Source organism: Halobacteriovoraceae bacterium (assembly GCA_020635115.1).
Lineage (GTDB): Bacteria > Bdellovibrionota > Bacteriovoracia > Bacteriovoracales > Bacteriovoracaceae > JACKAK01.
Window position 1 is genome coordinate 1 of record JACKAK010000013.1, and the last position, 56930, is coordinate 56930.

Here is a 56930-nt window from a genome sequence, read left to right on the forward strand (position 1 = left end):
CTGAAAAATAATGGCAAGTTAAAATTTTTAGAAAGCTTTAATGCTGCATTATTTTCTGACTAAGGACTAGATAACTTATTACTTAAGTTTTTCTCTAAGAGTCAAGTAATGGGCCCAGGCAATTTTCCCCTTACAGTTACCGTTCAAAACCTTTACCTGAAACCACATTTTGTTCTTAATCTTACCAGTTTTCTTAACTCTTGTCCTGTTTTGAGTCGTGCAATTAAATCCATCAGGATGACCATCTTTAATCTTGTCTACAAGCGTGACCATGCCTGTGTCATGATTTTCCAAGTAATGATCTGCATGTGTAGCCGTAGAAATTAATAACATTAACAAAACAACATTTCTCATTCTTTTCTCCTCATTTATTATTTGCGTTATGAACCCATGAACGAATTACTCGTTGCATTGATTGTTGTTTATAGATTTCTAGCTCTTTAAGTTTTTTTAGGTCTTTTGTTTTAACTGACTTTAGAAGGGATCTTTTTTTGCTTAAGGATCTTGCTGATGACTTTAAGTTCATTTTTCATCACTTTAAGTTCAGCCTTCGTTAACGAAGTGAAATCGATTTTAAGACTTTCTAGGTTTTCATCACTCAACTCCTGTCCTTTTGAAGCAAAACTACCTGAGTAGATTTTTTTAAGAATTTCATAAAGTTTTGTTCTTACTCTTTTATTCAGAAACGGCGTGATTAATGCGACATAAGCACCTAGAGTTAACGAAAGTCCCAGTAAAGCTGATGAATAGAAAATGAACCCAATTTTATTTTCAAAAAACCTTGCTCTGTGAGAAAGTTTCCAAAATCAGAACTTAATATAGATTTATAAAGCTCAGTGTTACTGAAATGAGTGGTGTCCCCTGTAAGCAACACAAGGGAAGAGATTGAGGTAATCGCAAATACAGTTGAGAGAGTGCCTGCAATGTATTTAGAAATTCCTATTGCCTCTTTTACTTTTGGGTCATTTTCTTTCATTTTAGAAAGTTCTGTGAACAAAAGATTCAGGGACTGCATGGACTCAATATATTCCTCTTCAAGTGCCATAAGGTCATTTTCTAGACCTAACAGGAGAGAGCTTACCTCTCCCTTCTAAGTGAAATTTCACCCATTCAGTATGATATCTCGCAATTTCATTTTCAATTCGCTCAGCGATTTCACTAGATTCAATTTCTAGCTCACTTATATTTCCGTCGAGATCTTTAAGGATATTTTGAGCTATAAGAGGTGCATCGTCTGCAGCTATTTTTTAATCGCTTGGTTGTTTTTGAGGTCATCTTTGTACTCGTCAGTTAGAAGATTAACAGATTCTTCACTCTTAGTATGATACATCATCTGTTCTTCATGAAGCTCTTCAATTCTTGCTCTGAGTTTTACAATTTCTTTATCGTGAAAAAACTTGGTCTTGTTTCCCTCAACTTTCTTGTATATGTGCGCTGAGATATCAATGACATCTTTAATTGTATTTTCACTAAAAAGGGTCGTTAAAATTATCCATTAGTTCAGACGTTTTAACGTTATAGTACATCTGCACATATTTTAAGGACTTCTCTCTTATGGCAAGATCTAAGATAAATTCTTGGTAATCTTTTAAAAGAGTGGCGTAATCATCACGGATTCTAGAAATCTTAAGATTTCCTGAAAAATCAGCGTGATTAAAGATTGTGTCCATAAGATCAAAGCCTTTAGATTTTTCGTAAACCCAACTTCCAAGAAATGCATCCTTAAACTGATCGTTTAGACTATTCTCAAGCGCCATTTTCCCAATCATTTCTTTGCTTCCGCGTGATGCCACTAAGAATATTTGAAGTTTTCTTTTCTTTAGTAGCTCCTTGAGATACTGAACTTCGAACTCATATTCATTATCAACTAACAGGATAGCAATATCGGCGTCTTTCACTTCTTTAGCAGTGAGTGCGTCTTCGATATTACTCATTGACAGAGGTTCTATTTCTTTAAACCTGTAACCAATTTCACCTTGTCCCATATTGATGAAGTTAATTGCCATATCGTGTTCGCTATAATCAAACTCATTTGGGTCTTGAAAAAGGGTTTCACTGTTTTTTTGGACCGAGAGCGTCTACTATTTTCTCACGCATACTTCTTGATTCTTTATCACTTTTGAAAGCAGCGCTTTCCGTGTTTCTTGCTGTTATTTCTTGAGGTGAGACTAAGGTCTTTAAGGAGCCTTTTTCTAAAGTGAGTTGAGCCACCAAGCATGATAACATTATTCGTGTTGTCGTAGATTGATTTCATTAACTCTTCATATCTATTCGCTACCCCTCTAAAGGCGCTAAGCCTTTCATCATCCATCTGAGCAATTGCGACTTTTTGCATCCTTTCAGAATATTTAGTCGTGGCATCTTTGAAATGAGTGAGACTTCTAATCAGTTTTTCAGCGTGATCGAGACTTTTTTACCTTGCGGAGTTGAATTGTCCATTTCCTTTAGAACTTTAATAAGTTTTTTTGCGTCATTAATATTTTTTTGAATGACACTCCCGTTGATATTCTCCATGAGCAATTCTTTACCTCTCAATTGAAGAGTTTCACCTTCATGGGTATAACGAGGGTAAGGAGATTTTCGCATGATTTGATACCCGCAAAGACCTCTAATGAGGCAAAATTAAAGATCATCAAGTAGATTGATGTTTTTTTTTAGTAAATTCATTTTAAATTCCTTTATGCTCGGCGTGAACATCTGAAATAATTCTTTCAAGCTCATGAGCTGAAACGGGAGCAGTTGAGTTTTTAACTCTGCTCATAACAACATTGGTCATTTTCAAGACTTCATTGTAACCAGGCAACTTTTTGTGAGTTTGCTTCTAGTATTTCTGCTTCCCTCACCTCTTTGAGATAGAGGTTTGCAAGAACGACATTTGCTTTCAAATGTGTATCGGTGAGAGATTTTTAGACTCCAAAGCTGAAATCATTTTGTTGCTGACTTCTTTTTCTTGAATATCTTTAAGTGAATTCTTGTAGACCTTTCTCGCAGCGCAACTCACTCTGGCGGAGTAATGAGATCATGAAGTCCTTTAATGGTTAAGTATGTCGAAACAGCTAAAGAAGTAGAAATGAATCCATTTAAATAAGGAAGGAGCTTTTTCAGCTCTTCTTTTCTTTGAGATTCATTTTCTCCAGTTTTAGGATCTTTAGCAATATTCACCCAGTTTATGGACTCTTCACTTGTAGCAATCAAGTAGATTGTCCGACAAAGGAGCCTATCGCTAGAGGAATCATAATATCGCGACAACCTCTAGTGATTTTAGAATAGAGTATTCTACTCGTTACAGAGTCGAGGATTTCAGACTTTAACTTTCGCTCAAAGCCTTTTTTCTTTCTTCTTCGTTTCAAAGATGCCAGGCGGTTCATCACGAATAAGGACTTCAACTTCGCCATTAAGAGCAGCAATACCAGGTATCAAACCATCTCCAACTAAAGAATATTCACCGCCTAAAGATTCTTTAATCCATTCTTTGTATTGATTATTAAGTTCAGACTCTGCAAGAGACTCAATTTCTTGTTCATTTAATTTAATTTTTGCTTTTGCTAAATCTTTTTGGATTAAACTAACAGTACTTGTGAACTCTTTTTTTAACCATCATAGCGTCAATTGATCCAAGCATTTTTAAATAGCGCTCCCAGCGAATTTCAGCTTCTGCATTTATCTTTTTTTCAAATCTCTCACTTGGATCTATGACACTGACCTCTTTTTTTTTTTCTTTTGAAAAGATTATTTAATGAAAAAATGCCGTTTACAGTGCCACTAGCTAGGTTAACGGCACCAACAGCTGCTTTTCCAAGTTTTGTATTAAGTAGCCTTTCTATTTCTTTTTTAACTGATTCTGGTATACCAAAAGGACTTTCAGTAAGTTGACGTGACCATTCCTTGGATAAGTTGTGAGTCACAGGTCCATCAAGAACTTCTCTTGCTGAATCTGTTGCGTTTTTATCAACGTTGATTGCAATCAGCTTTTGCACTAAATTTAAAGTATGTTTTCTAGTAACAGATCTTTTTGTGAGACTCGTTAGATAAACTAAAGTCTTTTTAACGAGCTTGACTGCACGACTTAATTCATTTTCTCTAACTCCTGATTCAATCTGTGCGATAACCTCACTAAACTCAGTAGAGCTTAAAACAGATTCATTTGAAAAAATAAGATCCCTTTGAACAAACTGTCCATCAACAATGGACCATGCCCTGAGAGTATTTTTTTCATGAACGATTTCACCAAGTAGATTTAAAGAAGTATTTAGTAGTTCATGATCAATTTCAACAGTTCCAAGTGAATCACTTACAAAAAAGCGATTTTTTTTGCCTTTCTGTCTCTTAAGGATACTTTTTAAATACTTTAATTCTAGCTCATTTTGTTTAGTATCAGCTGTTAAATTAATAAATACATAATCGCTAGATTTGGCGTAACCTGTGTACTCAATAGCATCCTTTTTAAAATACTTTGAAGAAGGTGAAGTCACAAAATGAACATCTTTAAAAGCGGAGGTGAAAGTTTCGTGAATGAGTTCATTTGGAGATTGCCCTAGATCTAAGCTCATTAAATCTGATTTTGAAACATATCCGTCATTCTCAGATTTTTTGTGGCAATATGTCCTTTTTCACAGGAAATAATGAATAGAGCGTGTCTTTTTGATAAGAGGATCTATTCTCTGAACCAAGATTTTCAAAAAATCTAAATGAAAATGGCACATGGTCTGCCTGAGTGGCACTAGAATCACCAATTATCCTTTTCACAAGGTCAATCTTTTCATTTTGCCTGCTCCGGCCACAAAGATTCTTGCCCCGCCTAAAGAAAGGGAGAAGATTTCAGTTTCTATCTCTAGAAGTTCTTTAGAATCCTTAATTCCTAGCTCTTGGAGAACTCTTTTCGTTTTGTAAACCAACCCAGTTAGTTTATTGATATTAAAATCAACTGAATCCGATTCAACAAACTTCTCCATTACTTTGTTAAAAATGTTGATCGGAGTGACTGAAACCCCTTCTTTAGGAAATATTTTTCGCATGATTTCAAATCAATAGTTGTTTCAGTATGAGCGCCAAAACTCATTAAGAGCAAGGCGCTTGTAAGCATAAAAGATTTCATGATAAATACCAGCTATGCTTTCGGGGAGCGTTTTTTAAAAGATCGTGAAGAGTCTTTTCTTCCTCTTCGTTTTCTTCATTAAAATACAGCTCTTTGATGGTCACATAGACTAAATAAGAAAGACCTGCAACACCTCAATAATGGCCGTTTGGAACAATGGTGTATTTAAGAACAACCGCTGCTCCAATGGAAGCAAAAACCATGAGACCAATCATCTGGCCGTCACTGAAGTGAAAAAATTCACCTCTAGGGTCATTTTCAAGTAATTCATCAAAAGAGTCTAAAAGGACGCATTTACTTCGTCTAGAGTGTCTTTCACATTAAGAACAAACACGATTGAAGCATATTTTTTTGAAAAGTCCTCATCATAAGAACTCATGACAACTTTTAACTCATCTCTATTTCCCTTACCTCTTTAAATTTGAATTTGATTCCAATTTTTTCATAATTTTCAGACTCTAAAAAGTACAGTGACACTTTTTTTCTTTTCAGATATTAATTCCAACAAATTGGCCTTCTTATTATTGGAATCGATAAAGTGTTTTTTTTCCTCACTATAGATTAAGACGATATCTTCTCTTGATGTTTGGCTTGGATTCATTTGAACCTGATTAATAGATTTTTCATCATTAGAACTAGTCTCTTCGGTTTGCTGAGTTGGCCTATCTGACTCCGCACCTTCTGTATTTGGATCTGGAGCCTGTGCATAGCTCGAAGCAATTAATAAAAAGCTAAGTAACAAAATTAGTTTAGACGACATTATACCCTCCTATCGACTAGGTTAACTATGCTCTGGCCCACATAGTCTCCTTGTGATAGGAAGTCCTATGCGGGTCGCAAGTCTTTTATTGTGTTATTCGCGTGAGGGTGGAGAGAAACTTGGTGGTGACTTCCATCCTCACATTTTTCCGAACCTAAAAATAATCCCAAGCTTTTTCAAGACCTCGCTTGAAATTTCAGTGAAATTTAATTTCAAAGAAATTTCAGGTGGCTAGAAAAAATCTATTTTTAGGTGTTTAGAAATTTCAGCTGAAATTGAAACAAAGTAAGCAACAGATTAACGGTTCCTCAACACTAATTCATTCATATTTGTAATAATACATGTGTGAATAGAGTATTAATCCTCTTTTGATATTGGATATAGTTGAATGGATTAATTTTTCGAGTAAAAGGGAATGACCTCAATGCTACAGGTGCCCAATTGATAGTCTTGCCTTTCTTCCTGCTCCCCAGCCTAATGGCCGACTATCTGAAAAGTTTGCCTCCTCGCCAACTCCCCAGTCGTCTTGAAGGTTTCTCAAAGCCTTTGCTTCTTCTCCAGCTCCCCAGTCTAATGGCTGACTATCCGAGAAGTTTGCTTCCTCGCCAGCTCCCCAGTCTAATGGCTGACTATCCGAGAAGTTTGCTTCCTCGCCAGCTCCCCAGTCGTCTTGAAGGTTTCTCAAAGCCTTTGCTTCTTCTCCTGCTCCCCAGTCTAATGGCTGACTATCCGAGAAGTTTGCTTCCTCGCCAGCTCCCCAGTCGCTTTGAAGGTTTCTCAAAGTCTTTGCTTCTTCTCCTGCTCCCCAGTCTAATGGCTGACTATCCGAGAAGTTTGCTTCCTCGCCAGCTCCCCAGTCGCTTTGAAGGTTTCTCAAAGTCTTTGCTTCTTCTCCTGCTCCCCAGTCATAGATCATCAAAAACTCACAGTAACCATTAGTTACAAGATTGGAATTTCCTGAAAACCCTAGTAGTACATCGCTTGCAAAAATTAAAAGTAAAGAAGTTAAAATATTAGTTTTCACCATATCTCCAATAAGCAAGGTTCCTTTTCTAAAACTTCTTTAGCATATAGTCATCAAATATCAAAGACGCATGCACTTTTTCCGTTCTTTTATGACGCACATCAAGATCTATTTCTAAATGTTTTTTAATTTCTTCCCTTACTTCATCCGAAATACGACCCTTCAATGCACACTCCTCGGCATACTTCCTAGCTAGATCGAAAAAAGAGGATATTTTTTTTCTAGCCTCCAATGTGGTATCATAAGTATCCGTAAAGCAGTTTCTTTCCCCTGACGTCAAGTCATCGTAGTCAACAAATTTTAAAAGATGTTCAATCAACTTCATCAGTGCATTTTTGGGAAGCTTTAATACTTGATCTGTGGGGAAACGCAACACTCCATTCTCATTAACAATAAAGCCTTTGTCGATAAGCTCGTCAATACTCCCTTGAGATATTTTTCCGTAGTCGTCGTATATCTTGTCAATGGAGACACCTTCCCCGTCACACTGTGCAAGTATCTTGAAATAATCTTCATTGCAAAATGCTTCGGCCACTTCATTGTCAGCAAAAACACCGTTTTCTTTAATATAGGCATCGAGCTTAAACTCTGGATGAAACTTGCTCACATAATAAGGAATTTTATCGTCTTTACTAGCAGCTCTTAATAGATAAATTATTTCATCAGGAGATGGAGTCTTAATACCTCTGTGTATCCTCCAGTAATTTGAATATTTACTGTCACCAAACTTTTTAACAATAAAAGATTTTAAAGACTGGCGCTTCAGTACTTCCGAAAATTCACCTACAAACTCTTCTCGAAGACTAGCTTCCATAAACAGTACCCCCATTAATTGAACAACACACTCAACTTAAAATTATACAAATAAATTTTCAAGAACTTCATTCTTACTTGATGAGAAATTTCACTGAAATTATAATACATAATTTTAGTGCTCTAAATTACTGTAATTACTTTTAGTAAATATTATTTATTTTTACTCTGAAATTTCAAAACCCTCTTCCACTTAACAAATGGAAGCAAATTACAGCAAGAACTTATATTTCTTACATCTAAACTTCCGTCCAGACATCTACTAACACAAAGACAATTACCAAAACAACTAAACATTTATTCTCTACCTTTAACACCACCAACACTTTCAATATTAGAAATTTCAGCTGAAATTGAAACAAAGTAAGCAACAGATTAACGGTTCCTCAACACTAATTCATTCATATTTGTAATAATACATGTGTGAATAGAGTATTAATCCTCTTTTGATATTGGATATAGTTGAATGGATTAATTTTTCGAGTAAAAGGGAATGACCTCAATGCTACAGGTGCCCAATTGATAGTCTTGCCTTTCTTCCTGCTCCCCAGCCTAATGGCCGACTATCTGAAAAGTTTGCCTCCTCGCCAACTCCCCAGTCGTCTTGAAGGTTTCTCAAAGCCTTTGCTTCTTCTCCAGCTCCCCAGTCTAATGGCTGACTATCCGAGAAGTTTGCTTCCTCGCCAGCTCCCCAGTCTAATGGCTGACTATCCGAGAAGTTTGCTTCCTCGCCAGCTCCCCAGTCGTCTTGAAGGTTTCTCAAAGCCTTTGCTTCTTCTCCTGCTCCCCAGTCTAATGGCTGACTATCCGAGAAGTTTGCTTCCTCGCCAGCTCCCCAGTCGCTTTGAAGGTTTCTCAAAGTCTTTGCTTCTTCTCCTGCTCCCCAGTCATAGATCATCAAAAACTCACAGTAACCATTAGTTACAAGATTGGAATTTCCTGAAAACCCTAGTAGTACATCGCTTGCAAAAATTAAAAGTAAAGAAGTTAAAATATTAGTTTTCACCATATCTCCAATAAGCAAGGTTCCTTTTCTAAAACTTCTTTAGCATATAGTCATCAAATATCAAAGACGCATGCACTTTTTCCGTTCTTTTATGACGCACATCAAGATCTATTTCTAAATGTTTTTAATTTCTTCCCTTACTTCATCCGAAATACGACCCTTCAATGCACACTCCTCGGCATACTTCCTAGCTAGATCAAAAAAAAGAGGATATTTTTTTTCTAGCCTCCAATGTGGTATCATAAGTATCCGTAAAAGGCAGTTTCTTTCCCCTGACGTCAAGTCATCGTAGTCAACAAATTTTAAAAGATGTTCAATCAACTTCATCAGTGCATTTTTGGGAAGCTTTAATACTTGATCTGTGGGGAAACGCAACACTCCATTCTCATTAACAATAAAGCCTTTGTCGATAAGCTCGTCAATACTCCCTTGAGATATTTTTCCGTAGTCGTCGTATATCTTGTCAATGGAGACACCTTCCCCGTCACACTGTGCAAGTATCTTGAAATAATCTTCATTGCAAAATGCTTCGGCCACTTCATTGTCAGCAAAAACACCGTTTTCTTTAATATAGGCATCGAGCTTAAACTCTGGATGAAACTTGCTCACATAATAAGGAATTTTATCGTCTTTACTAGCAGCTCTTAATAGATAAATTATTTCATCAGGAGATGGAGTCTTAATACCTCTGTGTATCCTCCAGTAATTTGAATATTTACTGTCACCAAACTTTTTAACAATAAAAGATTTTAAAGACTGGCGCTTCAGTACTTCCGAAAATTCACCTACAAACTCTTCTCGAAGACTAGCTTCCATAAACAGTACCCCCATTAATTGAACAACACACTCAACTTAAAATTATACAAATAAATTTTCAAGAACTTCATTCTTACTTGATGAGAAATTTCACTGAAATTATAATACATAATTTTAGTGCTCTAAATTACTGTAATTACTTTTAGTAAATATTATTTATTTTTACTCTGAAATTTCAAAACCCTCTTCCACTTAACAAATGGAAGCAAATTACAGCAAGAACTTATATTTCTTACATCTAAACTTCCGTCCAGACATCTACTAACACAAAGACAATTACCAAAACAACTAAACATTTATTCTCTACCTTTAACACCACCAACACTTTCAATATTAGAAATTTCAGCTGAAATTTCTAAACACCTAAAAATAGATTTTTTCTAGCCACCTGAAATTTCTTTGAAATTAAATTTCACTGAAATTTCAAGCGAGGTCTTGAAAAAGCTTGGGATTATTTTTAGGTTCGGAAAAATGTGAGGATGGAAGTCACCACCAAGTTTCTCTCCACCCTCACGCGAATAACACAATAAAAGACTTGCGACCCGGATAGGACTTCCTATCACAAGGAGACTATGTGGGCCAAGAGCTGGCGAACATAACCGATAGGAGGAAAAAATGTTCTACTCAAATCTTAAAATTTCACAGGAAGAATTTCAGCAATCATTAAGATCAGTTGAAAATCAATTAAAGTTGCTAAATTTCAAAGATTTCAAAGTTCTACACTTCTCACACAAACAATTAGAAGATTCAGTGAAATTGACACTTTTAACAGAGTCACGAACTGATCCCTTCAAAAAAGTAAAAATTATAAAGAACAAGTACCTAGCACAAGTTCAAATACAAGATGACAATCTTGTAACTAATTACAACATCATGCCAAAAGACGCTGATAAGTTAATCGCCTTACCTGAAGATCTTAAACACTCTAGAGATTCATTTATGGACATCTTAGATCAAACATTTGTTTGAAAGAAGGATTATCATGAAACTCTTTATTACAATTATGGGACTGTTTTCAATAGATGCATATTGCAGTGTCAAAACACTCGCTAAAGAAAATCTTAAATGCTTCAAAGTTAAGAATGTAGAAAACCTAGAAATTCGGCAATCTAGTAACTGGTATGGGTTTTCTTACAAAATAACAAGGAAAGAATGTTCTGGAGAAACTCCAGAACATCTTGCCTTTCGTATTAACTCAGGAAACCTAATTAAGGTTAAAGATCTTCCAAAATCAATCGGCACCTATACGAATGTGCGGATTACCTACAAGAGTCAATCGATAGTAAACAACCACATTATAACAGTGAGAGAAATTTAAAATGAAATCTAAGCAAATAAAAAGCATGGAATTATTCTTATTAAAAGAAGCTATTATTCTTAAAAAAAGAATAATTCCTAATTCTAATAAGTCCATCTGTTTGAATTTACGTAATCATGATTTGGCATGCTCTTTGCTTAACATGTTTGCAAAAAGGAGACATTACTATGAGTAAGAATTTAAACATTTTATTTTTGGACGACAACGACATCATGAGAGACACATTTTGCTTTCTTAGTGAAAAGTTAAATTACCCTTTCAAGATAGACGTTTGCGAATGCCCAACAGAGGCATTCGCAAAGGTTGCAAATTTTGACTATGATTGCATTGTAACTGACTTCAAAATGCCACTACTGAACGGAAAACAGTTTCTCAATGCCATTTATTCGCTTGAAAAGCCTTTACCTGGAATCATCGGTTATACCTCTGAAAAAGACCCAGAAAGAGCTTTTGGCACTCATCCTTTAGTAAAGAAAGTTTTCAGCAAAGGTGAGTTAAAAGAATGTCTTAAATTCATTCTTCTGAATTTCAAGCCAAAAACATTCAGAAGCGAGATGTTTTTATGACAAAAAGAGGGATAATTTCATATTCATTGTTACTAAATGTAAGTCTATCAGCATTGGCAGGCGGTGAGAATTGCATAGTTTCCATTGCAAAGAAGAATAATATTGATCCAGTACTTATTCTCTCAATTGCAAGAAAAGAAAGTAATTTCAACCCAAAAGCAAAGAATCACAACAATAACGGTACATATGACCTGGGTCTAATGCAGATCAATTCATCATGGAGAGACAAATTAAAGAAAAAGGGAATCTCTTTTAATGATTTATATGACGTTTGCACAAACGTAAAGACGGCGGTCTGGATTCTTAAAAACAATTTTAAAGATTATGGAAAAAATTGGCACTCAATTGGAGTTTATCATGCCGGAACTAGAAAAGGTCGTACATTTTCTAAAATTCGCCAAATGTACGCTTACGACATTTTTAATAATTGGTCTTATCTCAGGATGCGCCCAGATAAACAAAAGAAAATCTATGAAAAGCTATTATACAGCACAAACTAATCATGGAGACTTTATGGTTTCTTTTAAAGACTTAGTTCCTACGAAGAAAACAAATAAAAAATCAACCAAGTTGTTCGTTGGTAAAACAAATTTCTCGTTTGGATCAACCAAGGTGTCAGTTGAAGATATTTCCAATATTGAGTCTCTTAAAAATCAATTAAAAGAGGGCCAAATCATATTGAAAGGATTTACTGATAACATTGGCCCTCTACATATTAACGCATATATCGCAAGAAAAAGGGCCGAGTCAGTCAAAACCATTCTCGTAAGTTTAGGTGTTGATAGTGAAAGAATATCTATTCTTTCAAGTCCACTATCTGATTATCAAAACGACAACCTCAATAACAATCAAAGACAACAAAATAGACGTGTTGAAATTTACGTCAAAACAAATAGGAGGATCATATTATGATTTATTTTACACTTATCGCACTAATTCTTATCCCTGAAATCGCTTCGGCGTCCACTACAGGTACGGAGTTTAAAGAGTTTCATGACTTCATTTACAACGCTGCAACTGGTTACCTTGGGCGCGGTATTGCCTTAACTGGTGGCCTCATTGGTCTTGGATATGGCGCCATGGCCGGAAAATTCATCACTGGCCTCGTTGGAATTGGGTCGGCAATTGTAGCTGTTATGGGACCAAAAATTATCGACTCCTTTTTTAAAAGTGCACTTATCTAAGGAGTCAAAATGGATAATAATGAAAGTTTTTACATTCCAAGAAACTTAGATGCCCCTCCTCTCTTTTTTATATGGGAGGCCGACACTGCATTACTTTATTTAACAATTATTATTCTTTCTCTCGCGATGAATATGTTTGTTATGGGACTACTACTAGCAATTGTCGTTGGTCGGGGTTACTCAAAACTAAAAGAACAAGAAGGAAATGGTTTATTTATCAAAATGATTTATTGGTTCACACCGTCGAAAATTATTTCAAAAAATTACCTTCCTTCTCATATCAGGGAGTATATAGGTGGATAGAGCAAAATATGCATCTCAAATTAAAACAAAGTCCGAGGAATTAAGGCGCACCAAAACAATTGAGCTGTTTTTAGTGCTTTCTGTTCTGATTTTGGTCTTTTTACTAGCAACTAAGGACAGCAGTGAAAAGACTGTTCTCGTCCCAATGTCTCTTGATAAAGAAATATGGGTAAAAGGTGACAATGTTAGCAACTCATATGTTGAAACGATAACTTTGCCGTTATTTAATAATTTACTGAACTTCAATAAAGAAAATGCCCTCAACCGTTTTAATTTTGTCCTTAAGCATACTAATCCAGCTTATTACGAAGAACTTAAAACTAAGCTCTATACCGATAGTGAGAGAATAAGCAGAAACGATATTTCTAGCTCATTCCACCCTATTGAACTTGTCGTTAACAAGGTTGGCGACCGATACAAGTCAACAATCAAAGGTGAGTTAATCAGCATAATCGGATCAGACATCATAAAAAAAAGAGTCGAATCATTTGAAATGCTTCTGACTTACAAAAACAACTTTTTATCCATTGTTTCATATGGACCTAAAAAAGAAGGAGAAGGCAATGAATAAGGCAATTCCATTATCTCTTTTATTGGTTTCCTTCTGCGCATTTGGCACACAAAACTTTAAAGTAGAAGATGGTTCAACCATTAAAGTAGATATTTCACCTCAATATCTTACAAGAATAATGATTAAGAATGGACGTATCTCTAATGTTTGGGGAATGGATAATTCTGTCACGATCAAACCAGACAGGAAAAACGGTGAAATCTTCATCAAACCTAAAAGCTTAATCAGAAAACCCTTTAGTTTTTTTGTCAAAGATAGCTTAAATAATACATATACCTTACAGGCAAGCGTTTCAGATCATGCTGATCAAACAATTGAGCTTGTTCCAAAGTATAATACGTCAATTTCTGAAGATTCTAAGTTTAAATCTGTTCCGTTTGTAAAAAGAGTTAAAGACATTATCCGTCTCATGGCCACAAATTCAACATCTGACAATTGTTCCGTTGAAAACATCGATAAAGAGGTCGATTTGTGGGAGGAGGTCAGTTTCACTCATAAAAAACGTTATTTATCGGGAAAGCTTACTGGAAACATCTTCTTACTGAAAAATTCCACCGAAAAAGATCTGACTTTAAATGAAAACGAGTTTTTAAACCTAAAGAGCAATGTAAAGGCCGTGGCAATTGAAAATCACACTTTAAAAAAGGGTGAGCAAACCAATGTTTACATTGTGACATATTAAGAGAGGGTGATGATGGATACGTTAAAGAAAATTAAAAACAAGCAGTACCTAATCCTTGCCTCAATAGTCGGTGGCCTATTTGTCGTGGTCATCCTTGGACTTTGGATATCTGATCCCAACAGTGGAAAGCGTGAGATTTCTGATAGCGATATTGACCAAGAAGAATTGAAAAAAATCTACAATATCGACTCAAATACGGTTGTATCTGAAGAAGAGAAGTGGGTAGCTAAGTCTGAAAAAAAGTTCTTCGATCTCAAAAAATCAAATAACGAGCTTGAGGATAAAATAAAAAAACTTACAGAAAAGCTTCAAAAAGTAGAAGAAGAGGCCAAAAAAGAGAAACAGAGTGATCTTTCACCTGAGCTTCCTTCAATGTCCTCCCCTCTTCCTTCTTTTTCTAAAACAAAAAGTGATATTGGCGCTCAAGTTCATAATGATGTGGTGAATACTGTCTACAGTGCTCCCCAAAAAGTTAAAGCAGAGGAAGAAAAAATTATATCCATCAGCCTAGAGGATACTAAGGAAGGCGAAAAAAAGAAAAACATTGAATCCTATATTCCTTCTGGATCGTTTGCAAAGGTCGTTCTTTTATCAGGACTAGACGCGCCCACGGGAGGTCTTGCGACTAAAAATCCAATGCCTGTTGTTATGAAACTGTCTAATGATGGGCAACTTCCAAACAGATTTAAAAGCAATATTCGAGAATGCCAGCTAACTGGAGCTGGATATGGCGATATCTCTAGCGAAAGAGGTTTTATCAGACTTGAAAAACTAAGCTGCGTTACTCATGAAGGTAACGTTATTGAAGTCAAAGTTAAAGGATACGTGACGGGAGAAGACGGCAAACCTGGATTTAGAGGAAAGCTTGTTAGTAAGCAAGGCCAGATGATTGCAAAGGCCGCATTGGCCGGAACTTTTGCAGGACTCGGAAACGCAGTAAATCAGTCCTATCAGACAATTTCTTCCAGTGCTCTAGGATCTGTCCAAACATTAGACCCTAAAAAAACAATGCAGTCAGGACTAACCGGCGGAGCTTCTTCTGCTCTTAACAAAATTGCTGACTACTACATTGCTCGTGCAAACGAAACATACCCAATTATTGAAATTTCCGCAGGAAGAACAGGTGAAATGGTTCTATCTGATGGTGTCGAACTTGGCGAAAACGTAATTAACATTGGAGAAAAACTATGATCTGTAATATTTGCAAGTCACTTATACCAAAAGAAAATGATGGTTGCTGTCCAGATTGCCTAGCACCTATTGCTAATAAAAAACGTATCAAAACCATTTGCCTGATTTTTACGGCCATTTTCCTTCAATCCTGTGCCACAACCTATAAATGTGGTGAATTCCCTGAAGGAAAATGCCAAAAGGTTTCCGATGTCTATAGAAACTCTCTCAATGATCACTCTGATTCAGATGATAATTTTTCAAACCTAGATTCAAGCAAAAATATATCAATGAGTGAAGATCAATTAAAAGACGGCCATCCTATTTTATCCAGGCCTAGAGTTTTACGCGTTCTTTTTAATAAGTGGATGGATAAAGATGGAGACTTAAATCTTGGTGGTTACATGTTTTTAAAAATTGAGGATTCAAAATGGCAAATTCAGTAATTGAAACATTTAATCATTATAAGAGAAAAATTAATAAAATGGTCGTTGACTCGTTAGTGGACTCATCAACTCCATTTAGCAAGTTAAAAGGAATTCATGAGGCCCCATCTCTTCAAGATTTAAGTGCATTCTTAAACAAATACCCTATTTCATCCATCTTACCTTATGAATCTTACGATGAGTCCACTCAAATATACTTCAATAGAGATAGCATAGGATTTGTATTAGAGGCCATGCCTGCAACCTCACTGTCCTTGCAAGATCTAAAAATACTTAATGGCATTTTCTCTCAAAATCACAAATCTGGTACTTGTATCCAGATTTCGATGATTTCAGACACAAATTTTGGGCCTCAACTCGATGCCTGGAAAAAACTTAAGGGTGGTAGTACACAAAATACTGATTTTTTCGAATTTATGGCCAAAAACAGAGTCCATCACCTCAAAAAAGCAAAGTGGAACTCACTATTTAACGACCAGCCCTTCATTATAAAAGATTTGAAACTCGTTATTTCCTATACGTTGCCTCTAGATAGTGATGAGAGCTCCCTAAAGGAAGATGTCGAATTTCTAAAAAGAATGCGCTCATCTACTATAGGACTTCTTAAATCCGCAAAAATACCCGCGAGATCCATGGATGTTGAAGATTTTATAAATTTAATGTGGGGTCTTTTGAATCCAGTGGATGGAGATTATAAAAGAATCAAATATGATAAAAACAACTTAATTAATCAACAAATGGTTGATTCTGACTCTCATCTTCTTGTAGGCCCATCAAGCTGCAATCTTGCACATAGGGGAACTCCATTTTCAGTGATTCCTTATCATGTGAGACAGTTCCCCAAAGAATGGGGTGGTTATTTAAATAATGATCTTATAGGAAGCTTTTCCAATAATGTTTTAAGAATTAACTGTCCTTTTATTGCAACTTTAACCGTAAAAATCCCCGATCAAATGTCGGCAAAATCAAAGGTTACAAAAAACCAGATTAGATCAACTCAAATGTCTGATACCCCAATGGCCAAATTCGCGACCCAGTGGCTTGACCGTAAAAAAGACTGGGAATTTACGGCCAAAAGAATGGAAAACGGCGACAAATATCTTAAGGCCTTCTATCAGATTGTCCTTATTTCCCCGGAAGGAAAGGAAGAGCAATCCATCCAATCGCTGCAATCTCTATATGACTCATTAGGTTGGACACTATCCAGGGGGAGATTTACGTCTTTGCACTGCCTACTTGGCGCCCTACCAATGGGGCTTGAAAAAGAAGGCCATAAAGTTTTAGACCTAGTTGGTCATTATCGATCAAGACTCTCTTGGACTTGTGTCAACATTGCACCATGGATTGGTGAATGGAAAGGCACTCAAACTCCTCTATTGCAGCTTATCGGAAGAAGAGGCCAATTAATTGGGTTTAATCATTTTGATAATAAAAAGGGAAATTACAATATGGCCTGCGCAGCTACTTCTGGAGCAGGAAAATCATTCTTCACTCAAGAACTCATTTTTTCAATTCTTGGTATAGGAGGACGTGTATTTACCATTGATGCTGGCGGTAGCTATAAGGATCTTTGCCAATCAATAGGTGGAACATACATTGATTTTGGCGTTGGTAGGCCCAATTTAAACCCATTTTCTAAAATATTCTCAAGTAATGCCTATAAAAAGGTGGATGAACTATCTAAAAAAGATCCTCAGTACAGCAACGATGATTATATCAATGATTTTATGCCAATGCTTGTTAAGCTCCTGTCACAAATGGCATCTCCTATTGTGCCCCTTGATGAGCTTAAATTAACAGTTCTTGAAAAGGCAATCTTTGCAGCAGTTAAAACGCATCAAGATAAAACCACAATTACAAAAATACAGGAGCAATGCCTTAAGCAAACTGATGAGCATAATAAACCCCTTAAGGATGCTATTGATCTCGCAAATATGCTTCATTCCTACACAAAAGAAGGAATGTATGGACGCTACTTTGAAGGAGAAAACAACATCGACCTCGACAATAATTTCGTTGTACTCGAACTTGATGCCTTAAATAGCAAAGGGGCCCTACAGTCTGTTGTTCTCTTAATTCTCATGATTCAAATCAACCAGGTTATGTATTTATCTGGTAACAAATCTCAAAAGAAACAGGTCATTATCGACGAGGCGTGGCGACTACTTGGAAGTGGGAATGCTGGTGACTTTATTGAGGAGGGATACAGGGTCGCTCGTAAACATGGTGGCAGTTATCTAACGATTACCCAAAACATTAATGATTATTACAAATCTCAGACCGCAGAAGCTGCTCTTAGTAATAGTGATTTTAACGTAAATTTAAGGCAGAAACCTGATCAACTTAAAAAGGCCGAAAGCGAAGGCCGTATCAGCAACGATTCTGGAGAAGTGGACATTTTAAGCTCACTAGAAACAATCCACGGACTTTATTCAGAACTTGCTATTACTTCACCAGACGGAATTGCTGTCGCCAGGTTTTGCGTTGATCCCGTTGCGGAAAAGATTTACTCAACTTCTCCAGAAGAATCACAGTTTTTAAAAGATCAGCAAGATAACGGCAAATCTCTACTTGAAGCTGTTTACCTGCTTCTTGAGAAACAAAATAAATTACAAGGAGTTATTCAATGAATAAATTGTTCATAACCATTGTAGCGTCCGTTGCTGTTTACACAGCAGCGTTACTCACAATAGTTTTTAAAAATACAAATACATCTACTTTTGGTGTGATTCAAGTAGATAAAGTAATAACTGGGCATATTAATAAATATGCCAAACTACAACTTAGCGATAAAGAAAGATTAAATAATACCAAACTATTTTCAAAGATCCTTTCGCGAACATTAAATAATATTCAGGAAAATGAGAATGTTGTTTTACTAACCAAACCTGCGGTTGTTTCTAATCTGAAAGATTATACATTTGAAGTTATTTCTAAGGTTAATAAGGAGTTCGAATATGAAATCTCCAAGTAATGTTAGTAAAACAACGTTATGTACTGACTTTGGTCGCTCGCTTTATTCAATTTTCTTAACGCCCTGGTCGCAAATTCACGCCAATTTTCTACGAAAATTGTCATGCCTTTGCGCTGGCCCAGGACTAAAAATTGAAACACTCACTCTATTTGAAATATTTTCCACCTCCCCCGTTTCGGGTGAGGGGAGGTGGAAAAATTTCTTGCATTTTTTTGCAAGCATTTTAACGAAAGTAAGAATTAACCGAGGCAATTTGTCTCACTAGCAACATAAGGAGTTATACATGGATTTAAATCAATCAATTATTAAAGGCAGACTGGGAAGCAACCCAGAAATCATCGTTAAAGAAAATTCTCAGGTGGCATTTTTCTCTGTGGCAACGTCTGAACGCTACAAGGACAAAGACGGTAATTATCAAGAAATTGTCGACTGGGTGGATACGAAGGCCTTTGGTAACCAGGTAAATCACATTAAGAACCTTAAAAAAGGTGATTCTGTGTTGATTGTTGGAAAAATCAAGGCCGAATCTTGGGAGAAAAACGGTGTTAAAGAGTATGGACAATATCTAATCGCAAAAAGAATTGATTCTGGTTCAAAAACTAAAGAAGTAGAGGCCTAGAGTGATGGGGCTATTTAAGAAATACAAAATATTACCATATTTTTTAGTTTCTTTTGGCGTAGTTGGATTTTTCAATTACGCCATTAATCCTTACTACCAATTAGGTTTTAATACCTCTGACAGCCTTGGTGGGTACGTTTACCTCATAAAAAAAGTTGGGCTTCCTATGACTGGCGATGTGGTTGCTTTCTATCCCCCAAAACCTAATCAAACAGAAACAAAATATCCATTTTTAAAGATAGTCAAAGGGGTTCCAGGAGATCGGATTAAATCAACAGCTAGAGAGATTTATATAAATAACCAATTTGTGGCCAAAGCAAAAGAAAAAGCAAAAAACGGAAATCCTCTTCAGGTATCAGTTTTTAATAATGGTTTTATACCACCTAAGCATTATTTCATTTGGTCGCCACATAAGGACAGTTATGACAGCAGATATAAAGACATTGGGCTTATCGAAAAGAGCAAAATTATTGGCATTGCTACTAAGCTCTTTTAGCTCGTATGCAAATAGCGTCGGAGACTTAGGAAAAACGTACCCAATAAAAGAGAAAGATATGATTGAAGACATGAAGGAAAAGTATTCTATGAAAAAAGAAGTTCTGAAAAAGGACATCCGAAATTCTTATATAAAATATTTAAATAACCCAAAAGGTATTAAGCTTCCTAATGCTCTCAAAGATTCTCATCATATCGTTGATCTTACGTACACACTTGATCGGGTCATTAAAGATGCCTACGGGAACATCATTCACAAAAAGGGTAAAAAAGTTAACCCTTTTGACCATTATACCCTGAATAAAAAACTGTGTTTCATAAATGGAAATCATATAAAGCAGGTGAAATGGGCCATAAGTAAATGCTCTGTTACAGATAAAATTGTTCTCATACAAGGAAAGGCCCTTGATCTTATGAAATCCCATAAAAGACGATTTTATTTTGATCAAAGAGGTGTTCTTGTAAATAAATTTAAAATTAATGCTTTGCCTGCACTTGTTGCACAAAAAGGAAGGAATTTAAATGTTAAAGAAATCTACCTTCCTTAGTCTATTCTTATCCATTTTTTGGATAAATGAGGCCTATTCACTTGCTTGTGGTGGCAAGTTTCCAAATATTATCACTGATGTATGCTGGAGCTGCATGTTCCCTATTCAGATTAGCCTGCAACTATGAATATTTCAGCAGAAACAAAAAACTATGATCTTCCACCGCTACTTATTTGCAAGTGTCCTGCTCCTCCTCCGGTTTTTGTGAGAATTGGCGTTGGCGTAAGCTTTTGGGAGCCTGCTCGCATGGCCGAAGTCGTAAGAACTCCTTTTTGCTCCCCTACTCTTGGCGGAAGCGTATTAGGTAATTTTGCTGGAGTTGGAGGCACTCATAATGAAAGCGATGGCAAAAAAGGAAAGGCCTTCTATCATGTGCACTGGATACAGTTTCCAATACTCAATTGGCTTGGTATGGGGTTTTCTAGTCTTTGTTTTGTTTTTGAATCTCTTGATATTGCCTATATGTCAGAGCTTGACCCTTTATGGGATGATGATGAACTTTCTTTCATTTTAAATGCTGAGGCCATTCTTTTTACAAGTCCAATCGCCCAGGCGGCCTGTGCAGCGGACTCTATCGCGGCGAGCACCGTCGGTTTCGGATTAGATCCACTTTTTTGGTGCGCGGGATCTCAGGGTTCTGTTTACCCACTTAGTGGTAATCACGCAAACCATATTGGTGGTGTTGATAGCTCATTAGCAATGACTCATAAAATGATTTTTAAACTTCATAGACAATTGTTGGCCCAAGACACCTCAACTGAGATCGCAATGTGCGGAGGGATGCCGCAACCGATATTGCGAAAAAATCAATACAAGCAGCAAATGATGTACCCAATACCTCAAAACATTAAAGGTTATGGCCTCGGTGCCACATCAATGATCTGGGGAGCAGGAAGAGAGTTTCCTTATAAAGGTGAAGATTTTAGCTATCTAGTATGGAGAAAAAGAAAATGTTGCGCACTTTAACACTATTTTTGCCATTATTTATGTATGTTGATGGATTTTGCTCTCAGGATATTAAGTCCATCGACTCGAAAATAAACACTGAAATTAAAAATCAAGTTGACGCTGTTAAAAAAAGTCTAACCAATGCAAATGCTCTTGAAAAGGATTCTACATTTCTAAAAAACTTAGAAATCGAAAAAGAGGCAATTAAAAACATAAAATATGGAAGCTATAAATTTCCAAATATAAAAGAAGTAAAAATCCCAAAAATAGATTTTGATAAAATCACAAGTCGCAACAACAGTGTTAAAAGAACAGACCATAATCCGACGCTATTTGCTTTTATTTCACTAGGAATGCCCGAAAACACCATTATCAACATCCTAAAAGAGGCCAAGGAGCTAAAAGCAAAGGTTTACCTGAGAGGTGTCAAAAAGGATTTAAAAACCACTATTAAGATTATTTCTGATCTTTCTCAAAAAAGTGGTGGTTCAGTTCTTATAGATCCGACGATGTTCAAGAAGTTTAATATTGACCGTGTTCCTGCCTACGTTATTGCTGAAAAAGAACCCGAAGCATCTAAATATCAATCATCCCTCCTCCCTTCTTTTGTAAAGGCCTATGGAGATGTCACAATTGAATATTTTATTGATTACATAAAAAGAAATGGGACGAAGTCTCAAGTTGCAATGGCCAATTTGGCCAGAGGTTTAAAGAAATGAAATCCCTTTATGCCTCTTTTATTGCGCTAATCTCTCTATCTCTATGCTACGGCAATACATCGTCGGTAGATATGAACTTTGCAACCAAGCTAAACAACCAATTTGGTAAGCAAAAACTAAGCACTGACCAAGTACCCCATTATCAAGGTGAAGATATTGAAGAGAAAAAGTACTTTAATCAAAACACAGATCTAAAGTTTGAAGGTAACAAAAAGGTCCTTTCAGATGAAAATGGCAAATTCATAGTTGAATCAAGTGATCAAAGGCCACATTTTGACATTGATCAAAACGACCCCATGCTTAAAAACATGGGAAGGCTAACCAAGAACTCACATGATCTATCCGACAACCTCAAGGGTTGTAAAAATGTGAAAGAACAACAGCAAAAATCATCGGAAAAGCAGTTTTGTTTTGAATATGGTGAAAGAAGTGATGTTTTTTTCAACTGTAAAAATAGCTTAAGTGTAACTTGTAAAAACCCCGATGCTGGGATGACTTCATCTCTCACGCTAGGTGATTTTAACCATACAGGGGCCTATCCCACCTCAATAAATTCATCTGGAAATACCGTAAACTTTGGAACAATCGGAAATAGTCGCGGGGGAAGATGTCAACATCATCACAATCAAATTACTTTTCACATCGATGATATTAACCAAGTTAAGGATTTTATCATAACTTCAATCCAATATGATGATTGGGCCTCTATTTCAGTCAACGGACACAACGTTTTTGACGACTCATATCGGTCTAATGGACGTTTTTATACTCCTTGTGAAAGATCGGTAAACTTTCAAAGAGGGCCGGTTAATATCAAAAACTATCTCGTTAATGGAACCAATACAATCAACACTGTAAATACTGTCTATGGTGGTGGTCATTTATGGTTTTCCTTGAAATCTACATTTCTTAAAAAGTGTGATGTTAACGAAACTTGGTCTAGAACTTGCGACCAGGGAGAAAGTAATATTTTTGGGAAAATAGTTAAAAATACCTGTACAGATGGCCCTTCATCAAAACTTATCAAAGGCACTTCTGTCTTTAAAGAATGTTGGAATTATCAAGAACTCTACTCTAAGAGAGGGCCTAAAAAATATACCCTCGATAATACCTGCAAGAAACTTGTCAATAATGGTTGCGGTCAAGTTTCTAAAGAATGCCTCATTCAAGAAAAAGACTACTGTAAAAAATGGAAGGTAGGATATTCATGCTCTCAAGACGATGTAACTGTATCTGTATGTGCTGAAGATCTCCCCTGTCCTAATGGAGACTGTACCAAAGATCATCCAAATAGAACCCCTAGAGACGCTTCTAATGATTTTAAAAAGTCCATGTCCTATTTTTCATTAATGAAAGAAATAACTGACGAGATGGACTCTGAAAATCCCGTTTTATTCTCTGGGAAACCTCTTAAATGTAAAAAGCAAAAACTAGGGATCAAAGATTGCTGTAGATTAAAGTCATGGGGAGACGATATTGGGATAACTAAGTGCAATGCTTCTGAAGTTGAATTAGGAATGGCCAGAAAGGCCAAGAAAACAATCTACGTTGGAAACTATAAGGAAAAAGGAACGCTCTATAGTGCTAAGTATTTTGTCTTTTGTAGTTATCCATCAAAGCTTGCCAGAATATTCATTGAAAGCGGCAAAAAGCAGCTGGGACAGGGACTAGGCGAAGCAAAAAATCCGGACTGTTCAGGAATCAATATTAAAGACATTGAAAAAATTGATTTTGACAAAATTGATCTTAGTGAATTTCACGAAGATATGGAAAAGGTCGCTCAAAATTACAAAGAGCCAAATCTAAAAAAACATGTTGAATCGATTAAGAAAAAAATTGAAAACCAAACAAGGAAAAATAATGAAAACGAGTAAAAGGCGACCTCATGTCACCATAAATAGATGCCTTCCTAGCGCTATTAATATTTTAACTTACATATTTGTGTAAATACAAAAAAAGGAGATTTTATGAGCTTATTTGAAGATTTAAAACCGACTAAAGAGGTTAGAACCTATGAAATAACCACTTTTTCAGAAGATATGGACATTTTTATGGCCGTTCCTGAGTACCTAGAAAAGAAGAACAAGGGACAGGGTAAATTCACGCAAGAAGTCGTTTTTGAGCATCTTATCCAACAATTGAAAGAGGATAAGGACCTCATGAGCTTTGCTAAAAAGAGGAGAAAGAAAAGTTCAGCAAAAGAGGTTACAAAGTGAAATTAAGTTTTTCGATAATTCTATTAATGTTTTCCAATTATTCATTGGGAAATAGCGCGTTTTTTAAAGAACATGAACGCGGGTGGTTTTGGTATGAAGACCCAAAAGATAAAATTGTCGAAAAAAAGAAGGAATCAACAAAAACGATAACGATTCAAAAAAATGAGCTATCTCCCAGGGAACTCTTAAAAAAACAAGGTGAAAACTGGGAGAACTCACTTGCACAAGCAGTACTATCCCCTTCCAAGCAAAACGTACTCAATTACATAGGACAAACTGCAAAAATAAACGATCAGGCGCAAAGATTTTCAGAGGCCTTTAAAGAAGCTATATGGATTAATCCTCAATATGATTATTCTTTAGAGGGTCCATACAATACGCAAGCAATTTTGGCCCAAAACGAGCAACAAAACACTCTTAATGAAAAAGATATTAAAAATATTGCCGGTCACAACGGCCTTATTTTTCTTTTTGACCCTAATTGCCCTGTCTGTCATAGATTTGCACCACTTTTAAAACAATTTGAAGAACATTATCGCTTTGAAGTAATTGCTGTTTCATCAAATGGGAAAGGGATTTCTGATTACCCTACTCCACAAGAAAATATGGATTTTGGTAAGCGAGTTAATAACAAGATTTATCCTTCTTTATTTCTTGTAAACCCGGATTCGGGAAAGATTACACCTATTTCATATGGGTATGCTGACTGGTCTTCATTAATAAAAAAGACTCTAGCGGCCCACAGGAGAATTAATGAGTAAGACTATATTTTTATCCTTCATTCTTTTAGTAAGTACTTCTCATGCTGGAGTTGGGTCAAAGCTTAAAGATTGGTTTAACGAGCAAAATTACACAAATTCAACTTCTCCGGGTGTATATGAAGGACAAAGCGCTCGCTATCTCACAGCAGGAGGTTATACCAGTCGTTCGTCTGTAACCCGTGTATTTAATTTTGTTGATGTTCAAACTCCTAAATTCTCTGCTGGTTGTGGAGGAATCGATATTTATATGGGTGGTATTTCAGGGATAAATGCAGATGAATTTATTAAAAGCTTAAGAAGCATTGGGCAAAACGCTACTTCGTTGGCCTTTATGCTCGCTATACAGGTCGTATCACCACAGCTCTCTGGAGTAATGGAAGATATCAAAACATGGGCCGATAAAATTAACTCATTTAACATGGATTCTTGTGAAGCGGCCACAAAGCTCGTTGGTGGTGCCATGGACTACATGGGAGCAAAAGAAAGTAACTGTACCGTTAAGAGAATGCAAGAGTTTCAAGAAGATTGGAACACGGCCAATCATGCTTGTACCACAGGGGGAAAACTTCGAGATACTGAAAATCACGGAGACCCTAACAAAGTTGACTTTGTTAAAGGCAATATCGCTTGGCACGTACTCATGAAAGACCCTTACTTTAGAAATGATCTCGATTTTGCCGAATTAATTATGAACATAACAGGAACAGTAATTATTAATGACCAGGGAGGCTCCTCTGATGGGCCAAGTAATATTAGAGTTATTAACCCGGCCATGAGTAAAGATCATAGCACATCAAGATTTGAGAACATTTATGCATCTATGCTTAAAGGTGATAAGTTAAAAGAGCCTCTTTTTTTATTTAAGTGCATTAATAAAGACGCAAACGAAAAGAGCTGTACTAGAATTTCAAACTTTCTACAAAAAGTTCAAAGTTCTTGGAAAGGACTCAGTACAAGAATTTCAATCATTATCAATGGCATTATTGAAAAGATATACACGGATACATTGCTTACACCTGAAGAAAAAGGGTTAATTTCTTCAACAACAATTCCAGTGTATAGATATTTAACCGTTACATCGGCCTTTTTCCCAAGGCATAGCAATAATTCAAGAATAACAAATGATATTTCAAGAATTATTGCCGAAGATATTCTTCTTAAGTCTTTAAATGACATCATTTCTCAAGTTAAACAACAGATTTCCGCTGCCAATAATGGGCCATCACTTTCACGCAAATTTGCAGACTATCAAAAAAATGTAGAAGGTGTTCTCGATGGACTAGAACAATTAAAAAGAGCAAATTCAAAAAGTGCAGATATGTTCTTTGAAATGCAAAAAAGAATTCAACTTTATGAAAAAGCATTAATGGGCCGACTAGGAAGTGGACTGGTAACAAATGCTTTGTGGGGTAATTAATGACAACTTGGACAATACACACATATGGGACAGGTGATTATTTAAGATTTGTCTTTAACGGTGTCGCAGCGATAATGGGTGAAGATAATTATTTTGTTCTTTTAAAAACCTCTGCAATCGTTGGACTATTATCAATTCTTATTACATCGGCCTTCAAACAAGGAAGATCAAACTACACAAGTGTTCTAATGGTAATGGCCTTTTATATGGCCGTCGTCATCCCTAAAGTTAATATTGAAATTAAAGACGAAATTGTTCCTGGGAACTCAGCAATTGTTAGCAATATTCCCGTCGGACTTGGTGTCCCGGCCGCAGCTTTTAGCAAACTAGGATTTTGGCTTACTAAAGGATTTGAAACAGTCTTCTCCCTCCCCCATCAAATTAAATATTCTGGCAATGGTTTACTATTTGCTCAAAAACTTGTGGAGGAATCCACTCGGTTTGTTATAACTGATCCTAGATTATCATCAAATTTTTCTGAATTTTGGAAAGGATGTGTCTATTATGATCTTTTCTTAGGATTATATACCTGGACAGAGATTTTAAAGTCTGATGATCTTTCTAGTTTTATTTCTCAAAAAACATCTCAAACAAGAGGATTTACTTACGAAAACCATGATGGATCTAGATCAATTGTGACTTGTAGGGTTGCTTACAATGATCTTCTAATGAAAGACCTTGAAAATGAAATAAAAATGGCCCAGCGAATTCATGGGATGCGAATTGTTCCCAATAAAAAAACGGTCAATGATACAATTGCAGAGTTTTCAACATCTATGCCTATTGCCTATCAATATTTGACAGGTATTTCTAAATCCAATTCTCAAATCATGTCTCAAAATATACTTGCTAACAGCTTTAGACGTGGTTTCATGAACTTTGCAAGTAACGTAGACGCTTCTGCCGCAGCGGAAGACTTTGCCTTGGCAAAGGCCGAGGCCAGTAGAAAAACAACGTTCAATACACTTGGGAAAATAGCTAAAAAGCACCTTCCAGAGCTTCAGGGAATATTTGAGGCCTTCATTTACTCTATTTTCACCATTGTTGTTATGCTCGCAATGCTACCAGTTACAACAAAAGTTTTCTCCTATTATACATTCGCACTCATGTGGATTAATTTATGGCCTCCTCTTTATGCAATCATAAATTTTTGTATTAACTATTTTAGCCAAAAAGCATCAACTGCCGTTGTTGCTCAGTCCGGCCAGGCATTTTCAACGGGAATAAGCCTTATGACTTCTACCGGCCTAGGAAATGTTCTGTCCGACTATGCTGCTGTTGCTGGTTACTTCTCTCTAAGTATTCCAATGATATCCTTTATGATTCTTAATAAGTCTGGAGGAATGATGGCGTCAATGGCCAGTAGACTAATGGAAGGATACGACGGCCCCGTATCTAAGGCTGCTGAGGATTCTACATCAGGAAATATTCAACTAGGCCAAATGTCCTATGACAACCAAACTGCTTTTCAAGCTAATGAAGCCCCTTCCTATAACTCTGGGTATACTAAAAACACAGATCATGATGGTTTCAGTACAACCTCTACATCAAACGGTGAATATATCAATGCTCCTATGTCCTCTACTCCAGCAAACGTTTCTTGGAGCGAGATGACATCTAATACTCTATCCAAACAACAAAGTGAGGCTGAACAACTTGCAGCAACTTCTTCTAGTGATACTTTGAACTCTTTAGGTATTGCCCAAAATGAAATCAACTCAAAAATAAACTCATTAAATGAAAATAGATCAAATAGTAATTCATGGAGTGAAAATGATTCTAAATCACTATCTGAAATTACAAATGAATCCGAAAGAATTGTAAATGATGTATCAAAACGAATTGGACACACCTACAGTGATGTAGATAATTTAATGGGTGAAATTAGCGGAATGGCAAGTGTATCAGGAGGTTTAAAAGTACCTTTAACAAATACTGGTGCCGAACTTAGGGCCCAATTAAGCGCACGTTACAATAAAAGCTACAACTGGATATCTGATGAAAATCTAAACAAGGTTCACAACGCAATGACCAGCTCTGAATATATTTCTGCGATGAGAGACGAGGCCAATACTATCAATAACCTAATGGCAAAGTATGATAAGTCATTTTTAGAAAGCGAATCAAAGAATTTAAATAACACTGTTAACAATCTGGAAAGTGCATCTATGAGAAAAAGTGAAGCATTCTCTAAACTAAGTAATATTAGCAATATCACATCCAATATTAAATCATTTCAATCTGCAATAAGCATAAAAGGCGATGACGGTTTTATGAGTTGGTTATCAGACAAGGGCTTTTCCAACAATGATATAAAAACTCTTTATTCCAATGTAAACAAAGGAAACATTGGAGCAAAAAATGAGCATTCAATGATCAAGCAAGAATATATAAAATCATATACTGATAATTTTAATTCAAATGATTTTAAAATTTTAAAAATGATATTGAAAAGAACTATGAATCAAATAGAAACAACTTAAGCTCAAAAAGCAATTCACAAAGATATAATCGACAATACCGGATATAATGAATTAGTTGATCGAAAAAAATCTAAGCATGGATCTTTTTCCAAATTTTTAGAAACTAAAAACGCAATTACTAATGAACGCAATATTTTAAACAAAGAAATATCAGATAAATTTTAACAAGGATCGTTTATGAACTATTACACTATGATCGTTTATTCTTTTTACGTACATTTTTTTTATCACACCAAGCTATTCCTATTGGTTTGATATTTAAAATCTTGAAACCGCCACAAAGACTCTAGCTTTGAAATCATTGATAATGAGATAAAACTTTTTATGTGACATGCATGCATTAAACAAAAAAATTATTTTAAGAAAATTCAATACTCGAGAAATGTTATCATTAAGCGGACTTGCCCCCTCATGGTTCAACATGGAATGAAATGGATAATCCTCAAAAAAGGAGATGAGCTGCATGTAAATGAAAATGAACGAGCAAATTATTGTCAGCAAAGACCTACCCTTTAGAAATGTTCAAAAAAATAACAAGTACATGATTTGTAATGAATTAAAAAGATAACAATCTCCTCCATAGTTATGTCTTTCAAAAAGAAGCGACATCGATAAAAAAAAAAAAATGGTATGACATGAATTTTAATGAAGAAAAATTGCCCTCTGCTCTAATGTATTCAAAAAATCAAGACCAATCACCTGGGAAGAAGAAAAGGAAATTTGAGAGCGTAAAAAAAGAGCAAGAATTGATAAAATGCTTAAAAGTTTCGATGAAAGTGAAATCAGATTTCAAAAAAAGGTTGCTCAATTTAATGAAGAGTTTAAGGCGACGGTAGAGAGGATTTCGTCCAAATCTAAAAACTTCAACATTGAATTTAAAGAGAGCAAAGAAAAGTTTAAAGAAAAAAATATTGCAATTCTAGAAGATATTGAAAAAAGCTATAAGAAAAAGCATAAAATGAAAGAAATTGCAGATTCATTTGCTTACGTTTTTTCTTATGGTGTATTTGGTACAAAAAATAAATGTACCATCCCTTCTATATGCGACGAGAGTCTCTCTCGAACTGAACGATTTATGAACTTTTTCAAAGAAATGAACGCTGAAGATGAAAAAATTCAAAAGCAAAGAGATAAAGAGTTCACAGAAGATATAAAAAATCGAATTGAGAGAATTAAACAACTTTAGTATTGGGGCCATATCATGACAAAATTCTACACATCAGTCCTTCTTGTGATTTTTAGTTATAATCTATACTCGAGCGTAAAGACGATTGAAGTCGACAAGCTTAAATGTTTCAAACTAAGAAATGTCGAAAATGTCGAAATCAGACAATCAAAAAACTGGTATGGCTTTTCTTATCAAATTACCAAAAAAGATTGTAAAACAGATGGGTCAAATAAGCTCATATTCCAAATTAATTCTGGAAAAAATATTCAAGTCACAAATCTACCAAAATCAAAAGGTGGACAAACTCACGTAAGAATTACCTACAAAAGCAATTCAATTGTAAATGATCACATTATAACAGTGAGAGAAATCTAATATGATGACCATGAAGACTATATCTGGAGCGAAGGCCGGAGTTGACTATTATAAAAGTGCCTCTGGGGAGTACTACGACAAAGACTCCCAAATATCTGTCTGGCAGGGAAAAATCGCAAAAGATTTCGGGCTTGACGGTGAAATAATTAATTTTGATACCTTTGAAAACTTCTCAAAGGGCCTCTCACCTATCGGCGAGGCCCTTGTGAGAAGTGCTGGGTCTGAAAATCATCGAGTTGGATTTGACTTAACCTTTTCGGCCCCTAAAAGCGTGTCTGTCCTCTCTCTTCACGACCCTAAAATCCGTGAGCAAATGGCCCTATCTGTCGAGAAAACTCTTAATTGGGTGGAGAAAACATATCCACAAAGTAGGTACAAGCTTGATGGCAACACATGGTTTAAAAATACCTCTTCACTAATTGCTGCAAAATTTGAACACATGTCCAACAGAAATGGTGAACCTGACCTGCATATACATTCTGTCATCATGAACCTGACCAAAGACTCTGAGGGGCAATACAGGACTTTTAGAAACGAAAAAATCTATATTGATCAAAAAACTATTGGGCAAGTATTTAGAAATTACCTGGCCAAAGATCTCCAAAAAATTGGCTACAGCGTCGAAGTAACCAGCAGGAAGGAGGGATTTTTTGAAATTAAGGGAGTTTCAAGAGAAATTATCGACGACCTTTCGAGTCGTAGTAAAGAAACAGAAATCGCAAAAGAAGAGCTGATAAAAAAGTATCCAAACGCATCAAAGGCCAAGATTGATGAAATGGCCGGACTAAATTCACGATTAAATAAAGTTAATTTTTCAATCGATCAGATTAAAGAATTCTCCGAGAAGGTTCTCAGTAAGCACAAAACCAATCTGGAAATGCTTTGCGAAAATGCCAGAAATTTTAAAGAAAAACCTGAATATAAACAATCAGCAAAAGAAGTCATAAAAACAGCTATAAAGGCCGTTGAAATCAACCAAAGTGCTTGGCGAGAAGAAGATGTGATAAAGGCGGCCTCTAAATTGTCACTAACTGAATATGATCTGGATGATCTTAAAGAAGGCCTTAAAGACGCCAGAAAATCAAAGAATATGAACTTAGTTGGTGAGAAATTCACCGCTAAAGGAAATTTTAAATATTATTCCTCCCCTGAAATGATCAAAGCGGAAAAAGAAATCAAAGAGATTATTCATTCAGGTAAAAATAGATCCGAAATTTTTATGAGCAATATAAACATAGAAAATGAACTCCATAAAATTGAAAAAGATGGAATTTATTTTGAAAAGGGTCAAAAAGAGTCCTTCAAATTCATTCTAAAAGAGAAAGATCAGTTTATTGGTGTCCAGGGTGACGCAGGAACTGGAAAGACTTTTATGGTGAATTACGTGCGCTCAGTAATGGAGCAGAAAGGGGTTAATGTTATCGGCCTGGCCCCAACAGGAAAGGCCGCGGATGGCCTAAAAACTGACGCCAATATAAAGGACTCGCGAACAATTGACTCTTTTCTACTTAAAAATAAAGAAGATTTAAGAAATGGAAATCTGCCCAAAAAGGAGCTTTGGGTTGTGGATGAAGCCGGAATGATTAGCTCAAAAAAAATGAATAACCTTTTAAAAATTGCTCAAAAAAGAGATGCAAAAGTTGTTCTAATTGGCGACATAAAGCAATTTGAAAGTATCGAACAGGGAAAAATATTTTCTGACCTACAGAAATCTGGTGTTTTTAAATTCTCTGAAATGAAAGATGTAATCCGACAAAAAACAGAAATTACAAGATGTGTCGTTAGCAATTTTAATAACTATTTTGATCATGGAAAAAAACCGGTTTTTCTTCAAAATGCATTCAATGCCCTCAAAAATGAAAATCTGATTGCCCAAAGTAGCAATTGGGAAAATCACATCGAAGAAATAAAAAACGAATATATTACGACGATTAAAGAAAACAAAAGTGCCGCAATATTAGTGGCCACAAACAAAGAAAGAATTGAGTTAAATGAATCAATTCGATCAGATTTGAAAGATTTTGGAAAAATAGAAAAAAAAGATGTGAGTTTTTCAATCCACTCCTCTCTAGGACTTTCCGGCGTGGCCTCTCAACATGCTGACGAGTACAAGGTCGGACAAGTAGTTTTTACTGAACAAAATGTCGGTGGAATTAGAAAAGGAATTCAAGGGAAAATTGTTTCCGTTAGCCCATTAAACAACTCTATCAACATTAAATACTTTGAACCAAATGAGAAGAAATTTCTAAATTCATCTATTGATCTTGGCCAAAAAGACACACTAAAAGCTTTAAAAGTTTTTAACGTTGAGGACAGAAATTTTTCAGTTGGCGATAAAATCATTCTCTTAAAGAATGATTCAAAGATTGGAATTCAAAATGGCCAAACGGGTCAAATTACAAATCTCAAAGATAATGGAGACTGCCAAGTAAACATAAATAACAAAATTGTCTCATTCAATTTGGCACTAAATGGAAACACTCCCTACAATTATATTGATCATGCATACGCCCTCACCGACTACAAATCTCAGGGTGATACTTTCGATAAACTCATTTGGAGTGTTAGCTCCGACAGAACCAATTTTAATGCTGGATATGTCGCTACAACAAGAACCAAAGAATCTATAAAAATATTTACGGATGACGCTGAAAAGCTAGAAAAAAGCGTTGCGAACTTGAGCAATAAAGTTTCCACACTTGAATTTGAGAATAAAAAAAATAATCGAGTTTTTGACGCTTTCTATGCTCATTTTGAGCCAAATAAGAACGCTGAACAGTTAGATATGAGTTCATCAAAAAATGATGAACTCAGGCCTTTGCGAGACCACTCAGGGCCTGAAATGGATATGCTTTAGCGAGGAGGATAGTTCGATGGCATTCGCCGTGCTCTGTTTTAAAAATGTCCACACCCCACCCCCTCGTGGTGGGGCTGCTTTTCTAGAAAATCGTATGGCATATTGCCGTACAAATATCTTGAAAGCTAATAATAGTAGTCCTTTGAGAGATTATAGAACGTATATACGCAAAAACGCCCACCGTATAGAAAAACGCTATACAAAACCCATATAAACCCAATGATTTCAAAGAGTCCGACAGCACAGGAGATTTACATGAAAAAGACGCAGATAAACATTAAGTTAACAGACGAAGAAAAAGAAATTTTAGAAGAAAACGCTAAAAAAAATAATCAATCTCTAACACAATTTATAATCGATTCGGGTTTAAAGAATGGAAAAGAGGTAGAACTTTTAGAGCATATTTCAAAAAATTTTGAAACACAAAATGAAATTTTAAATTTAATTTCTGAACTAAAAACTCAACAGGAAGAGCAAAGAAAACTTTCATTAGAGATTCAAAATGATCAAAAAAAGCTGCTAGAAATGAGCGACTTTTTTCCTAAATATGTTTTTTCTAACAATTTTATTCTAAGCAAAATGTTTCGATTTTTGATTGAAAAATATGATCCAAATTCCGAGGGATACAGAAAATACATTCCCAAAGACGAGCACAAAAAGTATGTGGATGAAACATACAGCCTAATGCACAAAGAAGATCAAGGACTACAGTAATGAGCAACTCAAACGCAAAGGCCTTCAAGGCATTTGAAACATTTTGGACTGATTTAAGAATGAAGATCAAAATGATAAGTTATCTTGCAGTTGTAATTGGTGTACTGCAAATTATGGCTAACCTGATTCATTTTATTGGAATGGACGATCATATTGAAAATGCTAAGTCCATCTATCTAAAATGCCATATCGCAAAAATTATCGATACTATCCCCTACTTAAACGAAGAAAAGCACTTTGAAATTGGAGATTACTCCTTAACAGCAGGACAATTTTCTCATGCCTATAGAAAACTTTACGGCCACTACAATCTGGAGGTTTTGAAATTTTTCGTGAAGTCTTTTCTAATTTGGCTCATATTGCCATTTATCCTTTTTGTATTCAAAAGAAAATCTGCTAAGCAGATGGCCGACGTTCATCTTGGAGGAACCGAAGTCATCAGTGAGAAAAAGTTTTCCAAAAAAATTAAGAAATCAAAGCAAAATATTTCTCTAAACAAGCTAATAAGCATTCCATTTGAATGCGAAAACCGACACTTTTTTGTCATTGGAAAGCAAGGAGCTGGTAAGTCTCAGGTTTTCTCAAGAGCGATTGATAAAATAATTGAGCGAAAAGAAAAATCTATCATTTATGACTTTAAGGGTGATTATATTGCAAAGTTTTATAATCCAGAAACAGATTTGATATTTAATCCACTTGATGAAAGATCATTAGGCTGGTGTCTGTTTAATGAAATTAAAACCAAAGTTGATATTGAAAATATATCATACTCTTATATACCTCCAAGCAACGCTAAAGATCCATTTTGGGATGATGGTGCTAGAGATATTTTCTATTCTGTTCTTTATTATTGTTGGAAAAACGACAGAAAAACAAACAAAGATGTATTTGAAATATCAAAACTTCCACCTTTAAAGATGGTGAAGTTATTTTCATCAACTGAAGGTTGTGAGCGTGGAATCCCTCCCCTGCTTGAACCAAAGGTAGCTGCATCAATTAGGTCAGTTTTCTTCCAAAAAGTGAAATCATTAGAATATGCACAAGAAGAACATGGAAATTTTTCAATTAAAAAGTGGATAGAAGACGAAACTTTTAGGGGAAGAATATTCATTGTGGGGCAGTCAGAAACGAAAGATATTATAGCTCCCCTATTCACTCTTTTCCTTGATATCGCGGCCAAGAAGTTCTTTATGTTGCCAGAGAATTTACAAAGAAGATTGTTCTTTTTTATCGATGAATTTGGAACTTTAAAGAGAATGAACAATATTCCCGATCTTTTAAAGCTATCTAGATCTTATGGTGGATCAGTATGGCTTGGAATCCAAGATACGGGACAAATTAAAGATATCTATGGATACGAGACAACTAAAACGATTATAGGAAACTGTGCAAACTCTATTATTCTTGGAGTTGAAGAACCAGATGACGCTGAATATCTTTCAAAAAAGATTTCAGATAAAAAGATACAGACCATGAAGGAGAATCTCTCTTTTGGTGTTGAGGACTACAAGGACGGCCACTCGCTAGGAGTTAATGATAAAACAGAACGAGCAGTATTGGCCTCTGAAATACTTCGTCTCTCTGACCTTAGCTTTTACCTAAAGCTTTCAACAATTGCTGAATATACGCTCACAAAGGTTAACTTTAGAAAGTTTGAAGAAAGACAGACTTCTTTCATTCAAAGGAATGTTTTTGTGACTAGCGAAGAAGACAGAAATGACGAGTCTGATAGTGATGAATACCCAGATATGAGCAAAGAGATCGAGAAAGTGATTGCTCAGAAAGATGAAGCCGAATTTGAGAGAGATTTTCGATGAACTGTCATATGCGAAACAACTCTATAATGGATTACCTGTCATTTCCCAAAATTCTTGCAAAAAATTTTATCAAACCGACTTGTGAACACCGACTAAGGCTTGACATGAACATCTTTAATCGGTTTAATTGTTTATATAGTAACTATCATCATAGGGTTAAAGGAATGATCACTGCAACACAACTAAGAAATGCCAAGGGATTAAAGTCTAACGAGAGCATACTACAGTTTTTAAGTTCTCTAGATAATCCTGACAATTTGTCGCACAACAGGGGTCGTCAAAAAATTCTTGAACCTGAATTTTTTCAACAATATCTGAGATCAAGTAGAAAGAATCCAATCGGAGATGTGCGCAATAAGGTACTTTCTGTTGCGAACAATAAGGGTGGCGTCGGAAAAACCAGCGTCACGGCCTTAATTGCATATAAAACTGCAAATATGGGCTTTAAAACTGTTGTTATAGATAGCGACCCTCAGGCAAACCTGACGAATTACATATTGGGGGAAGGTTTTGAGTCTCAATACACTTTATACGACATTCTAAAAGGTGAATGCACAATTAAGGAAGCACTGGTAAAGGTAAATGACTACTTATACATACTCCCCTCTGGCCTAGATAATGAATTTATTCATGAAGCGGTTTCAGCTGTTGCTTTGCCAAGGGCCATCAAGTCACAGGTCATTGATAAAACTGAAGCTGACTTATTTTTAATTGACACAAATCCAAGTCTTTCAGATATGAATCTTGCGATTCATTCAATAGCGGACATTGTACTTACAATAATAAACAATGATTCCAGTTCAGTTAAAGGGCTTAAGCATGTCTTATCTAAACTCGATCTTCTTGGTTATACCGGCAATGTAAAAGCTATTTTCAACAAAATTGACGGAAGAGAAAAGCTAGATCAAGCAATCAGTCGAATTTCACCTCTTTTTGAAAATCATATTTTTAGTGTAAGTGAAAAGTTTATTAGAGTTGATAGAGAGATCAAAAACGCCCAATATAATAAAAATGGAGCAGAATCTCATATAAATATAGATGCTAAATGCCAGACTGATTCGCTTGCTGTCGCACTTGAAATACTATCAGATCTATCTTCGGACGAAAGGGTTGTACAATGAGCACAAACGCACAAGCTGCAATTGCAGGACTAAGCAATCAAGGGAAAAACAGACATCCAAAAATACATGAAGAAAACAATCCACTGTTTAGACAAAATAAGCAGCTAAAAGAAGAAAATGATGAGCTATATAAGGAAATTGAAAAACTTAGACAAGGCCTCAGTGGGAATAATGATATCTCAAAAATTCAAAACGCTCTAAATATAGAAAAAGAAAGAAGCTTGGAGCTTGAGAAAGTTCTTGCTGACACAGAAGCTAAGCTTGAAAAATCAATGAAGGAGATCAATAAACTTCACAAGGACCTTTCTGACAATTTAAATGCGTCGGATATTAGTAATGCACTCAATATTGAAAAGCAAAGATGTGCGGATCTTGAAACAAAACTTAAAAGGGCCGAAAGAACAATTGATTCCTTAAGAGCTAATCAAAGCCAAGAGTCTGGGAACAAGCTAAACGAAATTGAACTAGAAAATAAAAAGCTCACTAAAGAACTCAATCGTACATTAAAAATTGTAGAAGAACTAAAAACTAAAAACAAAGAACTTAAAAATAAGAAGTTTGAAAAAATACATAATGTAGATACACGTAATCTCACTGCAAATGCCTCAAAATTGTACGATGGCCTTATGGTTGAAATAGGAACTACAAATGAATGGAGGCAAATATCAGCAACTCATATTAAGAAAACTTACCGAGTCCATAGCAGTTTTATGACGAATGCAATGATTGAACTGAAAGAAAATGGCCTGATTGATTTCAGAAAAGGATATGAAGCCGGAACCAATAGAGAGATCATGGAGTGGTGTTTAACTGAATAACCTCCCCTCCCCTACTCAATACATTAAAAAATTTTTAAGTTAGAGTACTTCTATAATTGACTTTAAACCTAGTCCAATTATGTACCTAGTCCAATTATGTACCTAGTCCAATTATGTACCTAATCCAATTATGTACCTAGTCCAATTATGTACCTGGTCCAATTATGTACCTGGTCCAATTATGTACCTGATCCAATTATGTACCTGATCCAATTATGTACCTGATCCAATTATGTACCTGATCCAATTATGTACCTGATCCAATTATGTACCTGATCCAATTATGTACCTGATCCAATTATGTACCTGATCCAATTATGTACCTGATCCAATTATGTACCTGATCCAATTATGTACCTAATCCAATTATGTACCTAGTCCAATTATGTACCTAGTCCAATTATGTACCTGATCCAATTATGTACCTGATCCAATTATGTACCTGATCCAATTATGTACCTGATCCAATTATGTACCTGATCCAATTATGTACCTGATCCAATTATGTACCTGATCCAATTATGTACCTGATCCAATAGTGAACCTAATCCAATAGTGAACCTAATCCAATAGTGGACCTAATACAACGGTTGTACCTGATCCAACATTTGGGGCCATTTAAAGAAAAAGAATATTTATAAAATGAAATCATGTCACCATATGATTGCAAAAATTATTCATATCTAAAATTTGGACCTGAAATCAATTCTGATCCATACGTATTGTTGCAAAACCAAACTTCATCTTTTAAAGGCCTTTTAAGCTTTCTCATGACGTATTTAATCCACAAGCAACAAATTCTAACAGAAAGTAATAAAAATGAAATCAATCAGGAATTGACACGGAATTTAGTTCCTAAAAAGTTCGGTAAAAAATTTAAAATTGCTTTTTACAAAATTTTGGCCGACAATAGAAAAAAACAAGGATCCGAAAAGACGGCAATCTTCTCGAATCCTCTAAACAATACCAACCTTTCATGGAGGCCAGTATGTCTACAAACAATTGTAGTATCGCAAATTTCCAAAATCCAGAACCATTTTTTTCATTATTTAAATCGACTCACGAATTTTTTACTCAACTTTAAATCAAGCTTTTCAACTATTGAGAGTTCTAACTCAAAATTTGAAGCGTTGTTTAGAGTAGTATCTTTTTTTGAGTACATGAATTTTCCAGTTGAGAGGCCTGCAAAGGACCTTGATATGCGAATGGACGATTATAAGGGGCAGTTGAGTGGGTTTGACTCAAATATTTTGTACCTCGACTCAACAAAACTCAATAAAACTCAACAAGACTCAAATGATTTTCAAGTTAATCTTGCTAGCTGGGCCAGAGAATTTATTAAAATTCAGAAGCTCACAAAAGAAAACTTGAAGCATTCAAGTGATTTCAAGAGGTGCAGTACCAGACAAAAACAGGCCATCTATTACCAGTTGCGTAAAAAAGAAACTAGGAATCAAAAGAAAAATAGGGGAGAAATTTCATTAAACTTCCTACCATTTAAGATTTCTTTTAAGGCCAAGCGAAAATCCAAGACACAGACCAAAGTCACAAAAGCTATCCTCACAAGAGAATCCTTAAAAGCACTTATCTTTATAGGGATTGAGGCGATTGTTCTTTATCTTTCACATTCATTCTACTTTCAGTTTGGTTTTAATAAACTTCTTTCATGGGGGAGTGCTAGTGTCGTTGAAGGTTCTTACACAATTCTTAGTGGCTCTCAAAGCTTAGGGTTAAAAGCATTAAAATGGCTTGTATTTATCTATTCGGCCTTTAGTGTGAGCTACTCATCATTTGTGAATGATCCGGCCCTTAAAAAGAAACTAGATCTTTCAAACGACAGAATTATTAGAAAGCAAGCGCAGATCGCTCGGATTAATAAAGATCTCAATTCAGCTAGAGAAGATAAAGCAGTTATTCGCCAGGCAGAAAAGGGCTATATTGAGTATGGCAAGATCACCAAGGGCCTTAAAAACTTAGAAGTTCCTAAGAGGCAAGCTGATGAAACTATTTCAAGGCTTAATAGTGAACTTATAAAAGCAAAAGAAGAGCTCGATAACCTTCAGGCCAGAAACTCAGTAAAAAAAGTCTTTACTTGGGAAAATTTCAAGTCTTTAGAAACAAAAACACATTCATTCATCTTATTAATGCTGCTTCTACAGGTGATTTCTTCAAGCTTTATAAGCTCAATTTGCAGCACTTTAAGAAGCTATTTCATTCAAAAAGAAAAACTAAATAAGAAAAAAAATAAGGGAGAATTCTATGGGCACGTCCCATCATATATAAGCGTCCAGTAGCACGCTAGTTTGATCATTTTTAACCAATAAAAAACTTGGGAATTTCCTAAGAGGGGATATTTTTATGCAAAATTTAGAGGATAATGTCATTCATATTAAGTATCAGACGATCTTTTTGCAAAAAAGACATTTAAAAGAGCTGATTAAAAATTCAGAAAAGAAGATTCTTTCTCATTATCTTCAGGTCATAGAGTACAGAACAAGAGAGGGATTTTTCAAAAAGGGGAGTTTCGCAGTCCCAAAAGACAAGTTCACCAGCATCAACAAGAATGCCTTCACAAAACTTCACGAAATTCATTACAATATTGGAACACTTAAAACCTCCCGCGGTGCTCATAACCAAGTTCTTTACAAGTTACCTGAAAATTACCCAAAGACCATGGAAGAGTGGAAAAACGTTGAGGGTGGATATCTTCAAATAGATCGCGCTGAACTACTAGAGCTGATTAAAGAGTTAAGTGATAATGAATTGAAGGTCTATCTCTCCCTTCTTTTGATCACTAAGGCAAATGAGAATAAAGCAGACTGCAACCCTGAAATGGGCATTGAAACTTGGTATAAGGTCTTAAGAGATGATCGATTCAGTATGACACAAAATACCCTTAAAAAATGTTTTAAAGGTCTTGAAGATAAAGGAGTTATCTCACTTGCTGAACCACTAAGTGCTAAAAGTCGCTTTTTAAACAGATTTATCTTTAGCGTTAAAAAAATTTCGCAAAAATCAGTTTCCAAGAAAATGCGCACCAGTTTCCACAAAAATGATAGTGAAATCTCCCAGAATCCACAAAATTGCGTACATTTAAAAGAGAATATTTCTAAAAAAGAAATTAATTTAAATCAGGAGCAAGGGCTAGATTCAAAACCCAAAAAGAAGCAATGCAGAATTGATTTTGATTTTTATGGCTTAGATACTTTGGATAATCCCTTTGATCACAAATCACTAAATACAATTAAAAAGCATACAAATCTCAGCGTGGAAGATATTCAGTTTTCAGTGATGAGATTTTCTCAATATCTAAACTCAGGAGTGTGGAATACAGAAATTAGAGATCCAGTAGGGTACTTTTGTAATCGCATTAGAGAATTTGGAATTTATGTTCCACCTGTAGAATTTTTTGAATGGGAGAGGCTAGAGAGAAGAAAGCAAGAAAATACAGACTTTTCGATGGAAGAAATGGAATCAATTGTTTCAGTGAGTGAAGAAAGCCAAAAAAGAGCCCAAGAAATCACTGATGTTCACTACATTGCTGATGTCCTTAGCGAGCTTAAAGAGCATTTGGGCATTCGCCCTAGAAGAGAAAGTACCTTTTGTGCTTTTCAAAAAGAGAAAAAACAAGATAATGCGAGAAATGAAAGAGCAATTTTTAGCAAGGGTTGTGTAAATGTTTAAGAGAAAATCGCCTAGGAATCTACGCTGTATCACCATGATAATTTTTCTCGCTTCTTCGAGTGCAATGGCCAGTGAAAAATTTCACAATATTGGTTCCTTTGCCAAGGCCAAAAAGGTTCTCAAAAAACATGTGTATCCTACAGGAAAAACGTTCTACTGTGGGTGCGACTTTAAGGGCCATGACGTTGATACGAAAAAGTGTGGTTATATTAAGCAAGGAAACTACAAAGGAACCATTGATTGGGAACACGTGGCCCCTGCGCATAGTTTTGGCCAATATTTTAAAGAATGGCGTGAGGGGGACCCAAAGTGTGTGAAAAAAAACGGGAAGAAGTACAAAGGGCGCAAGTGTGCGGCCAAAAACCCAAAGTTCAAGGCCATGGAAGCAGACCTTCACAATCTTGTGCCATCACTTCAAGAGCTTAATAGGAAACGGTCTAACTATAGTTTCGCCGAAATCCCTGGAGAAAAGCGCGAGTGGGGAAAATGTGATTTTGAGATTTCAGACAAAAAGATAGAGCCACGAGATGAAATAAAAGGCGATATCGCGCGCATCATGTTCTATATGGAAGACAAGTACGGAGTGAAGATAATTTCGAATAAAAACAAGAAGCTTTTTGAGGCCTGGAACAAAATGGATCCAGTGGACAGTGAAGAAAAAAGAATTAACTGTCTAAAGGCCAAGAAACAAGGAAACGCTAACAAACTTGTAGGGGAGTGTTAAAAATGGAAATCTCAGTTACTACATCTCAATATACAGCACTTATGGATATTTATGGGCCTCCAGAAAACGTTCATAGCATGATTATGTTGAGTAATAGGGACGGAAAAAATCAAATTCTAGAAGGCGATGAAAAAGATTTTGATGATTTACTTTCGTTGATTAGTGAAGAAATTGGCGAAGGTTTGTGTACGAATACGAAGATGATGACTATGGCTTCGAAGACTTTGATGAACTCGAAGTAGGTACTGGTTGCACAATTGAAGAGAAAGAGTCCCCTCCCCTTCCTAAACCTCTAGTCGATTCTGAAGTCAAGGAAATCTCACATAACGAGCTTTTTCTTGACGAGGAACTACTTAAGGCTGAAATAGAGGCTCTTAAACCGATAGATAGATGCGTTTTAACTTCAATAAATGATTTAACAGACGAAGAAATTGTAGAAAATGGAAAGATTTACTTTCAAGGTTGCATGAAGAGTGACTTGCTTTTCAAGGAGCTTGCTAAAATCATCCAGAAAAAAAATAAAAAAAAGTATCAAATAAATAGTCTCAAAACTGCATTGCACGACTTAAATGATATGAATTTAATAATTTCACATTGTGGCCATCGGAAAATCCCCAATAAAAAACTTAAGAAGTTCAAAACGTACTATATCCAAAAAGACCTCGCTGACATTCTGCGTTCATTTCAATAGCAAAAGCATAGCACTTTCACAGCAAGACTCTAGCAACAAGATAGCGTTTAAACAGTAAATCCGTAGCAAAATAATAGCAACTCAACAGTAAAACCATAGTAACTAAGCAGCACAATAACAGCAAAACACTAGCAACTTACCAGCATTTAGCTAGCACAGAAATAGCATTTCGCCAGCATTTCAATAGTATAAACACAGCAAATTAATAGCATTTAAATAGCAGAACAGTAGCATTTAAATAGCAAAAATCTATCAAGACAGCAGTATATCAATAACAAAATCTCAGTATACTTATAGCAATTCGTTAGCTTTATCCTAGCAGGACAACAGCAAGATCACAGTGTTTTAATAGTAGTTCATTAACAAATAGATAGTAGTTGAGCAGCGGCCTTTAAGTTGGATCCATGTTTAAATATTGAAATGAAAACAGTTACGACTAACAGATCGATTCCTATACACATCAATGTTTACCGAATAAATATGATCGGACTTTTTCCAAGGATCAATATTGCTGAAAATCCATTCTGTGCATTTACTGCTACTGATATGATTCATTTTAAAATACTGCCTCTAAAGGGCCAAGAATGGCTTCTAAGGGCGCTTTTTCCATTAGCACGCAACCAGCAAGAATATGGTCTTCCAAGCTATTTTCTCGCAATGTTAAGGAAAATTAATCCATCAAATAGTGTGAAAATTTTTAAAATTGCATTTTCCAGGTTTTTGGCCGACAATATAAAAAAACGAAGATTCGAGGAACTTGGTACTTCCCCGAACCTTCTAAACAATACCAACCTTACTCGGAGGCCAGTATGTCTAGAATCTATTCTAGTATTCCCTATTCTCAAAATCCAGAATCATTTTTACCGCAGAAAAAACTTTTCTCTCTCAGCAAATTTATCCTGTTTATCCAGACAATTATCTTTTTTAGCGTCAGCTAAAAAATTTTTGCTTCTAGATAAACCGAATAAAGAAAATTTATCCCAACTTTATCCGGATAAATTATTAGAGAGGAAAGAAAACATGCGTTTAACCATAATTGATGGGGGAGTAGAGGAGCAAACTTTATCCCAACTTTATCCCAAATCAGAAACTTTATCCCGAAAATACATTCCGCAGAAGGATTTTATTCGTGAAATTATCCAAAACCAGGGCATTAATCTCGAAAATTTTAAGCTTCATCCCATTTTTCCAACACTGAGCAAAAATGAAAAAAATCTTTTCCGCTACCATTTAAAGCAAATAGAAAAAGAAACAGATGGCAATACTCAGGTAGACCCTTGTGAATCTGGAATAAAAAAAGACAATAGAGCGGGACTTATTGCGGCCATCACTAAAATAGTACCTAGTAAGGCCAAGAAAAAGAGAACTAAGGTTACTAAGGCCGTTCTCACTAGAGAGTCTTTAAAAGGCCTTGTCTTTTTAGGGATCGAGGCCATTGTTCTCTACCTTTCACATTCTTTTTACTTTCAATTTGGATTTAATAAGCTTCTTTCATGGGGGAGTGCTAGTGTTGTTGAGGGTTCTTATACAATCTTGAGTAGTTCTCAAAGCTTTGGCCTTAAAACTCTAAAGTGGCTTGTATTTATCTATTCAGCTTTTAGTGTGAGTTATTCATCATTTATTAATGATCCAGCTTTAAAGAAGCGTTTAGACCTTTCAAATGACAGGATTATTAGAAAGCAGGCCACAATCGCCCAGATTAACAAAGATCTCGCTTCCGCTAGAGCTGACAAAGCAACAATTAGACAAGCAGAGAAGGGTTATATTGAATACGGCAAGATCACTAAGGGACTTAAAAACTTAGAAGTTCCTAAAAGACATAATGAATTAACCATCAAAAAACTTAAAGATGATCTCGCAAGAGCAAAAGCGGAACTTGATAGTTTACAAGAGAAGAGTTCCGTTAAAAAGATATTTACCTGGGAGAATTTCAAAAATCTTGAAACCAAGACCCATTCATTTATCTTTTTAATGCTTCTTTTACAGATTATTTCATCGAGCTTTATAGGCTCAATTTGCGCCACTTTAAGAGCTTATATCAATCAAAAAGAAAAACAACGAAAGAAAAGAATATCTAAAGGAGAATCCTATGGGCATGTCCCAAGCTACATAAGCGTCCAGTAGCGCTTTAATTTAAATTAATTTTCACTTTAAAAACTTGGAAAAATTCCAAGAGGGGATTTCTATATGCAAAATTTGGATGAAAACGTACTACACATAAAGTATCAGACGATTTTTTTACAAAAAAAGGACCTAAAATCCTTTATCAAGCACGATAACAAAAAGCTTCTGACTCACTATCTCCAGGTAATCGAATACAGAACAAGGGAAGGATTTTTCAAAAAAGGAAGCTTTCTTGTCCCTAAGGAAGAATTCACTGGAATTAACAAAAACGCTTTCAAAGGACTAAACTCTGATCATAGCGACCTTGGAACACTAGAGATCACTCGCGGCGCCCATAATCAAGTTAGATACAAACTCCCAGAGACTTATCCAAAAACCATGCAAGAATGGAATAGCGTCAATGGTGGTTACCTTAAAATTGATCGCGATGAGCTCTTGGGTCTTGTTAGAGAACTAAAAGACAATGAGCTAAGAGTCTATTTTTCACTTCTTCTTATAAGCGAAGCAAATAACAACCCTAAAACAGGTGTTGAAACTTGGTACAAGACCTTAAGGGATAATCAACTTAGTATGACTCAAAACACCCTTAAAAAATGCCTTAATGGATTACAAGAAAAAGGATTAATTTCAATAGCTGAACCAATTTGTGCTAAAAAAAGGTTTTTAAACAAGTTTATCTTTAGCGTTAAAAAAATTTCACAAAAATCAGTTTCCAAGAAAATGCGAGCCAGTTTCCAAAAAATTGATAGTGAAACCTCCCAGAATCCACAAAATTGCGTCCATTTAAAAGAGATTAATATTGACGTCCTCCCCTCACTAAAGATAAGGGGATTCCTAAAGTGCTAATGCACCGTAGGGGTTACTGCTTCAACGGTCTGGCCAATGCCAACTCCTCCACAGTCTCTTTGGGTGCGCCCCACCCTGTTAATATTTTTTGCTGCATTTAAATCTGCATCTTCTTTGTGCCCACAATTCAAACACTCAAAATGTTTGTTCTTGCGGTTCATCTTATTGTTGTACAGACATTCACTGCATCTCGTACTTGTGAACTTGGGATTCACTAACTCTAGATGACCACCATTCCATTCACATTTATAGCTTAGTTGGAGAGCAAAAATTCCCCAACCCTGAAAAAGAATTTCACGGTTCAGCCCTGACTTTGCCGCAACATTTTTTCCTGGAGTTTCGAGAGTTCCCTTTGCTGACTTTGACATGTTTTTAATCTTTAAGTCCTCAAGAGTAACATAGCTGTGATTCTTAGCTATATAGCTTGATGCCTTATGTAGAAAATCATGTCTTATGCTAGCTATTTTTGAATGTAGTTTTCTAATTTTATTATTCACTTTCTTCCAACTTTGGGAGAATTTCTTTTTAAGTCTCAACCTTTTTTGCAAAACTTTGATTCTCTCTCTAAGTATGTGACAATTTTTTGGAAGGGTAAATTTTAAATTTCTCAAACAGTCATCTCTTGAACTTAAAACCAACGTCTCTGAAATTCCCCGGTCGATACCAACTGTAGGAAGATTGTTATATGGTATTTCAAGGTGTTTTTCACTGCAAAAAGCAATATACCAGCCATCAACCTCTTTTTTAATAGTCGCATTTTTGATTTTGCCTTCAATTTTTCGACTTAATCTAAATGCGACTTCTCCGATTTTAGGAAGCTTAACAAAAGCTTTCTTTCGAGTTACTTTTCTCACAGAGAATTGTTTAGCGTCTGGAAAACGAAAACTATCACCAATTCCCTTTTTCTTGTATTTTGGAAATCCAAAACCGGATCTCCAAAATGACTTAAAGGCCTTATCTAAATCTTTTAAAGACTGTTGAAGAATTTGTGCCGGAGAATCTTTGATCCACTCAAATCCCTCACACGATTTTAGGTCCTTTAACTCATTTGCCTGATCATAGTAGTTAATTGAGCTTCTATATTGAGTCCATGAAAGAATTCTATGCTCAAGGCAAAGGTTATAGAGAAACCGACAGGTTCCGGCCCATGAGGAAAATATCTCAATTTGACTCTCACTAGGATTTAACTTGAATTTATAGGCCAGATTAATCTTTTCCATACAGACTTAGAATATCACTTCTTGACCTATTGGCCAAGAGAAATTAATTATTAGTCTATGAGTAATTTAAATTCAAATAAATCAATCAAAGAACGTACAAATCCAAAGATCAGACATGGCAGACACTGCACCTTTCTGCTTCATGCACACTTAGTCTTTGTAACAAAATATAGGCGAGTTTGCTTTACATCGCGAGTATTAGATCACCTCAAAGAAGTTTTTAATTCCGTATGCTCTGATTTTGAAGCGGAGTTGGTTGAATTTGAAGGAGAAGGCGATCACGTTCATCTTCTGGTAAATTACCCGCCAAAAGTGACGCTTTCAAAACTTGTGGGATCTTTAAAGGGGGTTTCATCAAGATATATTCGAGAATCAAATTATCCTGAAATTAGAAAAAAACTATGGGGAAATGCTCTTTGGTCACCTAGTTATTTTGCAGGAAGTTGTGGAGGGGCGCCACTGGAAGTCATCAAGCAATATATAGAGCAGCAAGACAGACCTCATTAACCTCGCCAGTGGGCATTTGCTTATATCTCCGCACTAAAGTACCGAGTTTTACGCAAATTTTTGATAAAAAATTTAGAAAAAGCGATGAAAAGGATCTCACTAAAAATAAGGCATTTATCATGAGTGATTCTAGTGTTTTTGATTTCTATAACAAAAAACACATTGAGAACAGGCCGCTTCATTATGATGATATGCCGACATTTGAAGAAATCTTGAACTCAATAAAAAAAGTAAGTAATAAGCTTTAACGATTGCGAGGGATGTTTGGAAATATTATCAATTGATACTTCAGTTTTCTTCAAAGATAATTTTAACGTTGGTTCAACAAAGTATCTCAAATTACTTCAGCTAGCAAGACATCATCATATTAAGTTACTAATCCCTGACATAGTTCAAAAGGAAGTACATGGTCATTTGAAGAATAAAATACACTCAGCAATAAATGATCTGAATAAATTTTCTCAATCAGCTAGTATTTTAAAAAATCTTGATAATGACTTCAGTTATTTTTTTAAAAAGTACAACGAAGAGGAACTATTTCAAAAAATTAAGGAATTTTTCAATTTTTTTATTGAGCAAATGAGCGCCGAGACAATAGATACTTCTAACATTTGCTCATCTGAAATAATTAATAATTATTTTGAAGGCAAACCACCATTCAAAAATTCAAATAAAATCAAAACAACTAGCAATGACAAACGATTTGAATTCCCTGATGCCATTATTCTTAGTTCTCTAGAACAATGGGCAAATAATAATGACAGTATTGTAAACCTGATTTCTGTAGATAGCGGATGGGAAGAATTCGCAAGTAATAAAAATTGCTTTACCTGCTTCAAAACTGTTGAACAGTTTATTGAAAACAGTCTTGATAGAATAAACATAGTTCCTAGTATTGTAAAATCTCTTTTGGATCAAAAGGATCAAGATGTTTGTAAACGTATAGTAGAAGACATTTCTTTTAATTATCACTTTTTCTGTATCAATTATGATGCGGAAGTCATTGATACTCACAGTTTCAAAATTACTAATCTGGACCTTTCAACAGTAGATTTTGAAATAGGCGACAATGTAGGAGTAGCTATATTTAGTGGAACGCTATCGTTTAAAGCAGAAGTTGAATATGGAGACCCCGATTCGATGTTTAGAGACCCAGATGATAGGGAACTGTATTATAGACAAAAAATAACCCAAACACTAACAAGAGAAACTCCAATTGAGGGAGAAGTGAATTTTTATTTGGATGATAATCTTAATGATTGTACCATTGATAGTGTTACAGTAAGTAAACCTACAGATTCAATCCAAATAAATTTGGAAGAAGATTACTTTTAATTTTCCCTATACTCAGCCATATCCCCGTCTCTTTAAAGGCCTTGAAACGCAAATATGGGCTTCGTTTTTCTTAAGATTTTTTAAAATTCAGTGAAAGTAGGGGATTATCTTCGATTTTCTCTTCGCGAACCAAATAACCCTTGGTCGTGTTGATATTTGAATGCCCTGAGACTTCAGCAACAGATTCAATCCGATGACCATTTTCTAGAAGATTCGAAATCACCCCTCGTCTAAATGAATGAAGAGTTTTATCAATATCCATCCCTAAACTCATCAAAGTTTTTTTGAGCATTGCATGGACTGAATGACGACGAATAGGGGAGGCAATATTTTTTTGAACGGCCGTGAAAATATAATCATCTTCAATTTTTTCACGTCTTCTCATTAATTCTTTTAAAACACTCCAAAGCTTTGGATGAATGGGTATTTTTCTAATCTTTGATCCTTTGCCGTGAATTAAAACAACTCTAACATCGTTTTTTTCTCGTATATCAGACACGCGAACATTAATGGCCTCGCTTATTCGGCATCCCGTATAAGATAAAAAGGTGAGTATGGCCTTATTATTAAGAGATTGAATGGTTTTACCATCATAAAATTCACAAATTTGATCAATTTCAGCGTCACTAAGGCCCGTTTTATCACGAATTGCAATGGCCTTTGGCCTATCAACGCCAAGTACAGGGTTTTCACTCATAAGTTTAGCGTTCACAAGCTTATTAAAAAGTGAGCTTAAAGATGATAATTTTCTGTGAATGGTGTTTGGGGCATAGACTCCATCTAGTGAATCTCTATAGTCAATTATATGTCCCATATTAATTTCATGAGGGCCCTTGAGACGAATTCCTTGGAGGTTTAAAAAGGCCGCAAAATCGTAAAAATCAGTCGTATAGGCCATGCGCGTATTGTCTGATAGAAAGTTTTTTAAAAAATGAGATATCGTAGTTTCTAGATCAGCTTTTTGCTTTACGTTTTCTAAATTTTTTGAATCTAAAATGATCAAATCATCCATTAACATTGACCTTCGTTCGTTTTTTACAATTTTAGCACAAGCATTTTTAAAGGCCAAGAGCGAACATAACGTTCTTTATGTTCGCTCTTTTTTATGAAAAAATTGGGAAATATTGACTGAACATAAGTGTTTTTATGTTAACTAATTTGAGCGAAAAAAAGTTGATTACGCGACTTTGACCATTAATTCACAACCATTTTCTATTTTCCTGAACTGGCAATTTGAATGGCCCTTAGATCGCTTTGTTTGATTTCTTTAAAAAGACAGGCCCTAAGATATTTATTAAGAAGAGTTTGATACTTTTCCCCATCAATGGCCGCTTGACGCTTCAACTCTTCAAGTATGTCTAAATCAATAGATGTAGTAATCCTAACTTTTACATCTTTTGTTTTAATTTCATTGTCAGGCAATAATCCATCTTTTTTAAATTTTTTTTCAGCTTTTTTACTAAGTTTAATCTTCTTTGCCATGAAATCTCTCCCACTCATCCATTAAAATTTTTATACGTTCCTCAGTGAGGAAATTTTGGATAAGTTTGAAGTCTTTTTTGCTAATTCCTTCGAGATCGATGACCTCAAAATTTTGCAAATCAATTTTTAAAAACCCTTTATAATTACTCTTCTTAGGGAAGTATATATGACAATGCGGAGGATTGTGATCTCTAGAAAATACGTAAACTTCAAAATGATCATGCCAAAATACTTTTCCCATTTTCTAGTATTATAGCACAGAATATGTTATATGCAATATATATGTATATTATGAACATTTTCAATAATATCAATAATCTATGAGTTATATTGACGTCCTCCCCTCACTAAAGATAAGGGGATTCCTAAAGTGCTAATGCACCGTAGGGGTTACTGCTTCAACGGTCTGGCCAATGCCAACTCCTCCACAGTCTCTTTGGGTGCGCCCCACCCTGTTAATATTTTTTGCTGCATTTAAATCTGCATCTTCTTTGTGCCCACAATTCAAACACTCAAAATGTTTGTTCTTGCGGTTCATCTTATTGTTGTACAGACATTCACTGCATCTCGTACTTGTGAACTTGGGATTCACTAACTCTAGATGACCACCATTCCATTCACATTTATAGCTTAGTTGGAGAGCAAAAATTCCCCAACCCTGAAAAAGAATTTCACGGTTCAGCCCTGACTTTGCCGCAACATTTTTTCCTGGAGTTTCGAGAGTTCCCTTTGCTGACTTTGACATGTTTTTAATCTTTAAGTCCTCAAGAGTAACATAGCTGTGATTCTTAGCTATATAGCTTGATGCCTTATGTAGAAAATCATGTCTTATGCTAGCTATTTTTGAATGTAGTTTTCTAATTTTATTATTCACTTTCTTCCAACTTTGGGAGAATTTCTTTTTAAGTCTCAACCTTTTTTGCAAAACTTTGATTCTCTCTCTAAGTATGTGACAATTTTTTGGAAGGGTAAATTTTAAATTTCTCAAACAGTCATCTCTTGAACTTAAAACCAACGTCTCTGAAATTCCCCGGTCGATACCAACTGTAGGAAGATTGTTATATGGTATTTCAAGGTGTTTTTCACTGCAAAAAGCAATATACCAGCCATCAACCTCTTTTTTAATAGTCGCATTTTTGATTTTGCCTTCAATTTTTCGACTTAATCTAAATGCGACTTCTCCGATTTTAGGAAGCTTAACAAAAGCTTTCTTTCGAGTTACTTTTCTCACAGAGAATTGTTTAGCGTCTGGAAAACGAAAACTATCACCAATTCCCTTTTTCTTGTATTTTGGAAATCCAAAACCGGATCTCCAAAATGACTTAAAGGCCTTATCTAAATCTTTTAAAGACTGTTGAAGAATTTGTGCCGGAGAATCTTTGATCCACTCAAATCCCTCACACGATTTTAGGTCCTTTAACTCATTTGCCTGATCATAGTAGTTAATTGAGCTTCTATATTGAGTCCATGAAAGAATTCTATGCTCAAGGCAAAGGTTATAGAGAAACCGACAGGTTCCGGCCCATGAGGAAAATATCTCAATTTGACTCTCACTAGGATTTAACTTGAATTTATAGGCCAGATTAATCTTTTCCATACAGACTTAGAATATCACTTCTTGACCTATTGGCCAAGAGAAATTAATTATTAGTCTATGAGTAATTTAAATTCAAATAAATCAATCAAAGAACGTACAAATCCAAAGATCAGACATGGCAGACACTGCACCTTTCTGCTTCATGCACACTTAGTCTTTGTAACAAAATATAGGCGAGTTTGCTTTACATCGCGAGTATTAGATCACCTCAAAGAAGTTTTTAATTCCGTATGCTCTGATTTTGAAGCGGAGTTGGTTGAATTTGAAGGAGAAGGCGATCACGTTCATCTTCTGGTAAATTACCCGCCAAAAGTGACGCTTTCAAAACTTGTGGGATCTTTAAAGGGGGTTTCATCAAGATATATTCGAGAATCAAATTATCCTGAAATTAGAAAAAAACTATGGGGAAATGCTCTTTGGTCACCTAGTTATTTTGCAGGAAGTTGTGGAGGGGCGCCACTGGAAGTCATCAAGCAATATATAGAGCAGCAAGACAGACCTCATTAACCTCGCCAGTGGGCATTTGCTTATATCTCCGCACTAAAGTACCGAGTTTTACGCAAATTTTTGATAAATAATATATCTCATAGAGGGTATTTTTTCCGTTTTCGCGTTCGTTTCGGGAGCGCAGTTTACAGCAGTTTTTATATTGCGTCTTTTTGGCGCAGAAATTTCTCCCGAGAACGCTCAATTTTTTTAATTTCTTTACTCTTTTTAAAGTCCCCATTAGGAAATAACAAATCTTGGGGATGTGCACCAAGGGCCGCTGCAATTTTTGTGGCCGACTTTACTGTTAGCTCTACACGGTCATTTTCAATGGCGCTAAGATTATTCATCTTAATACCTGTTATCTTTTCAAGATCTTTTAAAGTCATGCCAAAACCTTTTCTATAGGCCCTAACGATTTCACCAGACGTTGTATCTTCTGGTACAAGCAGATCTAAAATATCTTTCATTTTTTACTCCTTCCCATAATTATGGTCTGGGGTGATTCTCACAACTTCTACAATGATCTCATAATTGATAATTCTATAGATAATCCTGCCACTGCTACTAAAACAAGAAGACCTATACCCTTTCCACTGCTTGTCCAGTTTATGGTCATCATAGACAGGAATTTCTCTAATTTTTTCTGGCCCAAACTGTTCAATACGATTTCTCCAAACCTTAATTATCTTAATGTCCTCAATGGTGATATTCCCTCTTTTGAAGTCATTTTTGAGCTTATTTTCCACGTCCTTTGTAAATCGTACTTTCCATGACATTCCTTGTCCTTCATTAAGGTTATAATAAACCATAAGTTATTATATATTATAACTTATAATTAAATATAACTCAACACGTATATATTATGCAAATCGCTGAAAAGAGACGATATTTCACCTATACCAAGACTAGGACATGCCTCGAATGTGGCCATTTCAGCTAAATATGAGGTCCATTTTTTGATTCGCTTTTAGAATCTTGTAGAAATAACACTTTAATACTTTGACAACAACTCTGTAGACAGTACAAATACATTAATAGCCTCACAATATCTTTTTTCAGCGAAGAGAATTTGGGAAAAGAGAAATAGTTGGCCTATGTATCATTTTGCAGAAGTCGCACTTTTTTCTGAATATTCTAGTGCTCTCTGGATTGCCACATTGGCAAAATAGTATTCTTCGAGTGACAAAAATAGTTCTGCCATTTCTTCTAATATATTTGATTTCTGTTCTAATGAAATATCATCGAGAATCTTATTTTCAAGACATCTGAGTTTCTTGCGTGCAAATGACTCAGAAGAATAAATTTTCTTCTTCCCGCACTTCATAAAAGAGTGTATTGATTTCATAGCACTATTATAAGGTGTTTTTGTCCATTTTTCTAACTTCCTGGTATTAGATTTGAACTCATTTCAATAGTGATATTTTGCAAATACCTAGTGGCAATTTTTTGTGTTTTCTGACAAAAAGAGTGAATGAAAAATAAAATAATTAATGATTATATCAATCACTTCGAAGTTCCTATAGAGCGGCAATACACTGTCTGTGATGAATGTCGTATACGGTTTCACATTTCTATGGGAGATATTATTGGAGAAAATATTTACTGTTCAAAATGTTTAGATTTCATGTTTAAATTTAAAAGATAGGAAATATAAATATTCATACTAAAAAAATGATTACACCCTCGCTGAACAACTCCAAGAAGGCCATGCCATTTTACAGTAACGCTGTATAACTGTTTTTGTCTTGTGACTTTTTAGGCCGATTGCGAGTGTTGCTTTGAGATGAAAATCCCTTTTAAGCGATTACTTGGAAGTATTTCCAGAATCTTTTCAAGTGTTTCAATTCCGGTATTCGCCATGGCCTTTTCAATGCTCTTGTATGTGCTTAATCCAATACCAAGAATTTCTGCAAATTCTTCTTGTGAATTTCCGGCCTTCGAGCGCTCAAGAACTAATGTAATTGCAAGTTTCTCTTTAAGAGAAAGTTTGAGATGATTCATCATGTAATTATAATTTTGATAAGCTCCATCAACTTCATATCCAATAATATCATCTGTACCTTTTTGAACAAATGCTAATATATCCTCATTTTCTGTTTCTCTTCCTCTGTTAGGGACACCAGTTTTAAAGTAAAAATAAAGTAAGTTTGTCTTTGAGTTAAAATCTATCTTCATAGTTTACCTCTTTTTTTAATGGGTGATTTGTAAAGCGTCTCACCTTTTTTTAATTTCTCTGTTTCATAAGCTGTTACCATGTTTCCTTCTCCAGGAGCTAATACTTCGACTACTACGCAGAAAAATACTCTAACTCCAAATTCATCAAAGTACTCAAAGGAGTAAAACAAGCACGCCTTACTACTATGCCTACTTGCACGCACCTCTAACGGTTTCTGAAGTGCCAACTCAATCTTTTCAGTAGTGACTTCTGGATGACCTTCCAGGGCATGTTTTAAAGCCTGCACTGAGACATGAACAGTTAGTCCTCCAGGTGTCTTGAATCTTCCGATGATTTCGTTCATATCGCACAGTACCACATATTTTATCCATGGTCAATATATTAACTGTATCTTATATCTAGACTAAAATATGTCAAAGGATTGTTTTTTCGGCTACACAAGAACTAGGGTAGACCTCCAAATGATCATCATAGCTAAATATGAGGTTCATTTTTTTGACTTTTTCAGTGATTTTTTAATATTTACACAGAAGATCTTTTGGCCAACTCTCTTGCAAAAATAGATATAGTCCTGGCCTCCCCTCCCCTATTTTTAGCGTAGAGAATTTCAGATAATAGCAAAAGCTGATTCAAATATTGGGACCTAGAAAGATTGTGATTCTCAGTTAGGCCAATTGCCTCAGTAATCGATTCTTCAGCATCATCTAATTCATTCAAGCGAAAGGATATCTCAGAGATGGCCTCAAGTATTTGCGATTTTTCAATTGGTGAAATATCTCCAGAAACTTTGCTTTTAAGATCACGCAAAACTAATCTTGCTTCATGTGTAGAGCACGTCAGTTTTCTAGCAGCAAGGACTTGAGGGGTGGTGGTCAGTTGCATAACCCTATTGTACTAGGTTTTCTCATATGTTCTTCTAAGTAGCTGGTATAAGAACTTAACCCATTCCAATACTGACATTTTGCAAATACCTAGTGGCATTTTTTTGTGTTTTCTGACAAAAAGAGTGAATGAAAAATAAAATAATTAATGATTATATCAATCACTTCGAAGTTCCTATAGAGCGGCAATACACTGTCTGTGATGAATGTCGTGTACGGTTTCACATTTCTATGGGAGATATTATTGGAGAAAATATTTACTGTTCAAAATGTTTAGATTTCATGTTTAAATTTAAAAGATGGGAAATAGAAATACTCAGCGAGGATGAAAAAACTCATGCTTAAAAAGTGAACACGCCCTCGCCGAAACAACCAAGAAGGTTATGCCATTTTATCGCATAATTGAAAAATTTCTTAATCATTTTTAATTAATACTATTTCTTGCAATACTTGCCTCTTAGAAATATAATGCGATATCACATCACTACCCTCTTCCTGCCAACTATATTAACCAAAGCGTTTACAACTATCGCAGGGAGAGGGTACTTTAGTGCTTCTCACCGGAATTTTCTAACCCCCTGATTTAATGGGCAGCAAAGCTAATTCTCGCCTAAAACTTGACCGATTAGTTCTTTGAATCAGACAAAGGATAATAAAATGAAGTTATTGATTATTTTATCAATTTTGGTGGGTGGGATGAATTTATACGCGTTTGGCAGAAATGACTATTCATGTCTTTCATGTGAATTAAGAACAAGGACTCCTTTTGTTGACGATGATCCTGAAGGATTAAAAGGTATACAGCAACTTCTTGGTCTCCCCTTTGACAAGATTTCGGGACAGAATCTTTCAAAAGATGAATTAGAGTACTGGAGATTAAAAAATAAATATATAGAAGAAAAAAGCTTCTTTCTGGGTAAAGTGCGTGACCTCATGATGCAAAACCTGAAAGAACTTCAAGGACTTTCTAAACAAGATATCACTGCCTACTGCGGCGATGTCACACCTCCAAGAAAACTTAAAAAAGATATTCTAAATGCTAAAAGTCAATGTTCAGACAAGGCCGGAAAGTATCTTATTTTTAAATACAAAATTAAAGTTAATGGGAAATTAGAAGAAAAACACGTTGAGATCAAACATGAAGACTATATTAAAGATTATTTAAAAGGTTTAAAAAAACTGGAAGACAAGATTAATTCAAAACTAACTTCACTTCAATCGAAATTCAAAAGTGATAAAACAAAAAAAGAAATATACTCTGAAGAATCAATAATAATGGATCTTATGAGTAATATGCTTGATAAAAACTTAAACTATCTTTCAGTTTCAAGCCTTAGAACTGTTTCAACTAAAATGGGTAAAGAAGTCAG

The 56930-nt window shown here is 35.4% G+C and carries 68 protein-coding genes and 1 pseudogene (1 of these 69 running past the window's edge); 44 read left to right on the forward strand and 25 right to left on the reverse strand.

The window, feature by feature from the left end; all coding sequences use genetic code 11:
• Positions 1-78: 78 nt before the first annotated feature.
• The 10 genes from H6622_16990 to H6622_17035 form a co-directional block, all read right to left on the reverse strand.
• Entirely contained in the window at positions 79-354 is a 276-nt protein-coding gene (locus tag H6622_16990) for a hypothetical protein (protein ID MCB9063224.1), read from the reverse strand.
• 10 nt (positions 355-364) lie between these two features.
• A complete protein-coding gene (locus tag H6622_16995; GenBank protein MCB9063225.1) occupies positions 365-526 on the reverse strand; it encodes a hypothetical protein in 162 nt (53 codons plus the stop codon).
• Positions 527-718: 192 nt separating this feature from the next.
• The gene (locus H6622_17000; GenBank protein MCB9063226.1) at positions 719-1045 is read right to left on the reverse strand and encodes a hypothetical protein; all 327 of its coding nucleotides are present in this window, start codon (positions 1043-1045) and stop codon (positions 719-721) included.
• Between the two features lie 424 nt (positions 1046-1469).
• The gene (locus H6622_17005) at positions 1470-2006 is read right to left on the reverse strand and encodes a hypothetical protein (GenBank protein MCB9063227.1); all 537 of its coding nucleotides are present in this window, start codon (positions 2004-2006) and stop codon (positions 1470-1472) included.
• 107 nt (positions 2007-2113) lie between these two features.
• A complete protein-coding gene (locus tag H6622_17010; protein ID MCB9063228.1) occupies positions 2114-2335 on the reverse strand; it encodes a hypothetical protein in 222 nt (73 codons plus the stop codon).
• 50 nt (positions 2336-2385) lie between these two features.
• Positions 2386-2586 (reverse strand): hypothetical protein, encoded by a 201-nt coding sequence (locus tag H6622_17015; protein MCB9063229.1) that lies wholly within the window; start codon positions 2584-2586, stop codon positions 2386-2388.
• Between the two features lie 411 nt (positions 2587-2997).
• Positions 2998-3195, reverse strand: a complete 198-nt coding sequence (locus H6622_17020) for a hypothetical protein (protein MCB9063230.1) — start codon at positions 3193-3195, stop codon at positions 2998-3000.
• Positions 3196-3680: 485 nt separating this feature from the next.
• Complete coding sequence (locus H6622_17025) at positions 3681-4550, reverse strand: hypothetical protein (GenBank protein ID MCB9063231.1); 870 nt, start codon at positions 4548-4550, stop codon at positions 3681-3683.
• A 192-nt stretch (positions 4551-4742) separates the two neighbouring features.
• Positions 4743-5015: a hypothetical protein gene (locus H6622_17030; protein ID MCB9063232.1), complete on the reverse strand. Its 273-nt coding sequence runs from the start codon at positions 5013-5015 to the stop codon at positions 4743-4745.
• A gap of 531 nt (positions 5016-5546) precedes the next feature.
• Entirely contained in the window at positions 5547-5855 is a 309-nt protein-coding gene (locus tag H6622_17035) for a hypothetical protein (protein MCB9063233.1), read from the reverse strand.
• A 67-nt stretch (positions 5856-5922) separates the two neighbouring features.
• On the opposite strand from H6622_17035, the gene H6622_17040 reads away from it, so the two are divergent.
• Positions 5923-6090 (forward strand): hypothetical protein, encoded by a 168-nt coding sequence (locus tag H6622_17040; GenBank protein ID MCB9063234.1) that lies wholly within the window; start codon positions 5923-5925, stop codon positions 6088-6090.
• A 192-nt stretch (positions 6091-6282) separates the two neighbouring features.
• On the opposite strand, the gene H6622_17045 is transcribed toward H6622_17040, so the two are convergent.
• The 4 genes from H6622_17045 to H6622_17060 form a co-directional block, all read right to left on the reverse strand.
• Entirely contained in the window at positions 6283-6879 is a 597-nt protein-coding gene (locus H6622_17045; GenBank protein MCB9063235.1) for a hypothetical protein, read from the reverse strand.
• A gap of 28 nt (positions 6880-6907) precedes the next feature.
• The gene (locus H6622_17050) at positions 6908-7693 is read right to left on the reverse strand and encodes a hypothetical protein (protein MCB9063236.1); all 786 of its coding nucleotides are present in this window, start codon (positions 7691-7693) and stop codon (positions 6908-6910) included.
• Positions 7694-8197: 504 nt separating this feature from the next.
• Positions 8198-8701 carry a hypothetical protein gene (locus H6622_17055; GenBank protein ID MCB9063237.1) on the reverse strand — a complete coding sequence of 168 codons (504 nt, stop codon included), beginning with the start codon at positions 8699-8701 and terminating at the stop codon, positions 8198-8200.
• Between the two features lie 111 nt (positions 8702-8812).
• Positions 8813-9514, reverse strand: a complete 702-nt coding sequence (locus tag H6622_17060) for a hypothetical protein (GenBank protein MCB9063238.1) — start codon at positions 9512-9514, stop codon at positions 8813-8815.
• A gap of 615 nt (positions 9515-10129) precedes the next feature.
• On the opposite strand from H6622_17060, the gene H6622_17065 reads away from it, so the two are divergent.
• The 37 genes and pseudogenes from H6622_17065 (at position 10130) to H6622_17245 (ending at position 45873) form a co-directional block, all read left to right on the forward strand.
• Positions 10130-10483: a hypothetical protein gene (locus H6622_17065; protein MCB9063239.1), complete on the forward strand. Its 354-nt coding sequence runs from the start codon at positions 10130-10132 to the stop codon at positions 10481-10483.
• Positions 10484-10496: 13 nt separating this feature from the next.
• On the forward strand, positions 10497-10832 hold the full coding sequence (locus tag H6622_17070; protein ID MCB9063240.1) for a hypothetical protein: 336 nt from the start codon (positions 10497-10499) through the stop codon (positions 10830-10832).
• Between the two features lie 167 nt (positions 10833-10999).
• Entirely contained in the window at positions 11000-11398 is a 399-nt protein-coding gene (locus tag H6622_17075) for a response regulator (GenBank protein ID MCB9063241.1), read from the forward strand.
• Entirely contained in the window at positions 11395-11898 is a 504-nt protein-coding gene (locus tag H6622_17080; protein ID MCB9063242.1) for a lytic transglycosylase domain-containing protein, read from the forward strand. Before H6622_17075 ends, H6622_17080 begins: the two co-directional genes overlap by 4 nt.
• Positions 11899-11911: 13 nt before the next feature.
• On the forward strand, positions 11912-12310 hold the full coding sequence (locus H6622_17085) for an OmpA family protein (GenBank protein ID MCB9063243.1): 399 nt from the start codon (positions 11912-11914) through the stop codon (positions 12308-12310).
• Complete coding sequence (locus tag H6622_17090) at positions 12307-12582, forward strand: conjugal transfer protein TraB (GenBank protein ID MCB9063244.1); 276 nt, start codon at positions 12307-12309, stop codon at positions 12580-12582. The genes H6622_17085 and H6622_17090 overlap by 4 nt, the downstream gene beginning before the upstream one ends.
• Before the next feature lie 9 nt (positions 12583-12591).
• On the forward strand, positions 12592-12885 hold the full coding sequence (gene traL / locus H6622_17095) for a type IV conjugative transfer system protein TraL (GenBank protein ID MCB9063245.1): 294 nt from the start codon (positions 12592-12594) through the stop codon (positions 12883-12885).
• Positions 12878-13456 (forward strand): hypothetical protein, encoded by a 579-nt coding sequence (locus H6622_17100; protein MCB9063246.1) that lies wholly within the window; start codon positions 12878-12880, stop codon positions 13454-13456. Before traL ends, H6622_17100 begins: the two co-directional genes overlap by 8 nt.
• Positions 13449-14138, forward strand: coding sequence for a type-F conjugative transfer system secretin TraK (locus H6622_17105; protein ID MCB9063247.1), 690 nt, complete (start codon positions 13449-13451; stop codon positions 14136-14138). The genes H6622_17100 and H6622_17105 overlap by 8 nt, the downstream gene beginning before the upstream one ends.
• A gap of 12 nt (positions 14139-14150) precedes the next feature.
• Positions 14151-15329, forward strand: coding sequence for a hypothetical protein (locus H6622_17110; GenBank protein ID MCB9063248.1), 1179 nt, complete (start codon positions 14151-14153; stop codon positions 15327-15329).
• Positions 15326-15754, forward strand: coding sequence for a TraV family lipoprotein (locus H6622_17115; protein ID MCB9063249.1), 429 nt, complete (start codon positions 15326-15328; stop codon positions 15752-15754). The genes H6622_17110 and H6622_17115 overlap by 4 nt, the downstream gene beginning before the upstream one ends.
• Complete coding sequence (gene traC / locus H6622_17120) at positions 15739-18384, forward strand: type IV secretion system protein TraC (GenBank protein MCB9063250.1); 2646 nt, start codon at positions 15739-15741, stop codon at positions 18382-18384. The genes H6622_17115 and traC overlap by 16 nt, the downstream gene beginning before the upstream one ends.
• Positions 18381-18728 (forward strand): TrbI F-type domain-containing protein, encoded by a 348-nt coding sequence (locus tag H6622_17125; protein MCB9063251.1) that lies wholly within the window; start codon positions 18381-18383, stop codon positions 18726-18728. The genes traC and H6622_17125 overlap by 4 nt, the downstream gene beginning before the upstream one ends.
• 283 nt (positions 18729-19011) lie before the next feature.
• Positions 19012-19347 (forward strand): single-stranded DNA-binding protein, encoded by a 336-nt coding sequence (locus tag H6622_17130; GenBank protein ID MCB9063252.1) that lies wholly within the window; start codon positions 19012-19014, stop codon positions 19345-19347.
• A 1-nt stretch (position 19348) separates the two neighbouring features.
• Entirely contained in the window at positions 19349-19843 is a 495-nt protein-coding gene (gene lepB / locus H6622_17135; protein MCB9063253.1) for a signal peptidase I, read from the forward strand.
• Positions 19818-20390 carry a hypothetical protein gene (locus H6622_17140; protein ID MCB9063254.1) on the forward strand — a complete coding sequence of 191 codons (573 nt, stop codon included), beginning with the start codon at positions 19818-19820 and terminating at the stop codon, positions 20388-20390. Before lepB ends, H6622_17140 begins: the two co-directional genes overlap by 26 nt.
• A pseudogene (locus H6622_17145) lies at positions 20365-21356 on the forward strand (TraU family protein). Before H6622_17140 ends, H6622_17145 begins: the two are co-directional and overlap by 26 nt.
• Entirely contained in the window at positions 21341-22057 is a 717-nt protein-coding gene (gene trbC / locus H6622_17150; protein MCB9063255.1) for a type-F conjugative transfer system pilin assembly protein TrbC, read from the forward strand. The pseudogene H6622_17145 and the gene trbC overlap by 16 nt, the downstream one beginning before the upstream one ends.
• A complete protein-coding gene (gene traN / locus H6622_17155; protein ID MCB9063256.1) occupies positions 22054-23931 on the forward strand; it encodes a conjugal transfer protein TraN in 1878 nt (625 codons plus the stop codon). Before trbC ends, traN begins: the two co-directional genes overlap by 4 nt.
• 93 nt (positions 23932-24024) lie before the next feature.
• Positions 24025-24273 carry a hypothetical protein gene (locus H6622_17160; protein MCB9063257.1) on the forward strand — a complete coding sequence of 83 codons (249 nt, stop codon included), beginning with the start codon at positions 24025-24027 and terminating at the stop codon, positions 24271-24273.
• The gene (locus tag H6622_17165) at positions 24270-25034 is read left to right on the forward strand and encodes a conjugal transfer protein TraF (GenBank protein MCB9063258.1); all 765 of its coding nucleotides are present in this window, start codon (positions 24270-24272) and stop codon (positions 25032-25034) included. The genes H6622_17160 and H6622_17165 overlap by 4 nt, the downstream gene beginning before the upstream one ends.
• Complete coding sequence (locus H6622_17170; protein MCB9063259.1) at positions 25027-26451, forward strand: conjugal transfer protein TraH; 1425 nt, start codon at positions 25027-25029, stop codon at positions 26449-26451. The genes H6622_17165 and H6622_17170 overlap by 8 nt, the downstream gene beginning before the upstream one ends.
• Positions 26451-28934: a conjugal transfer protein TraG N-terminal domain-containing protein gene (locus H6622_17175; protein MCB9063260.1), complete on the forward strand. Its 2484-nt coding sequence runs from the start codon at positions 26451-26453 to the stop codon at positions 28932-28934. Before H6622_17170 ends, H6622_17175 begins: the two co-directional genes overlap by 1 nt.
• Before the next feature lie 754 nt (positions 28935-29688).
• Entirely contained in the window at positions 29689-30120 is a 432-nt protein-coding gene (locus H6622_17180; protein ID MCB9063261.1) for a hypothetical protein, read from the forward strand.
• 15 nt (positions 30121-30135) lie between these two features.
• Entirely contained in the window at positions 30136-30477 is a 342-nt protein-coding gene (locus tag H6622_17185) for a hypothetical protein (GenBank protein MCB9063262.1), read from the forward strand.
• Positions 30478-30487: 10 nt separating this feature from the next.
• Positions 30488-33334 carry a relaxase domain-containing protein gene (locus H6622_17190; protein ID MCB9063263.1) on the forward strand — a complete coding sequence of 949 codons (2847 nt, stop codon included), beginning with the start codon at positions 30488-30490 and terminating at the stop codon, positions 33332-33334.
• 255 nt (positions 33335-33589) lie between these two features.
• Positions 33590-34048 (forward strand): DUF1778 domain-containing protein, encoded by a 459-nt coding sequence (locus H6622_17195; protein ID MCB9063264.1) that lies wholly within the window; start codon positions 33590-33592, stop codon positions 34046-34048.
• Positions 34048-35865: a type IV secretion system DNA-binding domain-containing protein gene (locus H6622_17200; protein MCB9063265.1), complete on the forward strand. Its 1818-nt coding sequence runs from the start codon at positions 34048-34050 to the stop codon at positions 35863-35865. Before H6622_17195 ends, H6622_17200 begins: the two co-directional genes overlap by 1 nt.
• A gap of 164 nt (positions 35866-36029) precedes the next feature.
• Positions 36030-36986, forward strand: coding sequence for an AAA family ATPase (locus tag H6622_17205; protein MCB9063266.1), 957 nt, complete (start codon positions 36030-36032; stop codon positions 36984-36986).
• Positions 36983-37804: a hypothetical protein gene (locus H6622_17210; GenBank protein MCB9063267.1), complete on the forward strand. Its 822-nt coding sequence runs from the start codon at positions 36983-36985 to the stop codon at positions 37802-37804. The genes H6622_17205 and H6622_17210 overlap by 4 nt, the downstream gene beginning before the upstream one ends.
• Before the next feature lie 650 nt (positions 37805-38454).
• Positions 38455-40098 carry a hypothetical protein gene (locus H6622_17215; GenBank protein ID MCB9063268.1) on the forward strand — a complete coding sequence of 548 codons (1644 nt, stop codon included), beginning with the start codon at positions 38455-38457 and terminating at the stop codon, positions 40096-40098.
• A 64-nt stretch (positions 40099-40162) separates the two neighbouring features.
• Positions 40163-41488: a hypothetical protein gene (locus tag H6622_17220; protein MCB9063269.1), complete on the forward strand. Its 1326-nt coding sequence runs from the start codon at positions 40163-40165 to the stop codon at positions 41486-41488.
• A 64-nt stretch (positions 41489-41552) separates the two neighbouring features.
• On the forward strand, positions 41553-42212 hold the full coding sequence (locus H6622_17225; protein MCB9063270.1) for an endonuclease: 660 nt from the start codon (positions 41553-41555) through the stop codon (positions 42210-42212).
• A gap of 2 nt (positions 42213-42214) precedes the next feature.
• Positions 42215-42454 (forward strand): hypothetical protein, encoded by a 240-nt coding sequence (locus tag H6622_17230; GenBank protein MCB9063271.1) that lies wholly within the window; start codon positions 42215-42217, stop codon positions 42452-42454.
• Entirely contained in the window at positions 42397-42903 is a 507-nt protein-coding gene (locus H6622_17235; GenBank protein MCB9063272.1) for a hypothetical protein, read from the forward strand. The genes H6622_17230 and H6622_17235 overlap by 58 nt, the downstream gene beginning before the upstream one ends.
• A gap of 420 nt (positions 42904-43323) precedes the next feature.
• Positions 43324-45027: a hypothetical protein gene (locus H6622_17240; protein ID MCB9063273.1), complete on the forward strand. Its 1704-nt coding sequence runs from the start codon at positions 43324-43326 to the stop codon at positions 45025-45027.
• Between the two features lie 63 nt (positions 45028-45090).
• Entirely contained in the window at positions 45091-45873 is a 783-nt protein-coding gene (locus H6622_17245) for a hypothetical protein (GenBank protein ID MCB9063274.1), read from the forward strand.
• Here H6622_17245 and H6622_17250 read toward each other — a convergent pair.
• On the reverse strand, positions 45870-47093 hold the full coding sequence (locus tag H6622_17250) for a transposase (GenBank protein ID MCB9063275.1): 1224 nt from the start codon (positions 47091-47093) through the stop codon (positions 45870-45872). The genes H6622_17245 and H6622_17250 overlap by 4 nt on opposite strands.
• A 108-nt stretch (positions 47094-47201) precedes the next feature.
• On the opposite strand from H6622_17250, the gene tnpA (H6622_17255) reads away from it, so the two are divergent.
• Positions 47202-47600 (forward strand): IS200/IS605 family transposase, encoded by a 399-nt coding sequence (gene tnpA / locus H6622_17255; protein ID MCB9063276.1) that lies wholly within the window; start codon positions 47202-47204, stop codon positions 47598-47600.
• Between the two features lie 264 nt (positions 47601-47864).
• Entirely contained in the window at positions 47865-48935 is a 1071-nt protein-coding gene (locus tag H6622_17260) for a DUF4935 domain-containing protein (protein MCB9063277.1), read from the forward strand.
• A gap of 70 nt (positions 48936-49005) precedes the next feature.
• Here the strand turns inward: H6622_17260 and H6622_17265 are convergent, their stop codons facing one another.
• The 4 genes from H6622_17265 to H6622_17280 form a co-directional block, all read right to left on the reverse strand.
• The gene (locus H6622_17265; GenBank protein ID MCB9063278.1) at positions 49006-49947 is read right to left on the reverse strand and encodes a tyrosine-type recombinase/integrase; all 942 of its coding nucleotides are present in this window, start codon (positions 49945-49947) and stop codon (positions 49006-49008) included.
• Positions 49948-50147: 200 nt separating this feature from the next.
• Positions 50148-50417 carry a hypothetical protein gene (locus H6622_17270; GenBank protein ID MCB9063279.1) on the reverse strand — a complete coding sequence of 90 codons (270 nt, stop codon included), beginning with the start codon at positions 50415-50417 and terminating at the stop codon, positions 50148-50150.
• Positions 50401-50658: a DUF4160 domain-containing protein gene (locus H6622_17275; protein ID MCB9063280.1), complete on the reverse strand. Its 258-nt coding sequence runs from the start codon at positions 50656-50658 to the stop codon at positions 50401-50403. Before H6622_17275 ends, H6622_17270 begins: the two co-directional genes overlap by 17 nt.
• A 132-nt stretch (positions 50659-50790) precedes the next feature.
• Positions 50791-52014 (reverse strand): transposase, encoded by a 1224-nt coding sequence (locus H6622_17280; protein MCB9063281.1) that lies wholly within the window; start codon positions 52012-52014, stop codon positions 50791-50793.
• Positions 52015-52122: 108 nt separating this feature from the next.
• Here H6622_17280 and tnpA (H6622_17285) point away from each other — a divergent pair, with 108 nt between their 5' ends.
• The gene (tnpA, locus tag H6622_17285; protein MCB9063282.1) at positions 52123-52521 is read left to right on the forward strand and encodes an IS200/IS605 family transposase; all 399 of its coding nucleotides are present in this window, start codon (positions 52123-52125) and stop codon (positions 52519-52521) included.
• A gap of 137 nt (positions 52522-52658) precedes the next feature.
• Here the strand turns inward: tnpA (H6622_17285) and H6622_17290 are convergent, their stop codons facing one another.
• The 3 genes from H6622_17290 to H6622_17300 all read right to left on the reverse strand — a co-directional run bounded on the left by H6622_17290 (position 52659) and on the right by H6622_17300 (position 53848).
• Complete coding sequence (locus tag H6622_17290) at positions 52659-52970, reverse strand: helix-turn-helix transcriptional regulator (GenBank protein MCB9063283.1); 312 nt, start codon at positions 52968-52970, stop codon at positions 52659-52661.
• Between the two features lie 3 nt (positions 52971-52973).
• On the reverse strand, positions 52974-53279 hold the full coding sequence (locus H6622_17295) for a hypothetical protein (GenBank protein MCB9063284.1): 306 nt from the start codon (positions 53277-53279) through the stop codon (positions 52974-52976).
• 323 nt (positions 53280-53602) lie between these two features.
• Entirely contained in the window at positions 53603-53848 is a 246-nt protein-coding gene (locus H6622_17300) for a hypothetical protein (GenBank protein ID MCB9063285.1), read from the reverse strand.
• Positions 53849-53974: 126 nt separating this feature from the next.
• On the opposite strand from H6622_17300, the gene H6622_17305 reads away from it, so the two are divergent.
• Positions 53975-54148 carry a hypothetical protein gene (locus H6622_17305; GenBank protein MCB9063286.1) on the forward strand — a complete coding sequence of 58 codons (174 nt, stop codon included), beginning with the start codon at positions 53975-53977 and terminating at the stop codon, positions 54146-54148.
• 110 nt (positions 54149-54258) lie between these two features.
• On the opposite strand, the gene H6622_17310 is transcribed toward H6622_17305, so the two are convergent.
• From H6622_17310 to H6622_17320, 3 genes are all read right to left on the reverse strand, one after another.
• Positions 54259-54678 carry a helix-turn-helix transcriptional regulator gene (locus H6622_17310; GenBank protein MCB9063287.1) on the reverse strand — a complete coding sequence of 140 codons (420 nt, stop codon included), beginning with the start codon at positions 54676-54678 and terminating at the stop codon, positions 54259-54261.
• Positions 54675-55022 (reverse strand): hypothetical protein, encoded by a 348-nt coding sequence (locus H6622_17315; protein ID MCB9063288.1) that lies wholly within the window; start codon positions 55020-55022, stop codon positions 54675-54677. Before H6622_17315 ends, H6622_17310 begins: the two co-directional genes overlap by 4 nt.
• Positions 55023-55201: 179 nt before the next feature.
• Complete coding sequence (locus tag H6622_17320; protein MCB9063289.1) at positions 55202-55561, reverse strand: hypothetical protein; 360 nt, start codon at positions 55559-55561, stop codon at positions 55202-55204.
• Between the two features lie 128 nt (positions 55562-55689).
• On the opposite strand from H6622_17320, the gene H6622_17325 reads away from it, so the two are divergent.
• Together H6622_17325 and H6622_17330 are read left to right on the forward strand one after the other, a co-directional pair.
• Positions 55690-55905, forward strand: coding sequence for a hypothetical protein (locus H6622_17325; GenBank protein ID MCB9063290.1), 216 nt, complete (start codon positions 55690-55692; stop codon positions 55903-55905).
• A 312-nt stretch (positions 55906-56217) separates the two neighbouring features.
• On the forward strand, positions 56218-56930 hold the 5' portion of the coding sequence (locus H6622_17330; GenBank protein ID MCB9063291.1) for a hypothetical protein. 550 nt of this gene lie beyond the right edge of the window; 713 of the gene's 1263 nt are visible here — the first part of the coding sequence; its start codon is at positions 56218-56220; the stop codon falls past the right edge of the window.

Excerpts from the sequence above, each read along its gene's own strand:
- H6622_16990 (MCB9063224.1), bottom strand. The coding sequence starts at position 354 with ATGAGAAATGTTGTTTTGTTAATGTTATTAATTTCTACGGCTACACAT.
- H6622_16995 (MCB9063225.1), bottom strand. The coding sequence starts at position 526 with ATGAACTTAAAGTCATCAGCAAGATCCTTAAGCAAAAAAAGATCCCTT.
- H6622_17000 (MCB9063226.1), bottom strand. The coding sequence starts at position 1,045 with ATGGCACTTGAAGAGGAATATATTGAGTCCATGCAGTCCCTGAATCTT.
- H6622_17005 (MCB9063227.1), bottom strand. The coding sequence starts at position 2,006 with ATGGCAATTAACTTCATCAATATGGGACAAGGTGAAATTGGTTACAGG.
- H6622_17010 (MCB9063228.1), bottom strand. The coding sequence starts at position 2,335 with ATGCAAAAAGTCGCAATTGCTCAGATGGATGATGAAAGGCTTAGCGCC.
- H6622_17015 (MCB9063229.1), bottom strand. The coding sequence starts at position 2,586 with ATGCGAAAATCTCCTTACCCTCGTTATACCCATGAAGGTGAAACTCTT.
- H6622_17025 (MCB9063231.1), bottom strand. The coding sequence starts at position 4,550 with ATGAGCTTAGATCTAGGGCAATCTCCAAATGAACTCATTCACGAAACT.
- H6622_17030 (MCB9063232.1), bottom strand. The coding sequence starts at position 5,015 with ATGCGAAAAATATTTCCTAAAGAAGGGGTTTCAGTCACTCCGATCAAC.
- H6622_17035 (MCB9063233.1), bottom strand. The coding sequence starts at position 5,855 with ATGTCGTCTAAACTAATTTTGTTACTTAGCTTTTTATTAATTGCTTCG.
- H6622_17040 (MCB9063234.1), top strand. The coding sequence starts at position 5,923 with ATGCGGGTCGCAAGTCTTTTATTGTGTTATTCGCGTGAGGGTGGAGAG.
- H6622_17050 (MCB9063236.1), bottom strand. The coding sequence starts at position 7,693 with ATGGAAGCTAGTCTTCGAGAAGAGTTTGTAGGTGAATTTTCGGAAGTA.
- H6622_17055 (MCB9063237.1), bottom strand. The coding sequence starts at position 8,701 with ATGGTGAAAACTAATATTTTAACTTCTTTACTTTTAATTTTTGCAAGC.
- H6622_17060 (MCB9063238.1), bottom strand. The coding sequence starts at position 9,514 with ATGGAAGCTAGTCTTCGAGAAGAGTTTGTAGGTGAATTTTCGGAAGTA.
- H6622_17065 (MCB9063239.1), top strand. The coding sequence starts at position 10,130 with ATGTTCTACTCAAATCTTAAAATTTCACAGGAAGAATTTCAGCAATCA.
- H6622_17070 (MCB9063240.1), top strand. The coding sequence starts at position 10,497 with ATGAAACTCTTTATTACAATTATGGGACTGTTTTCAATAGATGCATAT.
- H6622_17075 (MCB9063241.1), top strand. The coding sequence starts at position 11,000 with ATGAGTAAGAATTTAAACATTTTATTTTTGGACGACAACGACATCATG.
- H6622_17080 (MCB9063242.1), top strand. The coding sequence starts at position 11,395 with ATGACAAAAAGAGGGATAATTTCATATTCATTGTTACTAAATGTAAGT.
- H6622_17085 (MCB9063243.1), top strand. The coding sequence starts at position 11,912 with ATGGTTTCTTTTAAAGACTTAGTTCCTACGAAGAAAACAAATAAAAAA.
- H6622_17090 (MCB9063244.1), top strand. The coding sequence starts at position 12,307 with ATGATTTATTTTACACTTATCGCACTAATTCTTATCCCTGAAATCGCT.
- traL (MCB9063245.1), top strand. The coding sequence starts at position 12,592 with ATGGATAATAATGAAAGTTTTTACATTCCAAGAAACTTAGATGCCCCT.
- H6622_17105 (MCB9063247.1), top strand. The coding sequence starts at position 13,449 with ATGAATAAGGCAATTCCATTATCTCTTTTATTGGTTTCCTTCTGCGCA.
- H6622_17110 (MCB9063248.1), top strand. The coding sequence starts at position 14,151 with ATGGATACGTTAAAGAAAATTAAAAACAAGCAGTACCTAATCCTTGCC.
- H6622_17115 (MCB9063249.1), top strand. The coding sequence starts at position 15,326 with ATGATCTGTAATATTTGCAAGTCACTTATACCAAAAGAAAATGATGGT.
- traC (MCB9063250.1), top strand. The coding sequence starts at position 15,739 with ATGGCAAATTCAGTAATTGAAACATTTAATCATTATAAGAGAAAAATT.
- H6622_17125 (MCB9063251.1), top strand. The coding sequence starts at position 18,381 with ATGAATAAATTGTTCATAACCATTGTAGCGTCCGTTGCTGTTTACACA.
- H6622_17130 (MCB9063252.1), top strand. The coding sequence starts at position 19,012 with ATGGATTTAAATCAATCAATTATTAAAGGCAGACTGGGAAGCAACCCA.
- trbC (MCB9063255.1), top strand. The coding sequence starts at position 21,341 with ATGTTGCGCACTTTAACACTATTTTTGCCATTATTTATGTATGTTGAT.
- traN (MCB9063256.1), top strand. The coding sequence starts at position 22,054 with ATGAAATCCCTTTATGCCTCTTTTATTGCGCTAATCTCTCTATCTCTA.
- H6622_17160 (MCB9063257.1), top strand. The coding sequence starts at position 24,025 with ATGAGCTTATTTGAAGATTTAAAACCGACTAAAGAGGTTAGAACCTAT.
- H6622_17170 (MCB9063259.1), top strand. The coding sequence starts at position 25,027 with ATGAGTAAGACTATATTTTTATCCTTCATTCTTTTAGTAAGTACTTCT.
- H6622_17175 (MCB9063260.1), top strand. The coding sequence starts at position 26,451 with ATGACAACTTGGACAATACACACATATGGGACAGGTGATTATTTAAGA.
- H6622_17180 (MCB9063261.1), top strand. The coding sequence starts at position 29,689 with ATGCTTAAAAGTTTCGATGAAAGTGAAATCAGATTTCAAAAAAAGGTT.
- H6622_17185 (MCB9063262.1), top strand. The coding sequence starts at position 30,136 with ATGACAAAATTCTACACATCAGTCCTTCTTGTGATTTTTAGTTATAAT.
- H6622_17190 (MCB9063263.1), top strand. The coding sequence starts at position 30,488 with ATGAAGACTATATCTGGAGCGAAGGCCGGAGTTGACTATTATAAAAGT.
- H6622_17195 (MCB9063264.1), top strand. The coding sequence starts at position 33,590 with ATGAAAAAGACGCAGATAAACATTAAGTTAACAGACGAAGAAAAAGAA.
- H6622_17200 (MCB9063265.1), top strand. The coding sequence starts at position 34,048 with ATGAGCAACTCAAACGCAAAGGCCTTCAAGGCATTTGAAACATTTTGG.
- H6622_17205 (MCB9063266.1), top strand. The coding sequence starts at position 36,030 with ATGATCACTGCAACACAACTAAGAAATGCCAAGGGATTAAAGTCTAAC.
- H6622_17210 (MCB9063267.1), top strand. The coding sequence starts at position 36,983 with ATGAGCACAAACGCACAAGCTGCAATTGCAGGACTAAGCAATCAAGGG.
- H6622_17215 (MCB9063268.1), top strand. The coding sequence starts at position 38,455 with ATGTCACCATATGATTGCAAAAATTATTCATATCTAAAATTTGGACCT.
- H6622_17220 (MCB9063269.1), top strand. The coding sequence starts at position 40,163 with ATGCAAAATTTAGAGGATAATGTCATTCATATTAAGTATCAGACGATC.
- H6622_17225 (MCB9063270.1), top strand. The coding sequence starts at position 41,553 with ATGGCCAGTGAAAAATTTCACAATATTGGTTCCTTTGCCAAGGCCAAA.
- H6622_17230 (MCB9063271.1), top strand. The coding sequence starts at position 42,215 with ATGGAAATCTCAGTTACTACATCTCAATATACAGCACTTATGGATATT.
- H6622_17240 (MCB9063273.1), top strand. The coding sequence starts at position 43,324 with ATGAAAACAGTTACGACTAACAGATCGATTCCTATACACATCAATGTT.
- H6622_17245 (MCB9063274.1), top strand. The coding sequence starts at position 45,091 with ATGCAAAATTTGGATGAAAACGTACTACACATAAAGTATCAGACGATT.
- H6622_17250 (MCB9063275.1), bottom strand. The coding sequence starts at position 47,093 with ATGGAAAAGATTAATCTGGCCTATAAATTCAAGTTAAATCCTAGTGAG.
- H6622_17265 (MCB9063278.1), bottom strand. The coding sequence starts at position 49,947 with ATGGATGATTTGATCATTTTAGATTCAAAAAATTTAGAAAACGTAAAG.
- H6622_17270 (MCB9063279.1), bottom strand. The coding sequence starts at position 50,417 with ATGGCAAAGAAGATTAAACTTAGTAAAAAAGCTGAAAAAAAATTTAAA.
- H6622_17275 (MCB9063280.1), bottom strand. The coding sequence starts at position 50,658 with ATGGGAAAAGTATTTTGGCATGATCATTTTGAAGTTTACGTATTTTCT.
- H6622_17280 (MCB9063281.1), bottom strand. The coding sequence starts at position 52,014 with ATGGAAAAGATTAATCTGGCCTATAAATTCAAGTTAAATCCTAGTGAG.
- H6622_17290 (MCB9063283.1), bottom strand. The coding sequence starts at position 52,970 with ATGAAAGATATTTTAGATCTGCTTGTACCAGAAGATACAACGTCTGGT.
- H6622_17295 (MCB9063284.1), bottom strand. The coding sequence starts at position 53,279 with ATGTCATGGAAAGTACGATTTACAAAGGACGTGGAAAATAAGCTCAAA.
- H6622_17300 (MCB9063285.1), bottom strand. The coding sequence starts at position 53,848 with ATGAAATCAATACACTCTTTTATGAAGTGCGGGAAGAAGAAAATTTAT.
- H6622_17305 (MCB9063286.1), top strand. The coding sequence starts at position 53,975 with ATGAAAAATAAAATAATTAATGATTATATCAATCACTTCGAAGTTCCT.
- H6622_17310 (MCB9063287.1), bottom strand. The coding sequence starts at position 54,678 with ATGAAGATAGATTTTAACTCAAAGACAAACTTACTTTATTTTTACTTT.
- H6622_17315 (MCB9063288.1), bottom strand. The coding sequence starts at position 55,022 with ATGAACGAAATCATCGGAAGATTCAAGACACCTGGAGGACTAACTGTT.
- H6622_17320 (MCB9063289.1), bottom strand. The coding sequence starts at position 55,561 with ATGCAACTGACCACCACCCCTCAAGTCCTTGCTGCTAGAAAACTGACG.
- H6622_17325 (MCB9063290.1), top strand. The coding sequence starts at position 55,690 with ATGAAAAATAAAATAATTAATGATTATATCAATCACTTCGAAGTTCCT.